Source organism: Nonomuraea sp. NPDC003727 (assembly GCF_053586935.1).
In genome coordinates, this window is the sequence record NZ_JBSFNE010000001.1 from 516,448 (window position 1) to 572,158 (window position 55,711).

The 55,711-nt window shown below is 71.1% G+C and carries 56 protein-coding genes (2 of these 56 running past the window's edge); 21 read left to right on the forward strand and 35 right to left on the reverse strand.

What is annotated here, in order from left to right:
* The 4 genes in view from ACWDLG_RS02680 to ACWDLG_RS02695 are tightly spaced (at most 23 nt apart) and all read right to left on the reverse strand, a layout consistent with a single transcriptional unit that may run on beyond the window.
* On the reverse strand, positions 1-1,394 hold the 5' portion of the coding sequence (locus tag ACWDLG_RS02680) for a uroporphyrinogen-III synthase (protein WP_449915259.1). It extends 151 nt beyond the left edge of the window; 1,394 of the gene's 1,545 nt are visible here — the first part of the coding sequence; it begins with the start codon at positions 1,392-1,394; its stop codon lies off the left edge, out of view.
* Positions 1,391-2,263, reverse strand: a complete 873-nt coding sequence (gene hemC, locus ACWDLG_RS02685; protein WP_449916172.1) for a hydroxymethylbilane synthase — start codon at positions 2,261-2,263, stop codon at positions 1,391-1,393. Before hemC ends, ACWDLG_RS02680 begins: the two co-directional genes overlap by 4 nt.
* 23 nt (positions 2,264-2,286) lie before the next feature.
* Positions 2,287-3,543, reverse strand: a complete 1,257-nt coding sequence (locus tag ACWDLG_RS02690) for a glutamyl-tRNA reductase (protein WP_449915261.1) — start codon at positions 3,541-3,543, stop codon at positions 2,287-2,289.
* Positions 3,540-4,226: a redox-sensing transcriptional repressor Rex gene (locus tag ACWDLG_RS02695; RefSeq protein WP_354907807.1), complete on the reverse strand. Its 687-nt coding sequence runs from the start codon at positions 4,224-4,226 to the stop codon at positions 3,540-3,542. Before ACWDLG_RS02695 ends, ACWDLG_RS02690 begins: the two co-directional genes overlap by 4 nt.
* A gap of 101 nt (positions 4,227-4,327) precedes the next feature.
* Between ACWDLG_RS02695 and ACWDLG_RS02700 the strand changes: the two genes are divergently transcribed.
* Positions 4,328-4,564, forward strand: a complete 237-nt coding sequence (locus tag ACWDLG_RS02700) for a glutaredoxin family protein (RefSeq protein ID WP_449915263.1) — start codon at positions 4,328-4,330, stop codon at positions 4,562-4,564.
* A gap of 45 nt (positions 4,565-4,609) precedes the next feature.
* On the opposite strand, the gene ACWDLG_RS02705 is transcribed toward ACWDLG_RS02700, so the two are convergent.
* Positions 4,610-6,232 (reverse strand): antibiotic biosynthesis monooxygenase, encoded by a 1,623-nt coding sequence (locus ACWDLG_RS02705; protein WP_449915265.1) that lies wholly within the window; start codon positions 6,230-6,232, stop codon positions 4,610-4,612.
* A gap of 180 nt (positions 6,233-6,412) precedes the next feature.
* Between ACWDLG_RS02705 and ACWDLG_RS02710 the strand changes: the two genes are divergently transcribed.
* From ACWDLG_RS02710 to ACWDLG_RS02720, 3 genes are all read left to right on the forward strand, one after another.
* The gene (locus ACWDLG_RS02710; RefSeq protein ID WP_449915266.1) at positions 6,413-7,063 is read left to right on the forward strand and encodes a sigma-70 family RNA polymerase sigma factor; all 651 of its coding nucleotides are present in this window, start codon (positions 6,413-6,415) and stop codon (positions 7,061-7,063) included.
* Positions 7,064-7,134: 71 nt separating this feature from the next.
* Positions 7,135-7,785 (forward strand): DUF5667 domain-containing protein, encoded by a 651-nt coding sequence (locus ACWDLG_RS02715; protein WP_449915268.1) that lies wholly within the window; start codon positions 7,135-7,137, stop codon positions 7,783-7,785.
* 29 nt (positions 7,786-7,814) lie between these two features.
* Positions 7,815-8,687 carry an HAD family hydrolase gene (locus tag ACWDLG_RS02720; RefSeq protein WP_354907813.1) on the forward strand — a complete coding sequence of 291 codons (873 nt, stop codon included), beginning with the start codon at positions 7,815-7,817 and terminating at the stop codon, positions 8,685-8,687.
* A gap of 23 nt (positions 8,688-8,710) precedes the next feature.
* Here ACWDLG_RS02720 and ACWDLG_RS02725 read toward each other — a convergent pair whose 3' ends face one another.
* The 9 genes from ACWDLG_RS02725 to ACWDLG_RS02765 all read right to left on the reverse strand — a co-directional run bounded on the left by ACWDLG_RS02725 (position 8,711) and on the right by ACWDLG_RS02765 (position 16,260).
* Complete coding sequence (locus ACWDLG_RS02725) at positions 8,711-9,718, reverse strand: alpha/beta fold hydrolase (protein WP_449915271.1); 1,008 nt, start codon at positions 9,716-9,718, stop codon at positions 8,711-8,713.
* Between the two features lie 16 nt (positions 9,719-9,734).
* On the reverse strand, positions 9,735-10,790 hold the full coding sequence (locus ACWDLG_RS02730; protein WP_449915272.1) for an LCP family protein: 1,056 nt from the start codon (positions 10,788-10,790) through the stop codon (positions 9,735-9,737).
* 2 nt (positions 10,791-10,792) lie between these two features.
* Positions 10,793-11,374 (reverse strand): RNA polymerase sigma factor, encoded by a 582-nt coding sequence (locus tag ACWDLG_RS02735; protein WP_449915273.1) that lies wholly within the window; start codon positions 11,372-11,374, stop codon positions 10,793-10,795.
* Positions 11,375-11,483: 109 nt separating this feature from the next.
* On the reverse strand, positions 11,484-12,353 hold the full coding sequence (locus tag ACWDLG_RS02740; protein WP_354907818.1) for a lysophospholipid acyltransferase family protein: 870 nt from the start codon (positions 12,351-12,353) through the stop codon (positions 11,484-11,486).
* Positions 12,354-12,376: 23 nt separating this feature from the next.
* The gene (locus tag ACWDLG_RS02745) at positions 12,377-13,357 is read right to left on the reverse strand and encodes an NAD-dependent epimerase/dehydratase family protein (RefSeq protein WP_449915275.1); all 981 of its coding nucleotides are present in this window, start codon (positions 13,355-13,357) and stop codon (positions 12,377-12,379) included.
* Between the two features lie 20 nt (positions 13,358-13,377).
* Positions 13,378-13,476, reverse strand: a complete 99-nt coding sequence (locus ACWDLG_RS02750; protein WP_018654693.1) for a 30S ribosomal protein bS22 — start codon at positions 13,474-13,476, stop codon at positions 13,378-13,380.
* Positions 13,477-13,629: 153 nt separating this feature from the next.
* Positions 13,630-13,833, reverse strand: a complete 204-nt coding sequence (locus ACWDLG_RS02755) for a helix-turn-helix domain-containing protein (RefSeq protein ID WP_026214222.1) — start codon at positions 13,831-13,833, stop codon at positions 13,630-13,632.
* Between the two features lie 312 nt (positions 13,834-14,145).
* Positions 14,146-14,928 (reverse strand): phosphatase, encoded by a 783-nt coding sequence (locus tag ACWDLG_RS02760; protein WP_354907822.1) that lies wholly within the window; start codon positions 14,926-14,928, stop codon positions 14,146-14,148.
* Positions 14,929-15,096: 168 nt separating this feature from the next.
* Positions 15,097-16,260 carry an acetoin utilization protein AcuC gene (locus ACWDLG_RS02765; protein ID WP_449915276.1) on the reverse strand — a complete coding sequence of 388 codons (1,164 nt, stop codon included), beginning with the start codon at positions 16,258-16,260 and terminating at the stop codon, positions 15,097-15,099.
* A gap of 117 nt (positions 16,261-16,377) precedes the next feature.
* Between ACWDLG_RS02765 and ACWDLG_RS02770 the strand changes: the two genes are divergently transcribed.
* Both ACWDLG_RS02770 and ACWDLG_RS02775 read left to right on the forward strand, forming a co-directional pair.
* Entirely contained in the window at positions 16,378-17,472 is a 1,095-nt protein-coding gene (locus tag ACWDLG_RS02770) for a sensor histidine kinase (RefSeq protein ID WP_449915279.1), read from the forward strand.
* Positions 17,469-18,113, forward strand: coding sequence for a response regulator (locus ACWDLG_RS02775; RefSeq protein ID WP_449915281.1), 645 nt, complete (start codon positions 17,469-17,471; stop codon positions 18,111-18,113). The genes ACWDLG_RS02770 and ACWDLG_RS02775 overlap by 4 nt, the downstream gene beginning before the upstream one ends.
* A gap of 163 nt (positions 18,114-18,276) precedes the next feature.
* On the opposite strand, the gene ACWDLG_RS02780 is transcribed toward ACWDLG_RS02775, so the two are convergent.
* From ACWDLG_RS02780 to ACWDLG_RS02805, 6 genes are all read right to left on the reverse strand, one after another.
* Positions 18,277-19,461 carry an ABC transporter permease gene (locus ACWDLG_RS02780; protein ID WP_449915283.1) on the reverse strand — a complete coding sequence of 395 codons (1,185 nt, stop codon included), beginning with the start codon at positions 19,459-19,461 and terminating at the stop codon, positions 18,277-18,279.
* The gene (locus ACWDLG_RS02785) at positions 19,458-20,177 is read right to left on the reverse strand and encodes an ABC transporter ATP-binding protein (protein WP_449915285.1); all 720 of its coding nucleotides are present in this window, start codon (positions 20,175-20,177) and stop codon (positions 19,458-19,460) included. The genes ACWDLG_RS02780 and ACWDLG_RS02785 overlap by 4 nt, the downstream gene beginning before the upstream one ends.
* The gene (locus tag ACWDLG_RS02790) at positions 20,174-21,505 is read right to left on the reverse strand and encodes an efflux RND transporter periplasmic adaptor subunit (RefSeq protein ID WP_449915286.1); all 1,332 of its coding nucleotides are present in this window, start codon (positions 21,503-21,505) and stop codon (positions 20,174-20,176) included. Before ACWDLG_RS02790 ends, ACWDLG_RS02785 begins: the two co-directional genes overlap by 4 nt.
* A 45-nt stretch (positions 21,506-21,550) precedes the next feature.
* Complete coding sequence (locus tag ACWDLG_RS02795; RefSeq protein WP_449915287.1) at positions 21,551-21,865, reverse strand: hypothetical protein; 315 nt, start codon at positions 21,863-21,865, stop codon at positions 21,551-21,553.
* An 86-nt stretch (positions 21,866-21,951) separates the two neighbouring features.
* Positions 21,952-22,746 (reverse strand): pyrroline-5-carboxylate reductase, encoded by a 795-nt coding sequence (gene proC / locus ACWDLG_RS02800; RefSeq protein ID WP_354907832.1) that lies wholly within the window; start codon positions 22,744-22,746, stop codon positions 21,952-21,954.
* 399 nt (positions 22,747-23,145) lie between these two features.
* Positions 23,146-24,033, reverse strand: a complete 888-nt coding sequence (locus ACWDLG_RS02805; protein ID WP_449915290.1) for a proline dehydrogenase family protein — start codon at positions 24,031-24,033, stop codon at positions 23,146-23,148.
* A 375-nt stretch (positions 24,034-24,408) separates the two neighbouring features.
* Here ACWDLG_RS02805 and ACWDLG_RS02810 point away from each other — a divergent pair, with 375 nt between their 5' ends.
* The 6 genes from ACWDLG_RS02810 (at position 24,409) to clpB (ending at position 31,713) form a co-directional block, all read left to right on the forward strand.
* Positions 24,409-24,828 carry a hypothetical protein gene (locus ACWDLG_RS02810; protein ID WP_354907835.1) on the forward strand — a complete coding sequence of 140 codons (420 nt, stop codon included), beginning with the start codon at positions 24,409-24,411 and terminating at the stop codon, positions 24,826-24,828.
* Between the two features lie 293 nt (positions 24,829-25,121).
* Positions 25,122-26,981, forward strand: coding sequence for a molecular chaperone DnaK (gene dnaK / locus ACWDLG_RS02815; protein WP_449915293.1), 1,860 nt, complete (start codon positions 25,122-25,124; stop codon positions 26,979-26,981).
* A 2-nt stretch (positions 26,982-26,983) separates the two neighbouring features.
* A complete protein-coding gene (grpE, locus tag ACWDLG_RS02820) occupies positions 26,984-27,577 on the forward strand; it encodes a nucleotide exchange factor GrpE (RefSeq protein ID WP_449915294.1) in 594 nt (197 codons plus the stop codon).
* Positions 27,578-27,601: 24 nt separating this feature from the next.
* Positions 27,602-28,786, forward strand: a complete 1,185-nt coding sequence (gene dnaJ / locus ACWDLG_RS02825; protein ID WP_449915296.1) for a molecular chaperone DnaJ — start codon at positions 27,602-27,604, stop codon at positions 28,784-28,786.
* A complete protein-coding gene (locus tag ACWDLG_RS02830) occupies positions 28,779-29,141 on the forward strand; it encodes a heat shock protein transcriptional repressor HspR (RefSeq protein ID WP_449915297.1) in 363 nt (120 codons plus the stop codon). Before dnaJ ends, ACWDLG_RS02830 begins: the two co-directional genes overlap by 8 nt.
* Positions 29,142-29,145: 4 nt before the next feature.
* Positions 29,146-31,713: an ATP-dependent chaperone ClpB gene (clpB, locus tag ACWDLG_RS02835; protein ID WP_449915300.1), complete on the forward strand. Its 2,568-nt coding sequence runs from the start codon at positions 29,146-29,148 to the stop codon at positions 31,711-31,713.
* A 274-nt stretch (positions 31,714-31,987) separates the two neighbouring features.
* Here clpB and ACWDLG_RS02840 read toward each other — a convergent pair whose 3' ends face one another.
* The 3 genes from ACWDLG_RS02840 to ACWDLG_RS02850 are packed head-to-tail and all read right to left on the reverse strand — an operon-like array spanning position 31,988 to position 36,874.
* Positions 31,988-35,293 carry a helicase HerA domain-containing protein gene (locus ACWDLG_RS02840; protein WP_449915301.1) on the reverse strand — a complete coding sequence of 1,102 codons (3,306 nt, stop codon included), beginning with the start codon at positions 35,291-35,293 and terminating at the stop codon, positions 31,988-31,990.
* On the reverse strand, positions 35,290-35,880 hold the full coding sequence (locus ACWDLG_RS02845) for a hypothetical protein (protein ID WP_449915303.1): 591 nt from the start codon (positions 35,878-35,880) through the stop codon (positions 35,290-35,292). Before ACWDLG_RS02845 ends, ACWDLG_RS02840 begins: the two co-directional genes overlap by 4 nt.
* Positions 35,864-36,874 (reverse strand): endonuclease domain-containing protein, encoded by a 1,011-nt coding sequence (locus tag ACWDLG_RS02850; protein ID WP_449915304.1) that lies wholly within the window; start codon positions 36,872-36,874, stop codon positions 35,864-35,866. Before ACWDLG_RS02850 ends, ACWDLG_RS02845 begins: the two co-directional genes overlap by 17 nt.
* A 249-nt stretch (positions 36,875-37,123) precedes the next feature.
* Between ACWDLG_RS02850 and ACWDLG_RS02855 the strand changes: the two genes are divergently transcribed.
* A complete protein-coding gene (locus ACWDLG_RS02855; RefSeq protein WP_449915307.1) occupies positions 37,124-37,756 on the forward strand; it encodes a hypothetical protein in 633 nt (210 codons plus the stop codon).
* A gap of 121 nt (positions 37,757-37,877) precedes the next feature.
* Here the strand turns inward: ACWDLG_RS02855 and ACWDLG_RS02860 are convergent, their stop codons facing one another.
* Entirely contained in the window at positions 37,878-38,375 is a 498-nt protein-coding gene (locus ACWDLG_RS02860; RefSeq protein WP_449915309.1) for a hypothetical protein, read from the reverse strand.
* A 197-nt stretch (positions 38,376-38,572) separates the two neighbouring features.
* Between ACWDLG_RS02860 and ACWDLG_RS02865 the strand changes: the two genes are divergently transcribed.
* Complete coding sequence (locus ACWDLG_RS02865) at positions 38,573-38,881, forward strand: hypothetical protein (protein WP_449915311.1); 309 nt, start codon at positions 38,573-38,575, stop codon at positions 38,879-38,881.
* On the opposite strand, the gene ACWDLG_RS02870 is transcribed toward ACWDLG_RS02865, so the two are convergent.
* The 4 genes from ACWDLG_RS02870 to ACWDLG_RS02885 form a co-directional block, all read right to left on the reverse strand.
* Positions 38,853-39,524, reverse strand: a complete 672-nt coding sequence (locus ACWDLG_RS02870; RefSeq protein WP_449915312.1) for a TetR family transcriptional regulator — start codon at positions 39,522-39,524, stop codon at positions 38,853-38,855. The two genes, ACWDLG_RS02865 and ACWDLG_RS02870, sit on opposite strands and share 29 nt — an antisense overlap.
* A 65-nt stretch (positions 39,525-39,589) precedes the next feature.
* A complete protein-coding gene (locus tag ACWDLG_RS02875) occupies positions 39,590-40,375 on the reverse strand; it encodes an alpha/beta fold hydrolase (protein ID WP_449915313.1) in 786 nt (261 codons plus the stop codon).
* Between the two features lie 10 nt (positions 40,376-40,385).
* Entirely contained in the window at positions 40,386-41,414 is a 1,029-nt protein-coding gene (locus ACWDLG_RS02880) for a CapA family protein (RefSeq protein ID WP_449915316.1), read from the reverse strand.
* Between the two features lie 60 nt (positions 41,415-41,474).
* Entirely contained in the window at positions 41,475-42,323 is an 849-nt protein-coding gene (locus tag ACWDLG_RS02885; RefSeq protein WP_449915318.1) for a helix-turn-helix transcriptional regulator, read from the reverse strand.
* Positions 42,324-42,392: 69 nt separating this feature from the next.
* Between ACWDLG_RS02885 and ACWDLG_RS02890 the strand changes: the two genes are divergently transcribed.
* The gene (locus tag ACWDLG_RS02890) at positions 42,393-43,769 is read left to right on the forward strand and encodes an MFS transporter (protein WP_449915320.1); all 1,377 of its coding nucleotides are present in this window, start codon (positions 42,393-42,395) and stop codon (positions 43,767-43,769) included.
* Between the two features lie 507 nt (positions 43,770-44,276).
* Here ACWDLG_RS02890 and ACWDLG_RS02895 read toward each other — a convergent pair.
* Both ACWDLG_RS02895 and ACWDLG_RS02900 read right to left on the reverse strand, forming a co-directional pair.
* Entirely contained in the window at positions 44,277-44,483 is a 207-nt protein-coding gene (locus ACWDLG_RS02895; protein WP_449915323.1) for a DUF397 domain-containing protein, read from the reverse strand.
* Positions 44,484-44,550: 67 nt separating this feature from the next.
* The gene (locus ACWDLG_RS02900) at positions 44,551-45,414 is read right to left on the reverse strand and encodes a helix-turn-helix domain-containing protein (RefSeq protein ID WP_449915325.1); all 864 of its coding nucleotides are present in this window, start codon (positions 45,412-45,414) and stop codon (positions 44,551-44,553) included.
* 634 nt (positions 45,415-46,048) lie between these two features.
* Here ACWDLG_RS02900 and ACWDLG_RS02905 point away from each other — a divergent pair.
* The 5 genes from ACWDLG_RS02905 to ACWDLG_RS02925 all read left to right on the forward strand — a co-directional run bounded on the left by ACWDLG_RS02905 (position 46,049) and on the right by ACWDLG_RS02925 (position 50,909).
* Positions 46,049-46,186 (forward strand): hypothetical protein, encoded by a 138-nt coding sequence (locus tag ACWDLG_RS02905; RefSeq protein WP_449915328.1) that lies wholly within the window; start codon positions 46,049-46,051, stop codon positions 46,184-46,186.
* A gap of 196 nt (positions 46,187-46,382) precedes the next feature.
* Positions 46,383-48,479, forward strand: coding sequence for a molybdopterin-dependent oxidoreductase (locus ACWDLG_RS02910; RefSeq protein WP_449916174.1), 2,097 nt, complete (start codon positions 46,383-46,385; stop codon positions 48,477-48,479).
* Between the two features lie 46 nt (positions 48,480-48,525).
* On the forward strand, positions 48,526-49,146 hold the full coding sequence (locus ACWDLG_RS02915) for an HD domain-containing protein (RefSeq protein WP_449915331.1): 621 nt from the start codon (positions 48,526-48,528) through the stop codon (positions 49,144-49,146).
* Between the two features lie 30 nt (positions 49,147-49,176).
* On the forward strand, positions 49,177-50,061 hold the full coding sequence (locus tag ACWDLG_RS02920) for a Rieske 2Fe-2S domain-containing protein (RefSeq protein WP_449915334.1): 885 nt from the start codon (positions 49,177-49,179) through the stop codon (positions 50,059-50,061).
* A gap of 29 nt (positions 50,062-50,090) precedes the next feature.
* The gene (locus tag ACWDLG_RS02925; RefSeq protein ID WP_449915336.1) at positions 50,091-50,909 is read left to right on the forward strand and encodes an NAD(P)H-binding protein; all 819 of its coding nucleotides are present in this window, start codon (positions 50,091-50,093) and stop codon (positions 50,907-50,909) included.
* Here the strand turns inward: ACWDLG_RS02925 and ACWDLG_RS02930 are convergent.
* The 4 genes from ACWDLG_RS02930 to ACWDLG_RS02945 form a co-directional block, all read right to left on the reverse strand.
* Entirely contained in the window at positions 50,888-51,136 is a 249-nt protein-coding gene (locus ACWDLG_RS02930; protein ID WP_354907862.1) for a hypothetical protein, read from the reverse strand. The genes ACWDLG_RS02925 and ACWDLG_RS02930 overlap by 22 nt on opposite strands.
* Positions 51,137-51,165: 29 nt before the next feature.
* A complete protein-coding gene (locus ACWDLG_RS02935; RefSeq protein ID WP_449915339.1) occupies positions 51,166-51,921 on the reverse strand; it encodes a sulfite exporter TauE/SafE family protein in 756 nt (251 codons plus the stop codon).
* A 237-nt stretch (positions 51,922-52,158) separates the two neighbouring features.
* Positions 52,159-53,079: an SPFH domain-containing protein gene (locus ACWDLG_RS02940; RefSeq protein ID WP_449915342.1), complete on the reverse strand. Its 921-nt coding sequence runs from the start codon at positions 53,077-53,079 to the stop codon at positions 52,159-52,161.
* An 82-nt stretch (positions 53,080-53,161) separates the two neighbouring features.
* Positions 53,162-53,950 (reverse strand): ABC transporter ATP-binding protein, encoded by a 789-nt coding sequence (locus tag ACWDLG_RS02945; RefSeq protein ID WP_354907864.1) that lies wholly within the window; start codon positions 53,948-53,950, stop codon positions 53,162-53,164.
* A 66-nt stretch (positions 53,951-54,016) separates the two neighbouring features.
* Here ACWDLG_RS02945 and ACWDLG_RS02950 point away from each other — a divergent pair, with 66 nt between their 5' ends.
* Entirely contained in the window at positions 54,017-54,727 is a 711-nt protein-coding gene (locus tag ACWDLG_RS02950; protein ID WP_449915345.1) for a hypothetical protein, read from the forward strand.
* A gap of 581 nt (positions 54,728-55,308) precedes the next feature.
* Here ACWDLG_RS02950 and ACWDLG_RS02955 read toward each other — a convergent pair.
* Positions 55,309-55,711: the 3' portion of a protein kinase domain-containing protein gene (locus tag ACWDLG_RS02955; RefSeq protein ID WP_449915347.1), read on the reverse strand. 2,501 nt of this gene lie beyond the right edge of the window; the window shows 403 of its 2,904 coding nt (coding positions 2,502-2,904); its start codon lies beyond the right edge, outside the window; its stop codon occupies positions 55,309-55,311.

Below are 55,711 nucleotides of genomic sequence, written 5' to 3' on the forward strand. Positions count from 1 at the left end.
ACGCGCAGCCCGAACTCCTCGGCCGTCTTGGCGGTCTGCGGGCCGATGACCGCGATCACCGTGACGTTGTGCGGCTTGCCGGCGATGCCGACCAGGTTGCGCACCGTCGAGGACGAGGTGAACAGGACGGCGTCGAACCCGCCGCCCTTGATCGCCTCGCGGATCGGCGCGGGCGGCGGCGCGGCGCGGACGGTGCGGTAGGCCGTGACGTCGTCGCACTCCCAGCCCAGCTCCGTCAGCCCGGCCACCAGCGTGTCGGTGGAGATGTCGGCACGCGGGAGCAGGACCCTGTTGATCGGGTCGAGCATCGAGTCGTACGGCGGCCACTCGGCGACCAGACCCTCGGAGGACTGCTCGCCCGAGGGCAGCAGGTCGGGCTTGACGCCGAAGTCGACCAGGGCCCGCGAGGTGGCCTCGCCCACGGCGGCGACCTTGAGCCCGGCGAAGGCGCGGGCGTCCAGGCCGTACTCCTCGAACTTCTCCCGCACCGCCTTGACGGCGTTGGCGCTGGTGAAGGCGACCCACTCGTAGCGGCCCGTGACCAGGCCCTTGATCGCGCGGTCCATCTGCTGCGGGGTGCGCGGCGGCTCGACCGAGATGGTCGGCACCTCCTCCGGCACCGCGCCGTAGGAACGCAGCTGCTCCGACAGGCCCGCGGCCTGCTCCTTGGTGCGCGGCACCAGCACGCGCCAGCCGAACAGCGGCTTGGTCTCGAACCACGACAGCCTGTCGCGCAGGCCGACCGCCTCGCCGACCACGATGAGCGCGGGCTCGGTGAACCCGGCGTGCTTGAGGTCGGGCTGCAGCCGGCCCAGCGTGGTGGCGACGGTGAACTGCTCGGTCGTGGTGCCGGCGCTGCTCACCGCGACGGGCGTGGAGTCGGGCTTGCCGTTGGCGATCAGCGCCTTGCCGATCGCGACGGCCTGCTCGATCCCGTTGTAGACGACCAGCGTGCCCGTGCACGCGGCGTGGGCGGCCCAGTCCTGCTCCTGCGCGGCGTCGACGATCCTGAACTCGGGGACGTCGGAGGCGGGCGGGATGCCCGCGTAGGCGAGCACGGCCGTGGCGGGCGGGACACCGGGCACGATCTCGAAGTCCACCTCGGCCGCGGCGCACGCCGCGACCTCCTCGGTGATCGAGGAGAACAGCATCGGATCGCCCTCGCACAGCCGTACGACGAGCTGCCCTGCCTTGGCGCGCTTGACGAAGTCGTCCTGGACGACCTCGACGCCTTCCTTGCAGTGCTTGAGAAGAGGGCCGAAGGCCTCCTGGTCGAGGACGACGGCGTCGGCCTTGCCCAGGAGTTCGGCGCCACGGAGCGTGAGCAGGCCTGCGTCGCCTGGACCCGCGCCCACGAAGGCGACGAAAGCAGCGGTCGGACTATCGGGGCTCAATGGGACTGCTCCCCCATCAATCTGTCGGCCCCCTCAGCGATCATGGTGGCCGCGAGATCGCGGCCCAGCTCCATGGCCTCCGAAGGAGAACCGGCGGCGGACTTGCGCACCGCTTCCCGGCCGTCGAGGGCGACGACCGTCGCGGTCAAATTCAGCGTGTGCCCGTCGTCGAGGGCGAACGCGCCGACCGGGGCCGAGCATCCCGCCTCGAGAGCGGACAGCACCGCGCGCTCGGCCGTCACCGCGGACCTGGTCCGCGGGTCGTCGAGCACGCTGAGGAAGTCGACCAGGTCAGACCTGGTCGAGAGGCACTCTACGGCCAAAGCGCCCTGACCGGGAGCAGGCAGCATCTCCTCGACCTCGAAGATCTGGGAGATCTCGGACACCCTGCCGATGCGGGTCAGGCCCGCGGCGGCCAGAACGACCGCGTCGAGCTCGCCCGAGGTGACCTTGCCGATGCGCGTGTCGGCGTTGCCGCGGATCGGCACGTAGTCGAGGTCGTCGCGCAGGGCGCGCAGCATCGCGATGCGCCGGGGCGACCCGGTGCCGACCTTGGCGCCGGGCGCCAGGTCGGCGAACTTCGTCCGGCCCACCAGCGCGTCGCGGACGTCATGGCGCACCGGCAGCGCCGCGACCACGAAGCGGGGGTCCTGCTTGGTCGGCAGGTCCTTGAGCGAGTGGACGGCGAAGTCGACCTCGCCCGTGACGAGCTTGTCACGCAGGGCGCTGACGAACACGCCGGTGCCGCCGAGCTGCGACAGCTGGGCCTTGGACACGTCGCCGAACGTCGTGATGCCGACCAGCTCGATGGCCTGGCCGGTCTTCTCCGTGTAGAGGTCGGCGACCATCTGCGACTGGGTCGTCGCCATCAGGCTGCGGCGGGTGCCGAGCTTCACAGGTCCACCCCTCTCACGGCTTCGGGCACCGTGGGATCGAGATCGAACAGCTCGCGCAGAGCCTCGGCATAATGATCGCCCGCGGGCGAGGCCGCGAGCTGCTTGACACGCACGGTCGGCTCGTGGAGCAGCTTGTCCACCACGCGCCTGACGGTCTGCGCCACCTCGTCGCGGGCCCGGCCGTCCAGGTGGGGCAGGCGCATCATCAGCCTGCCGAGCTCGGCCTCGACGACGTCGGCCGCCTTGCTGCGCAGCGCCACCACCGTCGGGGTGACGCGGGCGGCGCGCTCGGCCGACAGGAACGCCTCGAGTTCCTGGGCGACCAGCCGCCGGACCGCCTCGACCGCGTCGCGCTCGCCGGCGCCGACACCGGACCGCTGGATCGTCTCCAGGTCGACCAGGGTGACGCCGTCGACGGCGCGGACGGCGGGGTCGATGTCGTGCGGCATCGCGAGGTCCAGCAGGAAGGCCGGGCCCTCGACCATGTCGGGCGTGATGACGTGGTGTCCCGCGCCCGTGCAGGAGATGACGAGGTCGGCGTCGCCGATCTCGCAGGAGACCTCCGACAGCTGCACGGCCCTGCCGCCGACCGACTCGGCCAGCCGTACGGCCTTGTCGTAGGTGCGGTTGGCGACCACGACGTCGGTGATGCCGACCCGCGCCAGCGTGGCGACGGCCAGGCCGCTCATCGCGCCGGCGCCGACGACCAGGGCGCGCCTGCCGGTCAGGTCACCCGCGAAGGACAGGCCCGCGGTGACGAGCGAGGCGCCCGCGCGGTCGATGCCCGTCTCGGCGTGGGCCCGCTTGCCGACGCGCAGCGCCTGCTGGGCCAGCTCGTTCAGGGTCGCGCCGACGGTGCCCTGCTCCTGGGCGAGCCGCAGCGCCTGGCGGGTCTGGCCGAGGATCTGGCCCTCGCCGACGACCATGGAGTCGAGGCCGGCGGCGACGGTGAACAGGTGCTCGACCGCGCGGTCCTCGTAGTGCACGTAGAGGTGCGGGGTCAGCTCGTCGACGGGGACGCCCGAGTGCGTGGACAGGAGGGTGGTGACGGCGGTCACGGCCGCGTGGAACCTGTCCACCGCGGTGTAGACCTCGACCCTGTTGCAGGTCGACATCACCATGACCTCGGCGACGTTCACCTCCCTGTGAACGTCCTGCATCAGCTTGACCAGCGCGTCGCCGGACACCGACACGCGCTCGAGCAGCGACACCGGAGCGGTCCGGTGACTCAGTCCGATCGCAAGAACGCTCACTGGCTGTCCACGGCCATCAACGGCCCCCCACTCATCCGATCCGCTTTGCGTTGCTCATGGAACGCGAGGATCTGCAGCTCGATCGACAGGTCGACCTTACGGACATCGACAGTGTCAGGCACAGAGAGCACGACAGGGGCGAAGTTCAGGATGCTGGTCACCCCCGCCGCGACCACGCGGTCGCACAACTCCTGCGCCGCGGCCGCCGGGGTGGCCAGCACGACGATCGACACCCCACGCCTCTTGATGACGGCTTCCAGCTCGTCGATGTGCTCAACATTCAACCCCGCTATGTCGTCGCCCACGATTTCGGGGTCGGCGTCGAGCAGCGCGGCGACGCGGAAACCCCTGGAGACGAAGCCCCCGTAGTTGGCGAGCGCCCGGCCGAGGTTACCGACTCCGACGATCGCGACGGCCCAGTCCTGGGTGAGACCGAGCTCCCTCGAGATCTGGTAGACGAGATACTCCACGTCGTAGCCTACGCCGCGGGTGCCGTAGGAGCCGAGGTGTGACAGGTCCTTGCGCAGCTTGGCCGAGTTGACGCCCGCCGCGGCCGCCAGGTCCTCCGAGCTCACCGTCGCGATGCCGCGCTCGGCCATCCCGTTGAGGGCGCGCAGGTACAGGGGGAGTCTGGCCACCGTCGCCTCGGGGATGCCGCGGTCACGCGGTTGGGACTGACGCATCACGTGCCGAGGCTCCTTGGGCTGCGGTATCAGTAATCGGGCCGCCTTTCAGATTAATCCCTTTGTGAACCGACGCACAAAGTCGTGGCTAGGCTGAGGGGATGCACCGCATCACATTGCTGGGCAAGCCAGGCTGCCACCTGTGCGACGACGCCCGCGCGATCATCGCCAGGGTGGCGGCGGACACGGGCGTCCCGTGGGAGGAGGTCGACATCAACTCCTCGCCCGAACTGACCGAGAAGTACTGGGAGATGATTCCCGTCACTCTCGTCGACGGGGTGCAGCACGACTTCTGGCGGGTCTCCGAGGAGCGCCTGCGCGCGGCCCTGTCCGGCTGACCTGTCCGGCTGACCTGCGCGGCCGACCTGCGCGGACGGCCCGCCTCAGACCTGGAAGGCGGTCGGCAGCGGCACGACCTTGGCCGCGTTGACACTGAGCTCGATGACGTTGGTGGCCAGCACCATCGACTGGCGATCGGTCAGGAAGCGCTCCATGTGGGGCTGGCGCTGGTGGTCGGCGTAGGCGACCTCGTCGCGGTACAGCTCGTAGACGATGCGCTGCAGCGGGGCCGACTTGACCGCGTGGCAGGCGTAGACCAGCGTGTCGGGCTCGCTGCGCCGGACGGCCTCCACGGTCTGCTCGGCCAGCCGGTCGAAGGCCTCGCCGGAGCCGTCCATGATCGTGAACACGGTCAGCAGGCCGTAGATGCTCGGCGAGGGCCGCGAACCGCCGCCGGCGGGAACCGTGGTGGAGCCGGTCGAGAAGCCGGGGATCTCGGCGCCGGGGTAGACGGCGCCGGTGGCGGGCATGCTGTACTCGGGCTCGCGGGCGTGCCCGCCGTAGCCGGGTGATGCCGCCGCCAGGCCCTCGGGCACGCCGAACATGCCGGTCTCCGGCGGATGGCCGCCCGGCATGGAGTGCGGGCCGGTGTGCGGGCTCGCGTGGCCGCCCGGCATGGAGTGCGGGCCGGTGTGCGGGCTCGCGTGGGAGCCGGCCGGGGTGGCCGCGTGGTGACCGCCCTGGGGGCCGCTGGGCGGGAGCTGGCCGTAGCGGCCGTCGGCGCCGTTGGACATGAACGTGCCGGTGGCAGGACCCGAGGCGAAGGGATCCATGCGGGCGGCGTAGTCGACCTCCTGCTCGCCGGCGCGGTACTCGGCGACCAGATCGCCGAGACCCGACCTGCGGGGCTGCGCCGGCTGCTGGACGGCCGGCTGCTGGACCGCCGGTTGCTGAACGGCCGGCGGCGGCACGGCGGGCTCCCTCGCGGCCCTGCGGCCGGCGGGACGGGACTCCCACTGCTCCTCGGCGATCTCGCCCTCCTCCTCGTCCTCGTACGGCGCCAGCGGGCGCAGCACGGAGTACCAGACACCGGCCGCGGCCACGACGAGCAGCGCGACGGTGAAGACCGCCGGCACGCTGAACCGCACGGCGCCGACCAGCGCGATGGCGCTGGGCCCGACGACCAGGCTGGCGTGCAGGTTGTCGGTGTCGTACTCGTCGCCCTTGCGCCAGCGCAGGCCCGCCATCACCAGGCAGCCGAGCATCACCAGGACGACGAGCGCGTGGACGCCCGTCAGGACCGATCCGGCGACCAGACCCCAGTGCAGGCTGCCGGACGGCAGGACCGTGTTCTTGAGCTTGGCCTCCTCGATCACGGGGTCGAGGATCAGGATGTAGCCGGAGACGATGGTGACGGCGATGCCCAGCAGCCAGGTGGCGAAGCTGGCCCTGCCCTTCTCCGCCAGCAGCTGGACGAGGCCGATGGCCAGCCACAGCGGCGCCAGCAGCGCCCCGAACAGCTGGTAGAGCCGGAAGGTGAGCGGCCCGAAGGTCTGCAGCGTGCCGAGCCCGACGGCGGCGAGCGAGAGGCACAAGGCGATCGCGGCCACGGTCCAGGCGATCAGCCAGCCGTCACGGTCTTCCTGAAAACGGCGTACCAGGGCGAACGCGGCGATCCCGGCGAGGAGGGCACCGGCGAACGCGATCACTGCGACGAGGAGTTCCATGGTGCCCCCAATGCTGCCGGACATTACCTCCCAACCGGTAGCCGAAGAGGGAAGCGGGTCGGTCCACACGGTATCCGCCGGTTACTGGTAGCCATGACGCACCCTGTGCGGATTGTGGAATTTCCAGTTGATTTCTAGAGTGTTCGAGCACGCCGCACCCCTTACCCCTAGGGATACCGGATGCCTGACTCGTGGTCGTTCGCCGGGCTACTTCCCTCCTCCGCACTCGGAGGAGCCCGGACGGGCGAGCTTGCTGTACGTGAAGACGTGCCGGACACCGATCACAATGAGCTGCGCGCACTGGTCTTACGGGCCAAAGCCGGCGACAACGACGCTTTCGGAACGCTCTACGACCGCTATCTCGACCTCGTCTACCGGTACATCTACTTCAGAGTCGGCTCCCATCCCCTCGCCGAGGATCTCACCAGCGAGACCTTCCTGCGCGCGCTTCGCCGAATCACCGACTTCACCTGGCAGGGTCGTGACTTCGGCGCCTGGCTCGTGACCATCGCCCGGAACCTGGTCACCGATCATTTCAAGTCCGGTCGCTACCGCCTCGAGGTCACCACGGCGGAGGTGCTCGACGTCCCCGTCGACGGCGAGCACATCCCTGAGAACGCCGTCGTCACGGCGATCATCAACGACCGCGTGCTGCGCGCCGTACGGGAGCTCAATCCCGAGCAGCAGGAGTGCGTGGTCCTGAGGTTCCTGCACGGCCTGTCACTGGCGGAGACCGCACTGATCATGGGGAAGAAGAGTGGAGCGATCAAAGCGCTGCAGTTCCGAGCGATCCGATCGCTGGCCAGGGCTCTCAAGCCGGATCTGGCGTAACCTCACCCCGCGGCAGGTCGTTAGGCAGGTATCACCAGTGGATCGACATGCGGGGGCGGCAGGGAGCGTTCATGGGTAGGTCGCCATTCCATCGCCGGCTGTCCGATCATGACGCTGATGCCCTCCTCGGACAGCTGACCGACCTCGGCGCGAACCTCCCCCTGGGAGGCGGGCCCGACCCCGCGTTCAGAGCCAGGCTGCGCGAGACGCTGCTGTCCGAGACCCTGGCGCCTGGACCGGCCACCGCGGCGCCGCCCGCGCGCCGTCGTGGATCGCTGCGCTGGCTCTCCCCTGTGCTGGCGGCCGGCCTCGCGACGGCGATGACGCTGTCGACGATCGTGACCTACCGCGCGGTGCCGGGCGACATGCTCTACCCGCTCAAACGGGCCGCGGAGGGCGCGGTGATGGAGCTGAACCCCGACAAGGCGGGCGGCGCCCTCGACGCCGCGAGCGAGCGGGCCGAGGAGTTGGCGGCGCTGCTCGACGCGGGCGGCGGCGGCCCGCACGTCGGCGCCACGCTCCAGGAGATGGAGGAGAGCACCCGCTCGGCGATCGAGCGGATGGACCGGGCGGTGCCCCGCGACCAGTCGAAGATCGACGACTTCGTGGCCGAGCAGCACGAGAAGGTCGACCCGATGCTGGAGCAGCTCAACGACGTCGACCAGCAGCAGGCCAACGATTACCTCGACTACATCGACGGGCTGCGGCTGCCTAACGGCTAGTCAATACTTCCCGGTTAAGCTGAGGGGCTATGAGGCGGCTACTACGACGGCATCGGGCGGCTGAGGCGGAGATTGCCGGCGAGGTGGCGGCAGCCGCCGCGGTGGCCACCGTTCCCCCCGAGCCCGACATGCAGGCCGCGGCCTTCTTCGACGTCGACAACACGATGATGCGCGGAGCCTCGATCTACCACTTCGCCCGCGGCCTCGCCACGCGCGGCATGTTCACCACGTCCGACCTGCTGAAGTTCGCGGTCGGCCAGGCGGTCTTCCGGCTGCGCGGCAACGAGAACCCCGAGCACATCGCGGTGGCTCGCGAGACCGCGCTGGCCTTCGTCGCGGGCAGCAAGGTCGACGACGTCGTACGGCTCGGCGAGGAGATCTACGACGAGACGATGTCGGACCGGATCTGGGCGGGCACCCGGGCGCTGGCCCAGTCGCACCTCGACGCCGGGCAGCGCGTCTGGCTGGTCACCGCCACCCCTGTCGAGCTGGCCAGGGTCATCGCCCAGCGGCTGGGCCTGACCGGCGCCCTCGGCACGGTGGCCGAGTCGCAGGACGGCGTCTACACCGGCCGCCTGGTCGGCGACCTGCTGCACGGCCCCGCCAAGGCCGAGGCGGTGCGGGCGCTGGCCCGCCGCGAGGGCCTCGACCTGACCCGCTGCACCGCCTACAGCGACTCGGCCAACGACCTGCCGATGCTGTCGCTGGTCGGCCGGGCCGTGGCCATCAACCCCGACTCGGAGCTGCGCGAGCACGCCAAGAAGCACAACTGGCCGATCCGCGACTTCCGCACGGGACGCAAGGCCACGCTGACCGCCCTGCCGATCGCGGCCGGGGTGGGCGCGGTCGCGGGCGGCATCGCCGCGGGCATCGCGCTGCGCCGCCAGCACCGCTCCGGCTGACCCGCCGCCCCCACGCGGGAGGCTCACAGGTCGGCGGCACCCGCGCCTTCGGGTGGCCGGGGAACCGGCGGTCGCGCGGCGCAGCGTTCCAGCAGGGCGGCCAACTCCAGGCTGACCGCCGTGGGGTTCTCCAGCCCGACCATGTGCCCCGCTCCCGGCACCACCACCAGCCTGGCCGACGGCAGCGCCGCGGCGATCCTGCGGCTGTGCTCCGGCGGTGTGAGCCGGTCGAGCGCGCCGACCAGCACCAGCGTCTCCACCGAGGCCAGCGCCTGCAGCGCCGCCAGCTTGTCGTGGGCGAGCATGCCGTGGAAGAAGCCCGCCATCACCGAAGCCGGCGTACCGGCGATCATGCGGTTGACGAAGCGCAGGTGCTCCCTGCGCGGGCCGAAGGCGAGAAAGCGGGTGACGGGCAGTGTCGTCATCGGGTTGATCATGGAGTCCCGCAGCCCGTTCATGACGAGGGGGGTCACCCGCGGCGCCAGCCTGCCCAGCGGGCCGCGCAGGCCGAACGTGCTCTCGCCCAGCCGGCCGGACGACGTGCTGACCAGCGCCGCGCCGACGATGCGGGAGCCGAACAGCGCGGGACGGGAAGCGGCCAGGCCCATCACCGTCATCCCGCCCATCGAGTGGCCGACCACCACCACGGGCAGTTCCGGGGGCACGACGGCCTCGATGACGGCGTGCAGGTCCTCGCCGAGCTGCTCGATCGTGCGGCGGTCGGCGGGTCCCTCGCCGGAGTCGCCGTGCCCCCGCTGGTCGTAGCCGACGAGCATCGCGCGTCCGGCCAGCGCCTCCCGCTGGAAGTGCCACGAGTGCCTGGTGAGCACCCAGCCGTGGGCGAACACGACGGCGTACGCCGGAGCGTCGGGCTCGTCGACCTCCACGGCCAGCCGTACGCCGTCAGGGGTGGTGACGGTGAGGGCCCGTCCTCGCGCCGTCACCGGGTGAGGGGCGCGCCGCCCGCGGGCCGCGACCGCCCCGATGGCCACACCCGCCAGCACCCCTGCCGCGATCGTCCACGCTCTCATGCGCAGACGATAACTTTTACTGGACTGCTAGTCCAATAGGCTGGTCGTCGGCGATGGCCTGGAACAGCCGGCCAGCCTCGGGCTGCTTCCACTGCAGTCGGTGGCGGTCCTGCGGATGTGGTTCGACCGGGACGGTGGAGAAGTGCAGTTTCGCGCCCGACACGCCCCTCGCGATGTCGGCCATCTGGCTCACACCGAGCCCGTCGTCGGTCGTCACCGCCTCGCTCGCGGCCCGGATGAGCGCGGCGAGCTTGGCCGGGTCGCTCCGCACCTCCGCCGCCATCGCGGCCAGGAAACCGTGCTGGCGCTTGATGCGCGACAGGTCGCTGCCGTCGGCGTAGTCGCGGAGCCTGACGTAGCCCAGCGCCTGCTCCGCGTTGAGCTCGTGCTCCCCCGCGGGCAGTTTCAGCTTCGACTTCCTGTCGTCGATCGGGGTGTCCACCTTCACGCGCACCGTCCCGACGGCGTCGACCATCGTCTTGAAACCGGCGAAGTCCACCTCCACCGCGTGGTCGATCCTGACCTTCGTCAGCTTCTCGACGCTCTCCCACACGCACCGCAGGCCACCGGCGTCGAGCGCGGCGTTGAGCATCCGCTGCCCGCCCGGCGCGCCCGCGCAGGAGGGCAGCTCCGCCATCGAGTCGCGGGGCAGGTTGACCGCGTCCGCGCTCCTCCCGTCGGCCGACAGGTGCAGCAGGATGATCGTGTCCGCTCGGGCGCCCACCCCGGTCCTGGACTGGATCGGGCCGTACTTCGCGTTGGCCTCGCCCTCGCGGGTGTCGGAGCCGACGAGCAGCACGTTGATCGCTTGGCCGGACTTGGCCGGGCGCGCGCCCGCGGGCGGGGCCACCGTACCGGCCGTGAGCTGGTCGCCACCCTTGAGCACCACCATCGGGACGGCGACGGCCGCCGCGGTCGCGACGGCGGCCAGGCCCAGCATCGGCCAGCCGCCCAGCCTGAACCCTCGGCGGGGGCGGCGCTCCATGAAGCTCCGGCGCCGGCCGGCCAGCGTGGCGGGCGGCTCGTGCTCCAACTCGTCGCCGAGGTCGCGGAGCATCCTCAGGTCGTCCATGGTCACGCCTCCTCCAGCATCGGGTTGGTGTCGCCGAGCGCGGCGCGGACCTTCCTGCGCGCTCGGTTGAGGCGGGAGCGCACGGTGCCGACCGGGATGGACAGCGCCTGCGCCACCTCCTCGTAGGCCAGATCGCCCCAGGCGATCAGCAGCAGGACGTCCCTGTCCCTCGCGGGCAGCGCGGCGAGCGCGCCGGCCAGCAGCGGCCGCGCCGCCTGCGCCGTCACGCCCGTCAGCACCCGCTCCACGGGCGACTCCACCACCTCGTCCGCCGGCACCCGCAGCAGCGCCCGATACCTGGTGGCCTCCCTGCGGTGGTGGCGCGCGAGCAGCTTGGTGACGATGCCGAACAGCCACGGCCGCGCATCCGTGTAGGACATGTCGTATTTCTTGCGCTTGGCGAAGGCGATCAGGAAGGTTTCGCCGACCAGGTCATCGGCCGGTTCGGGCCCCAGGCGCCGGGAGACGTAGCGGTACAGCATTCCCGCATAGCGGTCGAACAGCTCGGCGAACTGTTCAGGGTCGGCCAGGGAGCCACGGATCAGCTCGTCGTCCCTGAACCCGACAGGAGTTGGCGCGGTCAACAGGCCGGCCCCCTTCGTGGAATCGACGCGGTCCCCGGTATCTCTCCCTCAGGGGCGATCCGGGTTCACGCGCCCTCCGCGAGGGGTGCGGCGTGCCGTACCGGGGGGCTCAGAAGAAGGCGTGACCGCGGCGCAGGCGCAGGGCCGTGAGCAGCTGCTGGACGACCTCGCGGACGTGGTCGGTGAGCTCGAAGACCAGCATGGGGTCGTCGGCGGCGGCCGGCTCGAAGGTGTCGGTCCTGATCGGCTCGCCGAACTCGATCATCCACTTCGACGGCAGCGGGATCAGGCCGAACAGTCCGAACCACGGGAACAGCGGCGTGATCGGCAGGTACGGCAGGCCGAGCAGGCGCGCGAGGAAGCGCAGGTCGCCGATCTTGGGATAGATCTCCTCCGCCCCGACGATCGCCGTGGGCACGATCGGCACGCCGGCGCGGATGGCGGACGCGACGAAGCCGCCCCTGCCGAAACGCTGCAGCTGGTATCGCTCGGAGAACGGCTTGCCGACGCCCTTGAAGCCCTCGGGGAACACGCCGACGAGCTCGCCCTTGCGCAGCAGGCGGTCGGCGTCCTCGGGGCAGGCCAGGGTGTGGCCGGTCTTGCGGGACAGGTGGCCGAGCACCGGAAGCTGGTAGACCAGGTCGGCGCCGAGCAGTCGCAGCGCCCGCCCGCCCTCGTCGTGGACGGCCACCTGCATCATCAGGGCGTCGACGGGGAGCGTGCCCGAGTGGTTGGCGACCATCAGCGCGCCGCTGTCGGCCGGGATGTTGTCCAGGCCGACGGTCTCGACCCGGAACCACCGGTGGTAGAGCGGCCTGATCAGCTCCAGCAGGACCTTGTCGGTGAGCTCGGAGTCGTAGCCGAACTCGTCCACTTCGTACTCGCCGGCGATCCGGCGGCGCAGGAAGGCCAGCAGGCGGGCGATCGCGTCGTCGTGGTCCTCTCCCGCGTAGGAGGGCGCATCGGTGATGGGAATCACCCGACGTTCTTCGGGCGAAGCGCTCAACTCCGGACACCTCTCCTCGACCGCAGGAAGTCGTCGAAAGCCGCCGCGGTGGTGAACTTGGGCTTCCAGCCGAGCTCGGCCGCGAGCTTGGCGCCGTCGACGACCCTGCCGTGACACAGCAGCCGCAGTTGCTCCGGCGAGAAGTCGACCAGGCCCGCGCCGCGAGCGGCCTCGCCCAGCAGGCGGAAGGCGGGCGAGAGGAGCGGGAGGGTGATGGCGCCCGCCCGGCGCGCGCACTGCGACAGCAGAAGCACGCCTTCCCCGGTCACGTTGTACGTGCCGGGGTGGTCGTCCAGCGCCATCCGCCGCAACACCTCGACCGCGTCGTCTTCGTGGACGAACTGCAGCCGGGGGTCGAAACCGAACACGGACGGCAGGACGGACTGGCTGAAATAACGCGTCAGCGGCGAGTCGACGCCGGGACCCATGAAGTTCGCGAAACGCAGCGTCGACACCGTCACATCGGGACGGCGGCGCGCGAAGCCCCGGACATAGCCTTCGACCTCGGCCGCGTCCTTGGCATAGCCATGAGACGGGCTGTCGTGAGGTACGACGTCCTCGGTGAACACCGCCGGATCCTTGGGCGACGAGCCGTAGACCGCGGTGGTGGAACGCACCACCACGCGGCGCACGGTCGACGACCGCTGACAGGCACCGAGCAACTGCATGGTGCCGATCACGTTGTGCTCTTTCATGGAGGCTCGGCCCGCGCTGCCCGAGGGAGCGCTGACCAGGCTCATGTGCACAACGATGTCGATGTCCGCCGCCGCGATCACCTGAGCGATGTCGGGGCTGCGAAGATCCACCCGGACGAACTCCGTCCGGCCGAGGGAGATGCCGCCATCTCGGGTGAGCGAGGGCGGCGGCACGGTGTCCACTCCGATGACGCGACTGATGCCCGGGTCCGCCGCGAGAACGCTCGCCACTCGGGCGCCGACGTGGCGCGAGACCCCGGTGACAAGCACGGTGTGGGTCATCGGCGCCTCACAGACTGCGGCTACTTCTTGTTACGACGCTGGATGCGCGTCTTCTTCAGCAGCTTGCGGTGCTTCTTCTTGGCCATCCGCTTGCGGCGCTTTTTGATCACAGAGCCCACGGGACCCCCAGGTAACTGATAGCAAGGCTGAATCGGTGTGCGAGCGCACACCGGTCAACAGACTACCGGCGATCCACGGTAGATCGCCCCCTGGGGGTGACCGTGTGGCAACACTCGCGATGTGACCACCGATCACACCGCTACCTCTCGGGCTTACCCAGCCTCGATGTACGCCTCCCTGAGGTAGTCGTGGACCGCCTGCTCGGGAACTCGGAACGAGCGCCCGACCCTGATGGCCGGCAGCTCGCCAGAGTGCACCAACCGGTACACCGTCATCTTGGACACCCGCATGACCGTGGCCACCTCGGCAACGGTCAGGAACTTCACCTCGCTGAGAGGTCTTTCGCCTGCACCCATCGGACGCCTCTTCCGCACGTGTTTCCGGGTTATCCCCACTGGTGCCATTGCTCACGCACGTGTACTGCCGTCAGCGTAAGTCGGGACTCCGAGTGCGCAAACCCCCTACTTTCTCAGTCATCGGAGCCGCCTGTCAGCGAAACCAGCGAAATTGCTGGCCAGCAGCCGGGCCGTGCCCCTCGCCTGGACGTGCTACCTGTCTATGTTCGTACACATAAGAGTCGCCCGGCGCCCCTCAAAAGTTGGCAAAGGGACGACGAGCCTCTTGGAATGCAGGCGCGAAAAGACGGTATAGGGAGGGCCGAATTCGACTCAAAGGGCTCGTGAGACTCGTGTGACGAGCCGATCGGTCAACGGCGCGTAATAGCGCGGTAGCACATTGTCATCGAGTGGGACGACCACGTCGATCTTGCCCTCGGCCTCGCCCAGGAAGAGCGCGGGGTCGTTGCTGTCGGCGAACCCGACGGTCGGGATGCCCGCCTCTCCGGCCGCTCCCGCCCAGCCGTGATCGGCGATCACCAGATCGGGACGCGCGTCGCCGAGCTCGGCCAGCATCGCCTCCATGGGCGCCGAGTCATGCGTGTGCACGAAGCCGCCCCGGTCGTCGAGCATCGCCACGTCGCCCAGGTAGCGGATCTTGCGCTTCCTGCCGAAGCCGGCGCCCCAGTAGGTCCAGCCCTCGGCGGGGCTCAGCAGCGTCGCGCCCCTGGCCGCCACGGCCGCGGCCAGCGGCAGGTGGATGGCGAGCAGACCGGTCGGATGCCCCGTGGCGAACAGCACGCGCGGCGCCGGCCTGGCCAGCACGCCGACGATGCGGTCGGCCATGAGGTCGAGCGCGTCGATCGTGCGCTCGGGATCGATGGTGTCCTGGCCCTCGCGATGCCCGGGATCGGCGACGACACCCGCCGACTTGGCCATCTGGGCGAGGACGTCGCGGTAGGACCAGTTCTCGAGACTGGTCAGGCCGAAGAGGAAGTAAGGGTCTCGGTTCGCGACGGACCGGTAGTGGTCGAGATTGTTCTCCCTGCTGGTGGCCACATCTCCAGCGATGCGCGTCCTGATCAGGTGCTCGCGGAGTTCGTCGCGGGTCAGCAATGGACTCTCCTTCCCACCTGTCGGAGCCTAACGGCCCACGAATGGTCTGAACCACCGCACAGGCCGCGAAATTCCGACGACTCGGGCACCCGGGCGCGTCGTAGGCACGCTCACGTCGGGCGCCCGGGCACGTCGTAGGCACGCTCACGAACTGCTGGGTCCGCGGCGTCAGGGCATCGGATCGAGGCCGTGGTAGGGGAAGACGGCCTGCCGCGTCGCCATGATCGCGCGGTCGACGGCGTCGGCCGGGTCGTAGCCGCCCGACAGGTCCTTGAACGCCGGGGTGCGCCCGTCGGTCATGGTGAGCGGCGGCGTCTCCCTCGTCCGCTCGCGCACCAGGGCCTGCCAGGCCGCGCCCGTCCTCGTCGAGGGGTCGACGGGATGGCCCGACACCTCGGCGATGAGGTGCGTCCACGCCCGCGGCACCACCTGGACCAGCTCGTAACCGCCGCCTCCGGTGACGATCCAGCGCCCGCCGGCCGTCTCGTGGGCCAGGCGGTGCAGCGCGGCATAGGCGGCGCGCTGGCCGTCGACGCTCAGCATCAGGTGGGCCAGCGGGTCGAGCGCGTGGCTGTCGCAGCCGTGCTGGGTCACCAGGATCTCGGGCGCGAACTCTCTCAGCAGCGGCGGTACGACCGCGTGGAAGGCGCGCAGCCAGCCCTCGTCGCCGCACCCCGCGGGCAGCGCCACGTTGACCGCGGTGCCCTCCGCGCCGGTCTCCTGCGGCCATCCCGTGCCGGGGAAGAGCGTGCGGGGGCTCTCGTGCAGGCTGACGGTCAGCACGCGGGGGTCGTCGTAGAAGAGCGCCTGGACGCCGTCGCCGTGGTGGACGTCGACGTCGACGTAGGCGACCTTCGAGGCGCCCTGCGCCAGCAGCCAGGCGATCGCCACGGCGGGGTCGTTGTAGACGCAGAAGCCGCTGGCCACGTTGGCCATGGCGTGATGCAGGCCGCCGGCGATGTTGACGGCGTGCTCGGCCGTACCCTCCCAGACCGTGCGGGCGGCGGCCAGCGAGGCGCCCGCGATGAGCGCGGAGGCCTCGTGGACGCCCGCGAAGGACGGGTTGTCCGGCGTGCCGAGGCCCGCGGCCAGGTCAGGACGGCCGTCCGCCGAGACGCGCTTGACCGCCTCGATGTAGTCACGCTTGTGGACGAGGGCCAGCTCGTCGTCGGTGGCCGGTACGCAGCCGACGACCTCGGTCCGGTCGAGAACGCCGAGCTCGCGGGCCAGCGCCATGGTCAGCTCGACCCTGATGGGAGCGAGGGGGTGACCCGGGCCGAAATCATAGGCAGTGAGGGCGTCGTCCCAGACGACTCGCACCGACTCGCTCATGCGCCGACGTTACCGCAGTGCCGGTGACCCGGGCGAAACCCGCACCACATGATCCACTCTCCGGCCCCGCCGCCCGGAGACCCGCGGCGACCGCGGCGACTGGTTAGGGTTCAGGCCATGCGCGTAGGGCGGGCGATATGGCGGTTCTTCGGCCGTCCCGAGGTGTTCGACGCGACGCTGGTCATCGTGCTCGGCACCATCGCCGTGGTCGGCCTCGTCGCCGGACTCGTCGGCGATCCGCCCCTCGTCGCCGGCGGGGCCATGCTCCTGGCCTCCGCTCTCCCTCTTCTCGCCCGGCGCCGCCACCCGATCCCCGTCGCCGTCGCCGTCGCCGCGCTCGACGTCGTCGGCACCCTCACCGGCACCAACTCGGTGGCCGCCACCGCGCTGATCGCCCTCTACAGCCTCGGCCGCTACACCGAGGGCAGGAGGACGCTGGTCACCGCTGTCGCGCTCGCCACCGCCTACGGCATCGCCCTCGCGGTGAGGACGCCCACGGAGAGCCTGGCCATCGCCTCCTACCTGGTGGCCGTGGGCGTGGGGCAGCTCGTCAGGGCACGTGTCGAGCTGCGCGAGCGTTCGGCCAGGGAGCGCGCCGACGAGGCGGTCCGCGCGGAGCGCCGCCGTATCGCCCGCGAGCTGCACGACGTCGTCGCCCACCACCTCAGCGTGATCAACGCGCTGGTCGGCGGGGCGCGCGCGGTCATGCCCCCGGATCCGCCGGAGGCCCGCGAGGCGCTGCTGTCGGCCGAGCAGACCGCCAGGCAGGCGCTGACGGAGATGCGGCACCTGCTCGACGTGCTGCGGGCCGACGGCCCCGGCGGCGGCGAGGCGACCGGGGCGGGCGCGGCCGGGCTGCCCGCGCTGGTCAAGCAGGCCGGCGCGGCGGGGCTGCCGGCGAGCCTGGCGGTGGACGGCACGCCCGTGCCGCTGCCCGCGGCGATCGACCTGGCCGTCTACCGGATCGTGCAGGAGGCGCTCACCAACACCCGCAAGCACACGCGCGGGGCGCGGGCCACCGTACGGATCAGCTACGAGGAGCGGGCGGTCGAGGTCGAGGTGCTGGACGACGGTACGGCCGGGCCCTCGTCCTCCCCCGGCGGCTTCGGGCTGGCGGGCATGGCCGAGCGGGTGGCGCTCTGCGGCGGGCAGCTGTTCACCGGGCCCCGCGAGGTCGGCGGCTTCGAGGTCCGTGCGAGGCTTCCGCTGTGATCACCGTGCTGCTCGTGGACGACCACGCCCTCGTCAGGACCGGATACCGGCTCATGCTGAACGCCCAGCCCGACATCTCCGTGGTCGGCGAGGCGGGCGACGGCGCCGCCGCCGTGGCGCGCTGCCGCGAGCTGCGCCCCGACGTGGTCATCATGGACCTGCACATGCCCGGCGTGGACGGCATCGAGGCGACGTCGGCCATCGTCGCCGAGTTCGCGCAGACCAAGATCCTCATGCTGAGCACCTTCGACCTGGACGAGAACGTCGTGACGGCGCTCAGAGCCGGAGCCGACGGCTTCCTGCCGAAGGACGTCTCGCCCGAGGAACTGGTCGAGGCCGTCAGGGTGGTCCACGGCGGCGCGGCGGCCGTCGCGCCGCGCCTGCTGACCGGACTGATCCGCACCTACGTCCGCGGGGGCCGGCCGCGCGCGGAGATCGACGGGCTCACCGCGCGGGAGCAGGAGGTGCTCGTGCTCATCGCGAAAGGCCTGTCCAACGCCGAGATCGCCGAACGGCTCGCCGTCTCGCCGAGCACCGTGAAGAACCACGTGACCGCGGTGTTCGCCAAGATCGACGTCAGCAACAGGGCGCAGGCGGTGATCGTCGCCTACGAGCGCGGGCTGGTCACCCCCGGGGGCTGAAGCAGCGCGACGCCTGACCGGCCATCGACCCTCGGATCCCGCGCGAGTCACTCGGCGGCAGGGTGATGACCGGGCCTCGCCCGGGTCACTCGGCGCGCGGGGCGATGACCGGGCCTCGCCCGAGTTACTCGGCGCGCAGGGCGATGACCGGGCCTCGCGCGGGTCACTCGGCGCGCAGGGCGATGACCGGGTCGAGGCGGCCCGCCCGGCGTGCAGGGGCGACCCCGAAGAAGACGCCCACCGCGGCCGACACCCCGAACGCCAGCGCGATCGACCACCAGGTGATGGCGGCGGGCACCGGCGTGAGCGCCTGGATGGCCAGCGCGCCGCCCACACCCAGCAGGATGCCGACCAGGCCGCCGATGGTGGTCAGCAGCACGGCCTCGATGAGGAACTGGGCGAGGATGTCGCGCTGGCGCGCCCCGAGCGCCTTGCGCAGGCCGATCTCCCGGGTGCGTTCGCGGACGCTGACGAGCATGATGTTGGACACGCCGACCCCGCCCACCAGCAGCGAGATGCCCGCGATGGCGGCGAGCACGCCGGTGAGCATGCCGAGGACGCTGCCGATGGTGCCGAGCAGCTGGGTCTGGGTGACGGCGGAGAAGCGCTCGCCCGGATACCGCTCGCCCAGGGCGGCGACGACCTTCCGCTGGAGCGGCTCGATCTCGTCGGGGCCCGAGGCGCCGACCGCGATCCCGTTGATCCTGCTGGCGCCGATCAGCCGCTGCGCGGTGGTGACGGGGACGTGCACCTCCTTGTCGCGGGCCACCCCGAAGGTCGCGCCGACCGTCGTGTAGACGCCGACCACGCGGAAGCGGGCGCCCGAGACGGTGATCTGGCGGCCCACGGGGTCGACGTCGCCGAACATCTCGTCGGCCACCTCCGCGCCCAGCACCGCGACCCTGCGCCGGGTGTCGACGTCGGTCTCGGTCAGGTAGCGGCCGCGGTCGAGGGGACGCTGGAAGATGTTGGGCAGGTTCTCGTCCGTGCCGACGATCGTGACGAAGGCATCCTTCCTGCCGACGCGCACGGTCTCGCCGGACTGGACGGAGACGGTCACCTTTCCCGGGTCGCCGACGACGCGGCGGACGTAGGCGGCGTCCGACAGGTTCATCCTGCTCTGGGTCGGGACGGCGCCGACGCTGAGCTGGCCGGGGACGACAAGGATGATGTTGCTGCCCAGGCCGGAGATCTCGCGCTCGATGGCGTTCTTGGCGCCGGAGCCGATGGCGACGAGGACGACGACGGCGAGGACGCCGATGATGACGCCGAGCATGGTGAGCGTGCTGCGCAGCCGGTTGACCCTGAGGGCCTCCAGCGCCATGAAGAACGCCTCCGCGCCCCTCACGCGCCTGCCTCCTCGCCGGTCGCGGCGGGCCGGTGCGCGGTGTCCAGCTCCACCCGGCCGTCGCGCACGTGGATCTGGCGGCGCGCGTGGGCCGCGATGTCCGGCTCGTGGGTGACCAGCACGATGGCCACCCCGCTGTCGGCGTTCAGCCGGTCGAGGATCGCCATCACCTCATCCCCGTTGCGGGTGTCCAGGTTCCCGGTCGGCTCGTCGGCCAGCAGCACCGACGGCTCGCCGACCAGCGCCCGCGCGATCGCCACCCGCTGCTGTTCACCGCCCGACATCTGCGAGGGCCGGTGGTCGAGCCGGTGCCCCAGCCCCACCGCCTCCAGCGCCCGCCGCGCCCGCGTCCGCCGTTCGGCCTTCCCCACCCCGCGGTACACCAGCGGCAGCGCCACGTTGTCCACGGCCGACGTCCGGCCGAGCAGGTGGAACGACTGGAAGACGAACCCGATCGTACTGTTGCGCAGCTCGGCGAGCGCGGTGTCGGACAGGGTGGACATCTCGGTGCCGTTCACCCGCAGCGCGCCCGACGTGGGCCGGTCGAGGCAGCCGAGCAGGTGCATCAGCGTCGACTTGCCCGACCCGGACGGCCCGACGATCGCCACGAACTCGCCCTGGTCGATCCGCAGGCTCACCCCGCGAAGGGCGTCCACGGAGACGCCTTCGAGCTGGTAGGAGCGTGTGAGGTCGACGGCCTCCAATGCGGGGGTCATGACAGCGGCTGGCCCTGCCGTACCGCGTCGGCGCCCTTGACCACCACGCGCTCGCCCACGGTCAGGCCGCTCACGACCTCGACCATCGCGTCGCCCTGGGCGCCGAGCTTGACCACGCGCCGCTGGGCCGTACCGGCGGACGAGATCCAGACGACGCTCTCCCGCCCGCTCGAGACGATCGCCGAGGCGGGCACGGCGACGGCGGAGGGCGCCTCGCGGACGGTCAGCCTGGCGACCGCGCTCATGCCGGGTTTGGGGGTGGGCGCCGCGGACCCGTCGTCGAAGGCGCCGGAGCCGAGGGACAGCTGCACGGGGTAGCTGACCCCGCCGGTGGTGGCCTCCATGGGCTGGATGCCGACGCCCGTCACCGTGGCGGTGTAGGTCGCGCCGGGCACCGCGTCCAGCTCGATCTCCGCGCGGGTCTCGGGCTTGACCAGCAGCACGTCGGTCTCGTCGATGTCGGCGGAGAGCGTCAGCTTGGACACGTCGGTCACCGTCACGATCGGGTCGCCCGCCGACACCGGCACGCCGACCGCGACCGGCGCGCCGCCGCCCGACGACCCGCCCGCCGGTACGGCGGGCAGCTGCGGCGCCGCCCCGCCGGGGATCTGCCCGAGCAGCCCGCTCAACGCGCTGGAGCCGCCACCGCCCGAAGGACGCCCGAGCGTGACGACGCCGCCGAACGGCGCCTTGATGGTGAGCGCCTTCACCGTGGACTCGGCGGCCTTGACCGCCACCCTGGCCTGCGTGCGCGAGGCCGCCTGCAGCGACGACATCGAGGCGGTCAGCCCGCTGGTGAAGCCGCTGACGGTACGGCTGAGCGACGCGGTGATCTGCGACAGCGCCTGCTTGTTGGCCTTGTGCTGCGTCTCGGCCATGTCGATGGCGGACAGCAGCTGCCTGCGCGCGGCCGCGTCGTCCACCTTGCGGGCCTCCGCCCTGGCCTTGGCGAAGTGCCTGGCCACCTTGCGGTCGAAGGCGCTGGTGTCGATGCTCGCCAGGCGCGGCGTCGAGGGGGCGGGCACGGGACGCGCCGCCCTGCGCGCCTGGGCGAGCTGGTCGGTGGCCTGCGGGGACCGGATCCTGGCCAGGATCTGCCCCTTGGCGACCTTCTCGCCGTCACGCACGTACAGCTTGGTCACCGTGCCCTGGGCGGGCGCGCGCAGCGTGGCCGTGGCCCTGGCACCGATCGTGGCGGGCGCCTCGACGACCTCCGTGACCGGGGCGCGCTGCACCTGCGCGAGCTGGAAGGCAGGCGGCTCCTCGGCGGTGCAGCCGGTAAGCGCTAACAGGACGAGCAGCGGGGGGATACCGCGACGAACCGTCACGCCGCCTAGCGTAGAGGGCGCATCAGGCGACCGCCTGCCGTACCCCTACCTGGTGAGCGCGTTTCCCGGCACCATGGTCTGCACGCTGGTCGCCCACATCACCGACCAGAACGCCCACGCGGCGCCGCCCAGCACGTGCCCCGCCATGACGACCGGGAGGGACGCGCCGAGGGCGATCGTCAGCGGTTCCAGCGCGAACAGCAGCAGCCCGGCCGCGCCCGCCGCCAGCGGCCTGGCCGGGCGGACCCGCAGGGCGACCAGGCCGCCGACGATCGTGCCCGCGCCGCCGGCCGACAGGACGAGGCCGTAGGCGGTCTCGCCGTACGCGCCGGTGATCAGCTCGGAGCCGAGGGGGATCAACGGGCCGAACAGCGTGATGCCGAAGACGACCCAGTTTCCTAACAGCGGGGCGACCGCAGGACGGGCGTGAGGCCGGGAGCCTGCGGTCAGCCGGAGGCGAGCTGGCGGCCGCGGTCGCGGGCCGCCTCGATGGCGGCCAGGAAGGCCGCGCGCACGCTGTGCCGTTCGAGCTCGGCGATCGCCGCGATGGTCGTACCGCCGGGCGAGGTCACCGCCTCGCGCAGGATCACCGGGTGCTCCCCCGAGTCACGCAGCATGATCGCCGCTCCCACGATCGACTGCGTGACCATGTCCAGCGCCGCGGCGCGCGGCATGCCGAGCAGGATGCCCGCGTCCACCATCGCCTCGACCAGGTAGAAGAAGTACGCGGGACCGCTGCCCGACAGCGCCGTCGCCGCGTCCTGCTGCGACTCGGGGATCCGCAGCACCTTGCCCACCGGCTTGAGCAGGTTCTCGGTGCGCTGCAGGTGCTCTTCACCCGCGTACGCGCCGGCCGAGATCACGCTCATCGCCTCGTCGAACTTGATCGGCGTGTTCGACATGACCCTGACCACCGGCACGTCCACCCCGAGCCGCTGCTCGACGAACGCGGTCGTGATGCCCGCCGCCGCCGAGATGACGAGCCTGTCGGCGGGCACGTAGGGGGCGATCTCGGCCAGCAGGGCGGCCATGTCCTGTGGCTTGACGGCGAGGATCAGCGTGTCGGCGGCCTTGGCGGCCTCGGTGTTCGACACGGTCCGCACGCCGTACGTCTCCCGAAGCGCCTGGGCCCGCTCCTCCCTGCGCGCGGTCGCCAGGACGTCGCCCGGCTTGAACCCGGCCCGCAGCAGCCCCGACAGCAGGGCCTCGCCCATCTTGCCGGTTCCCAGAATCGCAATCATGCGGGCAGCCTACCTAGTCCGACGTGGCCGCACCGCGCCGGAAAAGGCGGCGGCCGGTACGGCGTCGAGGCCGGGCCTGGCGAGGTCACGCCGGAGCGGCACACTCGACCACGACCACTTCGCCGACCCTGGGGATCCCCGACCGGCCCGCCCCGGGATAACGACCGGGCTCAGCCGCGAGAGGAGCGACCGGCCTCCGCCCCGGAACAGGACCGACCGGCCTCCGCCCCAGGAGGGAAGCGACCGGCCTCCCCAGGAGAAGGAGCGGGCGGTCTCGGCCCCAGCCGCGAGAGGCGCGAGCAGCCTCGGCCCCGGAGAGAGGGCCACCCGACCCCGACTCCTGGAGGGAAGCGAGCGGCCTCGAACCCGGAGAGCGTGACGGTCGCAACGCTGGGAGCCTCAGTCCCGGGAGAGGAGCGAGCGGGCGAAGAAGGTCAGGTTGGCCGGGCGCTCGGCCAGGCGGCGCATGAGGTAGGCGTACCAGTCGTCGCCGTACGGCACGTACACCCTGACCTGCGAGCCGACCCCCGCCAGCCGCCGCTGCTCGGCGGGCCGCACGCCGTACAGCATCTGCAACTCGAAGCCGGTGGTGTCGCGCCCGTGGAGGACGGCCAGCGCGGCGGAGATCTCGATCAGGCGCGGGTCGTGGGTGGCGACCATCGGGTAGCCGGTGCCCGCCATGAGTGTCTTGAGGCAGCGGACGTAGCTGCGGTCGATGTCCCTCGGTGAGGTGTACGACAGCGCTTCGGGCGCCACGTACGCGCCCTTGCACAGCCGTACCCTGGCGCTGTCGAGCTTCGCGCAGCGCTCAGGCGCGGCGCGCAGGTAGGACTGGACGACCACGCCGACGTCGGGATGCTCCTTGCGGAGGGTCGAGTGGATCGACAGCTGGGCCTCGATGGTGTCGTGCTCCTCGGCGTCGAGGGTGACCGTCACGCCCCTGGCCGCGGCGGCCTCGCAGACCGACGCGGCGTTGTCGAGGGCGAACTGCTCCGACAGGCGCAGGCCGAGGGCGGTGAGCTTGACGGAGACGTCGGCTCCCGAGGGGAGACCTTCGAGGAGGGTGAGGTAGGCGCGGACCTCGCGCTCGGCCTGTGTCCTGTCGGTGACGTCCTCGCCGAGGTGGTCGACGGTGACGAGCAGCCCCTGGTGTGACAGGTCGTGGACGACGGCGCCCACGTCGTCGGCCACGTAGCGGCTGACCACTCCCCTGGTCAGCGGGGACGAGGCGATGAGACGCTCGGCGCGCTCGCTTCGCGAGGCGGCCAGGAGAACGTGACGCAGCACATCACCAGCGTAGACCCCGCATCGCCGGTGGATCACCGCCCCGATCTCTCCCGCGACCCTCGGTACGGCCCGCCAGGAGCACCCCGACGCGGCCACCCCGGGAGGCCGGCGCCGACACCCCGAGACCGTCCCCCGAGGTCCGCGGGCAGGACCGACGGGCCCGAGACGGTCACCCGACGCCTGCGGGAAGGGCCCGAGGCGGTCACCCGACGCCTGCGGGCAGGACCGGCCGAGACCCCGCGACGGTCGGAGGGCGATTCGCCCGGAAGGCGGGCGCGGGCCGGCGCGAAGGATGGGCGGTGGGAGGGTGAACCGGGGCGTCGCGGGATCCGTCATACGGGTATGCGGACTACAGCCCTCGTGGCCGGGTGTCTGATGCTGACCCTGAGCTGCGGCGCGGCCGCCACTGACACGGCAGCCCGCCCGAACCCCCACCAGCCCGTCGCCGCCCAGCCGGCGATCAGCACGCCCTCCACCTCCCCCACCCCGTCGCCGAAGAAGGTCAGACCGGTCGGCGACACCGTCAACACCCGTAAGGTCCGGTTCGAGAGCGCCAAGGCCAAGGACCGCCTGGTCAAGCTGGTCTGGTGGTCGGGTGTCGAGCCGTGCGCGGTGCTCGACAGGGTGGCGGTGAAGGAGACGGCCAAGCAGGTGACCGTCACCCTCTACGAGGGCACGGCGGCCAAGGCCCAGAACGTCTCCTGCATCGAGATCGCCATCCAGAAGACCACGACGGTCAAGCTGAAGGCGCCGATCGGGAAACGCAAGATCGTCGACGGCGCCGGGCGGCGCTAGAGAAGACGCTGGAAAAGACGCCAGAGAAGCGCCGGCACGGGCGCTGGAGAAGCCGAACCCACACGACGGCCGTCCCCGAGGGGCGGCCGTCGCCGTGTGCGTCCGCACCGGGTTGGAACCGCGGGGGTGGCGCCTGTCGTTCAGGATCGTGAGTCACTCGGAAAAGCCCCCTCGCCGGGAATGTCGGTGCGCACCCAGAGGTTGAGTCGCATAGGCTCAACTCGTTTGACAAACCATTCGTCGGTCCATAGGTTGAGCCCAACAAGCTCAACTTTGACTACAAGGACGTACTCATGGCACGTGCGGTAGGTATCGACCTGGGGACGACCAACTCCGTCGTCTCGATCCTCGAGGGCGGTGAGCCCACCGTCATCGCCAACGCGCAGGGCTCGCGGACCACGCCGTCCGTGGTCGCCTTCGCGAAGAACGGCGAGGTCCTCGTCGGTGAGGTGGCCAAGCGTCAGGCCGTCACCAACGTGGACCGGACGATTCGCTCGGTCAAGCGCGAGATGGGCACCAACTGGTCCACGGAGATCGACGGGAAGAAGTTCTCCCCGCAGCAGATCAGCGCTTTCGTCCTGCAGAAGCTCAAGCAGGACGCCGAGGCCTACCTGGGCGAGAAGATCACCGACGCCGTGATCACCGTCCCGGCCTACTTCAACGACGCCCAGCGCCAGGCCACCAAGGAAGCCGGCACGATCGCGGGCCTCAACGTGCTTCGCATCATCAACGAGCCGACGGCCGCGGCCCTCGCCTACGGCCTCGACAAGGACAAGGACCAGACCATCCTGGTCTTCGACCTCGGCGGCGGCACCTTCGACGTGTCCCTGCTCGACGTCGGCCAGGAGGACGGCCACGGCTTCGTCGAGGTGAAGGCCACCTCCGGCGACAACCACCTCGGTGGCGACGACTGGGACCAGCGCGTCGTCGACGAGCTGGTCAAGCGCTTCCAGAACGCCCACGGCGTCGACCTGGCCAAGGACAAGATGGCCCTCCAGCGCCTGCGCGAGGCGGCGGAGAAGGCCAAGATCGAGCTGTCCAGCCAGGCCGAGACCAACATCAACCTGCCCTACATCACGGCCTCCTCCGAGGGCCCGCTGCACCTCGACGAGAAGCTGACCCGCTCGGAGTTCCAGCGCCTGACCGCCGACCTGCTCGAGCGGACCAAGGGCCCGTTCCACCAGGTCATCAAGGACGCCGGCATCAAGGTCTCCGACATCGCCCACGTGGTGCTCGTCGGTGGTTCGACCCGTATGCCCGCCGTCTCCGAGCTGGTCAAGGAGCTCACCGGCGGCAAGGAGCCGAACAAGGGCGTCAACCCCGACGAGGTCGTGGCGATCGGCGCCGCGCTCCAGGCGGGCGTGCTCAAGGGTGAGGTCAAGGACGTCCTGCTGCTCGACGTGACCCCGCTGTCCCTCGGCATCGAGACCAAGGGCGGCATCTTCACGAAGATCATCGAGCGCAACACGACGATCCCGACCAAGCGCTCGGAGGTCTTCACCACGGCCGAGGACAACCAGCCGTCGGTGCAGATCCAGGTCTACCAGGGCGAGCGTGAGATCGCTTCCTACAACAAGAAGCTGGCCACCTTCGAGCTGACCGGCATCGCCCCGGCCCCGCGCGGCATCCCGCAGATCGAGGTCACCTTCGACATCGACGCCAACGGCATCGTCAACGTCTCCGCCAAGGACCTTGGCACCGGCAAGGAGCAGACGATGACGATCACCGGCGGCTCGGCGCTGCCGAAGGACGACATCGAGCGCATGATGCGCGAGGCCGAGTCCTACGCCGAGGAGGACAAGAAGCGTCGTGAGGAGGCCGAGGTCCGCAACAACGCCGACGGCCTCGCCTACCAGACGGAGAAGTTCCTCCGCGAGAACGACGACAAGGTCCCCGGTGAGATCAAGACCGAGGTGAACGACGCGCTCGCCGAGCTGAAGAAGGCTCTCGAGGGCACCGACACCGACACGATCCGCACCTCGGCGGAGAAGCTGGCCACGGTCAGCCAGAAGATGGGTTCGGCGATCTACGCTCAGAGCCAGCAGCAGGCCGGCCCCACGCCCGAGGGCGAGACCGGCCAGGCCAAGGCCGGCGACGACGACGTCGTCGAGGCGGAGATCGTGGACGACGACCAGCCCAAGAAGGACCAGTGACGATGTCTGAGCCGCGCGATAACGGGCCCGAGTCAGAGCCGGTGATCCGCGACAACCGCAAGATCGACCCCAAGACGGGTCAGGCGAGGACCGCCAAGGAGGAGCCGGCCCCGGCCGCTCCTCCGGCGGACGCCGCGCCTGTCGCGGGGGGCGACACCGGCCTCCTGGCCGAGCGCACCGCGGACCTGCAGCGGCTGCAGGCGGAGTACACCAACTACCGCAGGCGGGTCGAGCGCGACCGGGTCGCGGTCCGCGAGCAGGCGGTCGCCGGAGCGCTCACCGAGCTGCTGCCGGTCCTCGACGACATCGGCAGGGCTCGCGACCACGGCGAACTGACCGGCGGTTTCGCCAAGGTCGCCGAGTCGCTGGAGGCGGTCGTCACCAAGCTGGGGCTGACCCCGTTCGGCCAGAAGGGCGAGCCCTTCGACCCGACGGTCCACGAGGCGCTGATGCACAGCTACTCCTCGGAGGTGACCGAGCCGACCGCCATCGAGGTGCTGCAGCTCGGCTACCGCATCGGTGATCGGGTGCTGCGCCCGGCAAGGGTCGCGGTCGCCGAACCCGAGGACGCCCCGGCCGCGTCCGACGACAACTGAGAACCCCCCGAAAGGACGCCATAGATGAGCACCAAGGACTACCTGGAGAAGGATTACTACGCCGTCCTTGGTGTGCCGAAAACCGCCACCGCCGAAGAGATCAAGAAGGCCTACCGGAAGCTGGCCAGGCAGTACCACCCGGACGCCAACCAGGGTGACTCCGCCAAGGAGGCCAGGTTCAAGGAGATCTCCGAGGCCAACGACGTGCTCTCGGACAGCAAGCGCCGCAAGGAGTACGACGAGGCGCGCACCCTGTTCGGATCGGGCATGGGCGCGCCGCGGCCCGGCGGCGGTGGCGGTGGTTTCCCGTTCGACTTCGGCGACCTGTTCGGCGGCACCGGCCAGCACAGCGGAAGCACGAGCGAGCGCATCGGCGACCTGTTCGGCGGGCTGTTCAACAGGGGGGGCGGCGGGAGCACCCGCACCACGGGCACGACGACCAGGCCGCGCCGCGGCCAGGACATCGAGTCCGAGGTCACGCTCTCCTTCACCGAGGCGGTCGAGGGCCACACCGTCTCGCTGAGGCTGACCACGTCGTCGGCGTGCAAGGCCTGTAGCGGCACGGGAGCCAAGGCCGGCACGACCCCGCGGGTCTGCCCGACCTGCGAGGGCACCGGTGCGGCCAGCCGTAACCTGGGCAACTTCGCCTTCTCCGAGCCCTGCCGCGACTGCAAGGGCCGCGGGCTGCTCGTCGACGACCCCTGCCCGGTCTGCGACGGCAGCGGGCGGGCCAAGAGCACCCGCACCATCCAGGCGCGCATCCCGGCCGGGGTGGCCGACGGGCAGCGGGTCAAGCTCAAAGGCAAGGGCGCGCCCGGCGAGAACGGCGGGCCGGCGGGCGACCTCTACATCCAGACTCACGTCAAGCCGCACGCGGTGTTCGGGCGGTCGGGCGACAACCTGACCATCACCGTTCCCGTCACCTTCACCGAGGCGGCGCTCGGCGCGGAGATCAAGGTGCCCGTCCTCAAGGGCCTGCCTGTCACTCTGCGCATTCCGGCGGGTACGCCCAACGGCCGCACGTTCAGGGTCCGCGGCAGGGGGGCCACCCGTAAGGACGGCACCAAGGGCGACCTGCTCGCCTCGGTGGAGGTGCTCGTGCCGCAGGAGCTCGACGACAAGTCGCGCGAGCTGCTGAACGAGTTCCGCACCGCCACCGCGAACGAGGACCCTCGGGCCGACCTCATCCAACGTGCCAGGAGTGAGTAGGCCGATGGACGCCAACTACTTCAACCTGTCGGACGAGACACCCGTCTACGTCATCTCGGTGGCCGCCCAGCTGTCCGGCCTGCATCCGCAGACCCTGCGGCAGTACGACCGCCTCGGGCTGGTCTGCCCGGGCCGTACGGCGGGCCGCGGCCGCCTCTACTCCATGCGAGACATCATCCAGCTGCGCGAGGTGCAGCGCCTGTCCCAGGAGGAGGGCATCAACCTCGCCGGCATCAAGCGGATTCTTGAGCTGGAGAACGAAGCGCTGAGGCTGCGTGAGGAGGTTCACCGCCTCAGAGCCGAAGTGTCCATGGTCAAGGCGCTGATCCGCTACGAGTTGCCACCGGGGGCCTGAATACATGGACTACAAGCTCACGCAGAAGAGCCAGGAAGCGCTGTCGGTCGCCATGCGGCGGGCGGCCACCGAAGGAAATCCCGAGATCGCGCCGGCCCATCTGCTGGCCGCCCTCCTCTCCCAGACGGGCGGCACCGCCGTACCTCTGCTCGAAGCGGTCGGCGCCGACTGGAAGGCGTTGCGCGCCAAGGTGGAGGCCGCGCTGGCGGCCCTGCCGAAGGCGCAGGGCGCCACGGTGAGCGCGCCCTCCAGCTCGCGTCAGGTGCTGACGGTGATCAACACCGCCGCGCAGCGGGCCAAGCGCCTGGAGGACGAGTACGTCTCGACCGAGCACCTGCTGGTCGGTCTCGCGACCGACGGCGGCGAGATGGCCACGCTGCTGAAGAACTCGGGGGCCACGCCGCAGGCGCTGCTCGACGCGTTCGAGAAGGTGCGCGGGCACGCCAGGGTCACCAGCGAGACGCCGGAGGACACCTACCAGGCGCTGGAGAAGTACGGCGTCGACCTGACCGAGCGGGCCAGGAGCGGCAAGCTCGACCCGGTGATCGGGCGCGACTCCGAGATCAGGCGCGTGGTGCAGGTGCTGTCGCGCCGCACCAAGAACAACCCGGTGCTGATCGGCGAGCCGGGCGTCGGCAAGACCGCCGTCGTCGAGGGGCTGGCGCAGCGGATCGTCGCCGGTGACGTGCCCGAGTCGCTGCGCAACAAGAAGCTCGTCTCGCTCGACCTCGGCGCGATGGTGGCGGGCGCGAAGTACCGCGGCGAGTTCGAGGAGCGGCTCAAGGCCGTGCTCTCCGAGATCAAGGAGAGCAACGGGCAGATCGTCACCTTCATTGACGAGCTGCACACCGTGGTCGGCGCGGGCGCCGCCGAGGGCGCCATGGACGCGGGCAACATGCTCAAGCCGATGCTGGCGCGCGGCGAGCTGCGCATGATCGGCGCCACCACCCTCGACGAGTACCGCGAGCGGATCGAGAAGGACCCGGCGCTCGAGCGGCGCTTCCAGCAGGTGTTCGTCGGCGAGCCGTCCGTCGAGGACACCATCGCCATCCTGCGCGGGCTGAAGGGCCGTTATGAGGCCCACCACCAGGTGCAGATCGCCGACAGCGCCCTCGTGGCCGCCGCGGCGCTGTCCGACCGCTACATCACCAACCGCTTCCTCCCCGACAAGGCCATCGACCTGGTCGACGAGGCCGCCTCGCGGCTGCGCATGGAGATCGACTCGCGTCCCGTCGAGATCGACCAGCTCCAGCGCAACGTCGACCGGATGAAGATGGAGGAGCTGGCCCTGGCCAAGGAGACCGACGAGGCCTCCCTGCAGCGCCTCGAACGGCTGCGCGCCGAGCTGGCCGACCGCCAGGAGGAGCTCAACGCCCTCGTGGCCAGGTGGCAGCGCGAGAAGGACGGGCTCAACCGGGTCGGCGACCTGAAGAAGCAGCTCGACGAGGCGCGCGGCGCCGCCGAACGTTTCCAGCGCGACGGCAACTACGCCGACGCCTCCAGGCTCCTGTACGACGAGGTTCCCCGCCTGGAGAAGGAACTGCTGGCCGCCGCCCAGGAGACGCCCGAGCAGCAGATGGTCAAGGAGGAGGTCGGCTCCGACGACATCGCGGAGGTCATCTCCTCGTGGACCGGCATCCCCGCCGGGCGGCTGCTCGAGGCCGAGACCGCCAAGCTGCTGCGGATGGAGGACGAGCTCGGCAGGCGCCTCATCGGGCAGCGCGAAGCCGTCCAGGCCGTCTCCGACGCCGTGCGGCGCAGCCGCGCCGGCATCGCCGACCCCGACCGGCCGACGGGCTCGTTCCTGTTCCTCGGCCCGACCGGCGTCGGCAAGACCGAGCTGGCCAAGGCGCTGGCGGAGTTCCTGTTCGACGACGAGCGGGCGATGACCCGCATCGACATGTCCGAGTACTCCGAGAAGCACAGCGTCGCCCGCCTGGTCGGCGCGCCTCCCGGCTACGTCGGCTACGAGGAGGGCGGCCAGCTCACCGAGACCGTACGGCGGCGCCCCTACACCGTCGTCCTGCTGGACGAGGTCGAGAAGGCGCACCCCGAGGTCTTCGACATCCTGCTGCAGGTGCTCGACGACGGCCGGCTGACCGACGGGCAGGGCCGCACGGTCGACTTCCGCAACACGATCCTCATCCTGACCTCCAACATCGGCTCGCAGTACCTCGTCGATCCGAAACTGGAGAACGGCGCCAAGCGCGACGCGGTGATGGGCGCGGTGCGGGCCTCGTTCAAGCCGGAGTTCCTCAACCGGCTCGACGACGTCATCCTCTTCGACGCGCTCGGCACGGAGGAGCTGACGAAGATCGTCGACCTGCAGGTGGACCGGCTCGCCCAGCGGCTGGCCGACCGGCGGCTCGCGCTCGACGTCACCCCGGCGGCGCGCGACTGGCTGGCGATCACCGGCTACGACCCGATGTACGGCGCGCGGCCGCTGCGGCGGCTGGTGCAGTCGGCGATCGGCGACAAGCTGGCCAAGGCGGTGCTGTCCGGCGAGGTGGTCGACGGCGACACGGTCCTGGTCGACCTGGGCGACGACGAGCTGACCATCGGCCGCGCCTGACCCTGGCCCCTGAACCACAAGGCCTCGGGCGGATTCCCGTCCGGGGCCTTGTCACGTCCGCGTGGCCCCGTCGCGTGCTCCGTCCACGAGGGGCGTCCCGCCCACGGCGAGAGTCCCCGGGGAGCGCGTCCCACACACGGGGAGAGTCCCCGAGGGGCTCGTACCGCACACGGGGAGAGTCCCCGAGGGGCGCTTCATGCTCAGGGGGACAGTCCTCGAGGGGCTCGTCCCGCTCGCGGGAGAGCTGTGGGGCGGGGCCGGTCGGGGCCTGTGGTCAGGGGGTGTCGGCGCGGGCCAGGGACAGAACCTCCTCGGCGGTGGGCGGGGAGGCCGGATGGTGGCTCAGGCACATCGGCACGCTGATCTGGTGGAACCCCGCCCCCTCCGCCGCCACGTAGAACCGCCCGGCCCGCAACCGCCCGATCTCCGTCGCCGCTCCCCCCTTGGCCCTGGCCATCTCCTCCGCGGCCTGCCGCTGGATCGGCGCGTTCAGGAAGCCGAAGAACTGTGTGGCGGCGTTGCCGGGGATGTGGTTGTGCAGCCCCTTCGGCGCCTGGGTGGCGAACACCAGGCCCAGGCCGTACTTGCGGGCCTGGGAGGCGAGCATGAGGGTGCTGCCCGTGGCGGGCGTGGTCTTCGCCTGCGGCGCGAACGTCTGCGCCTCGTCCATGACCAGCAGCCCGCCCAGCGGCCGGCCGCCCGCCGGATGCCGTCTGAACCACGCGAACAGCCCGAGCTGGAGCCGGTTGACGAAGCCCTGCCGCTGCTCGTCCTCCTGGAGCCCGGCCATGTTGATCACCGACACCCGGGCCCGCCGTCCGCGCTCCGGGGTCAGCAGCACGCCGGGGTCGACCGGGGTGCCGCGACCGCCGAACAGGGGGTCGTTGATGACCGCCGCCCGCAGGTTCTGTCCCACCTCGGCGGCCAGCTTCGCGGCGCCGTCCAGGTCGCTGACCTCCTCGGGCAGGTCGGACAGCAGCTCGATCAGCCCCTCCAGCCCGTGCGCTCGGAGCTTCGCGTGGTGGGCGACCGCCTCCCTCAGCACGGCCTGGGCGCGCTGCGCCTTGGCCGTCGCCCCGTCGATCCTGGCCTTGGGGGCGAGGGCGGCCACCGCGGCGTCGATCGCCAGGCGGAACTCGTCGGGGTCGTCGGCCAGGCCGCTCAGGTCGGGCAGCGGCTGGAAGGTGAGCGGGCGGCCGGACTGCCTGCCGGGGGTCCAGACGACCACGTCGGTGTCGCGGAGGTAGTCGGCGGCCTTCTGCCGGTCGCCGTCCTCCCAGGCGGGTGGGGGCTCGGGCCATGCCGTACCGAGGCGGGACAGATCGTTGTTCGGATCGAGCACGACGGCGGAGACACCCTGCAGCGCGCACTCCTCGACGAGCCTGCGGATCAGCACGGTCTTGCCGGAGCCCGAGCCGGCGAAGATGACCGTGTGCTTCCTGAGGGCCGCCAGCTCGATCCGCACCGGGGTGCCCGCGCCCGTGTCCGTGCCGACGACCACCGAGTCCGGGCGCGCGCCGGCTGCCCCGGATCCGGAACGGCCCGCGCCGGTGGTGAGGGAGCCCCCGCCGGACGGCGCGGCCCTCACGGGTGCGGCGGGCTGGGCGACAGGCCCGGGCGGCGCGGCAGCGGCTTCCACGGCGGGCAGGACAGCACGGCCGGGTGGCGCGGCAGCGGCTTCCACGGCGGGCGAGGCGGCGGGGCCGGGCGGCAAAGCGGCAGCCCCTTCCACGGCGGGCAGGGCAGCGGGGCCGGGCGAGGCGGGAGCCGGGGCGAGGGCGGTGGCGGGGTGGCTGAGGGCCTCGACCAGCAGCTTCACGTCGTCGGCCGGACGCCGGGCGGACAGCCACTCCCGCAGGTGCGCGGGCTCCTCGTCGAGCAGCGCCCGCAGCGCCGCCAGCGTGCGCAGGTCCGCCTCGTCCACGTGCAGCACCCGCCCGCCCGCCGCCTCGAACGCCGCCACCGCCTCCTTCGTCTTCGGCCCGCCCGACCAGGGCTCGTTGCGCAGCACGAACAGCTGCCGCCTCGGCACCCCCGCCTGCAGCCCCGCCGAGACGCACGCCGCCCTCAGCCGGTGCAGCGCCGCGACGGGGTGGGTGCTGGCGATGCCCCTGAAGCACCAGTGCACCTCGTCCTCCGTCGCCTCGTCGAGCGTCAGACGCAGGCGGGCGTGCAGGGGCGGTTTGGTGCTCGGCGGCGGATCCTGGGCGTACACGTGCGCCGCGGCGCCACGACCCACCGTCCACGCCGCCAGCCCTGCCGACAGGAGTCCGGGCAGGACGGCGTCCTCGGTTCTGGGGTCCAGCGCGGGCTCGATCTCGGCGCTATCCCTCAGCCGGGCGAAGTGGGCGTCGAGCGCGGCCAGCCCGGAGGGACCGGCGCCGGACGGCGTGCCGCCACCTCCGCCGCCCCCGTCTCCCGGGTCGTCGAGCCGGTCGAGCTCCCTGATCTCGCCCTCGGCGAGGCAGCTCTGGACATGATTGTCGATCTTGACGAGGATCTGCCGCGGCGTCAGCCCGACCGCGCTGTCGAAGGCGTCCTCCAACACCGGCCAGGTCGGGTACGGCGGGACGAACCCCACCTTGCCGAACCCCGCCGCGAAACGCCGTTCGACGATGGCCCGCGCGGTCTGCGCGTCCTTCAGCACCCTGAGCGTGGCCGGTTCCCTGAACCTGTCGCGGACGGTGTCCGTCGCCTGCTCCCTGATCAGCATCCAGGTGTGCGGCAGGCAGGAGAGCACGGTCAGGGTCCGCCGGGTGACGTCACGCAGCGCCATCAGGCCGCCGGCCACCTGCTCGACGACCGCGCCCTGCCCCTCGTCGACCAGGCGGGCGCCGGACTGCGCCACCAGCGCGTCGACCTGGTCGACGGCGATCACCGACGGGCCCGTCAGCGCCAGCAGCCGTGACAGGTCACGCACCACCTCCTGCGGCGAGCGGTAGATCCTGGTCAGCCCCCATTCCCTGCCCAGCCCCTCGTCGGGGAGCGACGACAGGTAGGCCTGCCCCACGTCCTGCGCCGTCAGGTCGTCGGAGGCCAGCAGCACCAGGGCCCGCGCCGTGTCGTGCGCGTCCCTGAGCACGGTGCCGCCCTTGCGGCGCAGCGCCTCCACGAACAGGTCGAGCGCCTTCCTGTCGAGGTGGCCCCTTCCGTCGACGGCCCGCCGTACCATCCTGGGCACGTCGGCCAGCTGCGCCAGCCGGTTCAGCAGCAGGCGCAGCTGCGAGTGGCCGTCCTCGGCCGGCCGCCAGAGGCTGTCCAGCATCGCGATCACGATGCTCTCCCAGAAGCTCCTGGCGTCGAGCAGGCCGACCAGGAAGAAGTACCCGCCCTCCCGCTGCGCGTGCTCGCGCGCCCAGCCCAGCAGGTGGGTCTTGCCGGTGCCGCGCTGCCCCTGGATCACCACGCCGATCGGGCTGGCGTCAGCGCTCTCCTTCGCCTCGGTCACCCCGCGGCGCAGGTCGAGCGCGGCCATCGGGTGCAGGCTCTCCACGTGGTACGGCGAGGGCCGCCAGACGTCGTCAGGGGCGTGGACCGCGTTGAGCCGCAGCGCGCTCAGCGCCTCCCATTCCGCCGTCATCGGGCGCCGATCGACAGGTAGTGCTTGTCCTGGTCGCCGACGGCCAGCGCGGAGCTGCGGTCCTGCGGCCTGAGCGCCTTCTGGTTGTCCTCGGGCACCATGACGACGTCGGGCTGCCTGTTGAGGCCGCGCAGGGCGGCGTCCATCACGTCCTTGGGCACGTCGGCCAGCCGCAGGCGGACGTCGGTCAGGCTGACCCAGCCGCCCGGCTCGCGGGCCAGCTCGGCGTAGACGGCCCGTACCCGCCCTTCGACGTCCTCGGGTGTGGTCTCGCGGGAGTCCGCCTCCTGGGCGGGCTGGAAGACGTCGCCCAGACGCTGGTCGGTACGGGCCAGGAAGCGCACCAGTCCGGCCAGCACCGCCCTGAGCGCGGCCCCGTTCGAGCCGGAGGTGACCTTCACGCCCGCACGGATCTCCTCGGCCAGGCGCGCCCAACCGTCGTCGGTCAGCACGTGCGCGAACGACCTGCCCCGTTTGCAGCTCTCCACCAGCTTGAGGTCGTTCAGGCGACGGCGGTCCTCGCCGTCGAGGGTGAGCCCGTACCGCTTCTTCAGCTCCGGGTTGGTCACCTCATCGGCCTCGGCCATGAGGACGATCATCACCGAGACCTGCGGAACCGACAGTGCCATTTCCTACCCTTTCGTTGACGAACACCGCGATCTCGCGGGCCACGGCCTGCGCGTCCGTCAGAACGTCGCCGCTGGTGAAGCGCAGCACCGTGTAGCCGTCCCGGTGCAGGCGCACGTCACGCCGGCGGTCCGACTCGAACTTCTCCTGCCTCAGGTGGCTGTCGTCGTCGATCTCGACGATCAGCCACGCCTCCCGCCAGAGGAGGTCGACCCTGATCGGGTTGGCGAGCGGGTGGGCGCCGTAGACCTGGTTCCACTCCCTGCCGGCCGCCCATTCGCACCACCTGAGCACGCTCTCCATGCGCTGCTCGGCGGGGCTCGCGTGATGCGGACGCCCCTTCCTGGGCGGCCACGGCCCCCGCCCGCCGGGACCGTCCGCAGGCTGCCAGGGAAGCCCGGACGGCGCGGGCGCGGGCTGCCCAGGAGCCCCGGATCGCCCGCGCGTGGGCTGACCGGGAACGCGGGGAGAGGCGGGCGCCGGGGGCTCCGCCGGCGGGCGCGACGACTTCACGACGCGCAGGCCCGTCCATCGTTCGAGCCACTGGCAGCCCGCGACCACCGCGTCAGCCTCGCCCTCGCTCAGGTCACAGGGTGTCTCGACCGCGATCGTCGCACCGGTGCCGAGCACCCGGCCGAGCCCCGCCGCGCGCACCTCCGCGGGGTGGCGGGCCGTACCGGGGTGGCGTGCCGTACCGGGGTGGCCGCTGAGCGCCGCCTCGGCCAGGTCGGCCAGGAACGGCCCGAAGTGCCGATCCCCCGCCGCCAGCCGTACGGCGAGCGACCGGACGGCCCTGACACCGGCGCCGCCCGGCCCAGGGATGTCCTCGGCGCCCGGTAACCACCGGGGGAAGCGGCGCACGGCGAGGTCCTCCATGTCGCGCAGCACCGCCGCCACCAGCTCGCTCGCCTGATGCGGGGCGGTCATGGCGTGCGTGAGGACGACCGGCGACACTGCGGAATCCCCTCGTTCGCGGACCATCCACTCTTTGCTGAAGCTATACGTAATCGCCCTTGCCGCGCGTGAGTGTTACGAGATGTTCGCGCCGCGCGTCTCGATCATTAAGAGCTTCACCACTGTTGCCCCAAGCCACGGTGGCCGCCGTGCCGCCGTGGCTAGCTTCGTGATTCGTCGGATCACCGAACACCATCAGGGGGAACGTGCATGTCGAACGCATCACGGAGTATTCGGAGCGTCCTTGCGGTGGCCGTGCTGGCGACGAGCGTGAGCTTGGCGGCCGGGCCCGCGTCGGCGGAGGAGTGCGAGCGGCGGATCGCCCTCAACGAGGGATCGTCGGTGGCCGCGCTCTGCGATGACGCGGCGGAGGTCAGGGCTCAGGTCACGCACACGTCGATGGCCGTCCCCTCGAACTCGGAGACGGCGAAGGCGGTCGAGAAGCTCGCCAGGCAGCTCGGCATGCCGGGCATGTCACGCTCGACGGCGGTGTTCAGCATCGCCGACATGGGTGGCGTCGCGGCCGGCGCCGGTCATCCCGCGCTCCCGGTGGCGCTGCCCGAGGAGTCCGGCCTGCCGGCGGTGGCGCACCAGTCCACCGCGCCCGACCCGGTGGGGCTGCCGTCGCTGCCCAACGCCGACAGGGTCTCCGCCCTCCCGTGGCTGCCCGATCTGCCGTCGCAGGCCCTGCCCGCGCTGCCGGACGTGGTCGAGGGGGAGAAGGCGCCGCTCAAGCTGGCGGCCCCGGTCAAGGACGCGGTCGGGAAGGCGGGTCAGACCGTCAACGAGGAGACGAAGAAGGCGCTCGAGCTGGACGGGGTCAAGCGGGTCACCGACGCCGTGGGCAAGGCGGGACTGGGGCTGGACCCCCTGCAGAACTGAGGACGCGGTTTCGCTCCCGCACCCCAGACCAGGGCCGTGCCCCCTTTCCCGGGCACGGCCCTTCCCCGTGTGGAACCGGGGGTCCGCGCCCGGTGGCCGCGGGTCCTGGAGAGAGCGCGTGTCAGGAGACGAGGGAGTCGAGTTCGTCCTCCGGCAGCCCCAGGTCGAGCCTGATCCGGTAGCGGGTGCGCAGGAGGGCGACGTGCTCGGGGTCGTCCTCGGCGCAGCTGAGCGCCGCCTGGGTCGCCCACTCGAGCCCGCCCTGCAGGTCACCGTACGCCACCAGCGTCTCGGCGATGTTGTGCGCCGTGGCGGGCGTGAGCGCGCCCTCCGCCCTGAGCGTCTCGATGATCTCTCGTGCCTCGCCTGGCCGGTCGAGCTCGAAGAGCGTGTCGGCGATGCCGGCCCGTGGGTCGATCATCGACTCGCCGCCGTCGTCCACCGCCCGCTGGAAGCACTCGAGCGCCCGGGCCGGCTGCCCCGCCTGCTTCCATTCCTCGGCGGCCAGCACGAAGATGGCCGCGCGGGAGATGTCGCCCGAGGAGTAGGTGAGGGCGAGCTCGCTCAGCTGCCGGGCCAGCGAACTGTGGTCGTCGGCCAGCAGTGCCTGCTCCAGCATTCGATCAAGGTGCTCACGGGTCACATGCGCCACACCGCGAGACTACCGAGCTGGTCCCGGTTTTGCCTGGACAATGCAACATCACCGCCTCTGCACAGCTTCGGCAACGATTCGTGCAAACCCCACTACACACCGCGTGTCTCTCCAGGACCAAGGGCATATATGGCACACGTCATCAGGGGCGGAAGGGGCTGGGCATGGCCAAGCATGTGACCTTCATGATCGCCTGTGCCGCGGTGCTGTCGACGGTGATCCCGGGTACCGCCGGTTATTTCTCCGCCCGGATGGAGGCCGTGGAGGCGGCCGAGCTCAGGGTGGCGATGATGCAGGCGCGGCTGGCGAACAAGATCCAGATGGTCTCGCTGCCCCGTCCCTGTTCCCCCGTTCCCGCGAACCGGCTGAAGGCGAGACCCACCGCGCCGCGCGCGCTCGTGCCCGCGGAGCAGCCGGTGGTGCCGGCGCCCGAGTACGGGCCGATCACGCCTGGCGTGACCGGCGCGGACTGAGCCTGCGTGACAGGAACGACCTGATGAGCTGCTTGGCGGCCTCGATGATGTCGGGCGCGCCCGCAGGGTCGCGGCGGAAGGCCAGCTTGAGTACGGCGTCGCCCGCCTCGACGGCCACCAGGACGGCCACGTCGAGCTCCTCGCTGTCGGCCAGGCCGTACTCCTGGAGCAGCAGGCCGCGCAGCCGTCCCGCGATCACCATGTTGTTCTCGGAGTCGGAGTCGAGCAGGTTGAGGTCGACGACGTCGCCGAAGTGGAGGCTCTTGAAACCGGGGACGGTCCTGTGCATGGCGACGTACTCGTCGATGATCGCGTCGACGGCGTCCCACCATCCCCGGTAGTCCTCGTCGAGGAAGCGGGCGCCGACCCTGGAGACGAACAGCTCGACGTTGCGCCTGGTCAGCTCCTGGGTGATGGCCCGCTTGTCGGGGAAGAACTGGTAGACCGAGCCGATCGCGACTCCGGCGCGCTCGGCGATGCGGGTGGTCGAGAGGGCTTCGTAGCCGACGTCGTCGAGCAGGTGGGCGCAGGCGTCGAGCATCCGCTCGACCCTGCGAGCGCTACGGCGCTGCGCGGGCTGACGGCGGAGCGTCGCTAGCTCGGTGCCGTCTTCGTCATCCGGCAGAGAGGACACGGACTTCATCTTGCCTCCAATACGCCGGGCGCCGCCGGGAAAACCGCGATTGTAGAACGACGTGCAAATGCGGGTCACGACGCGTTCCAGCGGTCGGCGAACGCGGCGACCAGCTTGGCGACGGCCTCGGGCCGCGTGCGCTGCGGCCAGTGGTCGGCGACGAGCCTCTCGTGCGTGAACGCCGGCGCCCACTGCCCGAGCGAGGCGAGCAGCCACGGGGAGACGAACGGGTCGCGGGTGCACCGGATGAGCTGCACGGGCGTGCGCACGCGGGGGTCGCCGGGGCGGCGCAGCCGGGTGAGCATGTTCGCGCGGTAGAGGTTGAGCCCGTTGCGGGCGTCGGCGGCGGTGGCCCCGAGCGGACGGGCGAGCCGCGTCACGATCAGCTCGGGCAGCACGGGGAGCTGGAACCCGGCGATGTACCACGACCGCAGCAGCTGGCCGAGCGCCCTGCTCGGGCGGGCCTGGCGGAAGAAGGCGGCGGCCTGGTCGAGGCCGGGGCCGCCGATCGTGGTGAAGGAGGCGAACCTGTCGCTCCTGCCGAGGAAGTACCACCCCTGGATGGAGCCCCAGTCGTGGCCGACGAGGTGAACCTTGGGTTTGCCGACGGCGTCGAGCACCGCGTCCATGTCGGCGGCCAGCCGGTCGAGCAGGTAGCCGCCGGGCGAGCGCGGCGCCGTGGAGGCGCCGGCGCCTCGCACGTCGTACCGGACGATGTGATAGCCGCCGAGCAGCGGGACGACCCGGTCCCACACGTGGTGGTCGTCGGGATAACCGTGCAGGAGCACGATCGTCGGTTTCGCAGGGTCGCCCTGCTCGTGGACGGCTAATCGAACCTCACCGGAATCTATTAGACGCACGGTCCAGAGGCTAGCTGTCGGCTGGGCTCCCGGCCAGACCCGTGCACGAACGCAGGTCCTTCCACTGGGAGACCGCCTGGGTCCTGGCCGCCCCGGTCAGCGGGACCGGCACACCGCCCTGGATGGTGGCGGGCGTCCACTTGTCCTTGAGCACCTTGCGCCCGTCGATGGTGAGCGTGAGGACGCCGGTCCTGCCGGTCTCGGGCCCCCAGTTGTAGAAGACGAAGTTGCCCAGGCCGTAGTTGACATAGGCGTTGCCGACGAACCCGCTGCCGAGCAGGATGTGCGCGTGTCCGCCGACGATGACGTCCGCGCCCGCCTTGACCAGCTTGGGGGCGAGAGCGCGCTGTGCCGGGTTGGGGCACTTCTGCATCTCGGTGCCCCAGTGGAGGTGCACGATCACCGTGTCGGCGCTCTTGCGGGCCTGCCGTACCGCTCTGATGAGGCGGTCCTCGTTCTTGGCCGAGGCCAGCCCGCCCTTGTCGCCCGCGGCGGTCCACGCCTGGATGAACTCCGAGTCGAGCACCTGGGTGGCGCCGATGATCGCGACGCGGTTGCCGTTCACCGTGACGCGGTAGGGCTTGTAGGCCTCGGTCTCGTTCCTGCCGATGCCCACGACGGGGAACCTGGACTTCCTGATCGAGGCGAGCGAGTCGGCCAGGCCGCCGTCCATGTAGTCCATGCCGTGGTTGTTGGCCATCGAGGCCACGTCCACCCCGGCCGCCTTGAGCGCGGTTAACGCCGAGGCCGGCGCGCGGAAGGTGTACTGCTTGCCCGGCGCCGGCGTGCCGCCCGTCGTGATGGCCGTCTCCAGGTTGACCATCGCCAGGTCCGACGACCTCAGCACCTTGGCGATCGGACCGAGCGCGGTGCGCGGGTTGGCGAGCCTGCCTCTCAGCACGCCCTCGAAGTGCACGTCACCCCCGAAGGAGATCGTGTACGGCGTGCGCTCGGGCTCCTTCGGCAGGCTGGGCGAGATCGTCGGCCGTTCGGCCGCCTCAGGGGTCGGCTCGGACTCCGCCGCCGCACAGGCGGTCATTGCGATCACGACACCCACAACGGCCACAGCGCGGCTCGGTCTCATCTGCCCTCCCGGTCTTCAGGCACCGAGCATGCCATGCGCGCGCTCGCTGTGCGCGGTGAGCCACACCACGGCGGAGTGCGTCGCCTCGTCGACGGGAGTGTAAACGATCATACGGGTCTCGGGCGCGGCCGTGCAGTTGAACAGCGTGCTGGTGAACCGCAGCCGTCCGACCTGGTCGTTGTCGAACGTCTTCTCCCGCGAGCGGGGATCGGCGACGTCGTGGGTGGCCCACAGGGCGGCGAACTCGGGGCTGGCCGCCGACAGCCGCTTCACGAAGTCGCGCCACAAGGGGTCGTCGGCGTGGCGCGTGTAGGCGCCGCGGAAGACGGCGACGCTGCCGTGCAGCTCCTGCTCCCTGTCGACCAGCGCCGTCCGCCACTGGGCGCCGACGAAGCACTGCCACAGCGTGTTGCGCTCCTCCGCCGGGGCGCTGACCAGCTCGGGGAAGAGCGCGGCGTAGGCGGCGTTCCACGCCAGGACGTCGTGCCGGCTGGTGCTGAAGGCGGCCGGCAACGGGCTCAGCCTGTTGATGATCTCCTGCATGGCCGGCGTGACACGGGTGGAGTCGCGCACGGGCGGGGCGACGGCGTGGCCCGCCAGGAGGTAGAGCTGCTGGCGCTCGGCGACGTCGAGCATGAGCGTGCGCGCGATGGAGTCGAGGACCTGCAGGCTGACGTTGATGGGCCGGCCCTGCTCCAGCCACGTGTACCAGGTGACACCCACGCCGGCGAGATGGGCGACCTCCTCCCTGCGCAGGCCGGGGGTACGCCTGCGGGTGCCCGGCGGCAGGCCCGCCATTTCGGGCGTGACCCGCTCCCGCCGAGAGCGCAGAAAAGCGGCCAGGTCATCACGTCGCTTACTCATCCAGGTGCCACCAATACCGGGATAATCGGACTCTTTTTACTAGTATCCACGGCCCACCACATTGGTAGCATGACCCACACCCCGACTACCAGGAGCACCACCGGCCTGCTCCTGCCCATCGTGTTGCTCGGCCAGTTCCTCGCCGTCCTCAACGTCAACATCGTCAACGTCGCCACCCCGACGATCGAAGCAGACCTGCGCTCGTCGGGGGCGGGACTGCAGATGATCGTGGCGGGCTACACCATCACCTATGCCGTCCTGTTGATCACCGGGGCCCGGGTCGGGGACCTGTTCGGCTATCGCAACACCTTCCTGACCGGCCTCGCGTTGTTCACCCTGACCACGCTCGGCTGCGGACTGGCGCCGTCGACGGGTGTGCTGGTCGCCTTCCGTTTCGCGCAGGGCGCGGGAGCGGCGCTCATGATGCCGCAGGTGCTCACCCTGATCCAGCGCAACTACCAGGGAGAGGCGCGAGGCAGGGCGATCGCGCTGTGGTCGGCCGTGGTGAGCGGCGGCATCGTGGTGGGCCAGGCGCTCGGCGGCATCCTGCTCGGCCTGGGCGCGGGCTGGCGGATCGTGTTCCTGGTGCTCGTGCCGATCGGCGTGCTGTTGCTCGTGGCGGGCCTGCGGGTACTGCCCGCCGACCAGGGCGGCGGCCGTACGGGCCTGGACCCGCTCGGCCTGGTCACGCTGTCGTCGGCGGTCCTGCTCGTCATCGTGCCGCTGGTGCTGGGCCGCGAGCTCGGCTGGCCGCTGTGGGGATGGGCGTCGATGGCGGCCGGCCTGGCGGTCTTCGCGCTGTTCGTCCGCGTCGAGCGCTGGGTGACCGCGCGCGGCGGCCGACCGCTGGTCGACGCCAGGGTGCTGCGCGCTCCCGGCATGCGGCCAGGACTGGCGGTCCTGCTGTTCGGGCCCGCCACGTGGGGAGCCTTCCTCTTCACCTCGGCCCTGCACCTCCAGGGCGAGCTGCACCTGACACCGCTGATGTCCGGGCTGATGCTGGTGCCGTGCGCGCTGGCCTTCGCCGCCGTCGGGCTGGCCTGGCCCCGGCTGCCGCAGCGGCTGCAGCGGTCGCTGGTGCCCTTCGGCTACGTCGTCGCCGCGCCCGCGTACCTCGGGCTGGCCGCCGCTTCGGAGGGCGGCCTGCCGTACGCGATCGTCAGCGCGCTGATCGGCGCCGGGCTCGGCGTGCAGATCGCGGTGACCAACATGGCCACCCAGCGGGTGGACGCCGCCTACGCGGCCGACGCCAGCGGCGCGCTGCTGACGGTCATGCAGCTCGGCCAGGTGATCGGGGTGGCCACGGTCGGCACGCTGTTCATCTCGCTCATGCAGGGCCATTCCGGACAGGCCTCGCTGGGGACGGCCGTCGCGTTGGCGGCGCTTGCCGTCCTCGCCGGGCTGAGCTCCATCTTCCTCATCCGCCCGAAGATCTCCCAGGCGTAGACCTCCCCGGCGTCATGACGCGGCAGGCTCGCGCTCCGCTCGGACGCGAGCCTTTCCTCTGCGGGAACCCCGTGTCACGGTGAACGCATGCGCGCCGCCTTCCGCCGACGGGACAGCCGTGAGGCGGCGGTTCTGGGCGGTCACGCGGGAGCACCGGCGCCGTATGGCCGACGGTCCTCGGGCGGAGTTCCACCGGATCGTCGACGGGGTCTGGAGCGGGGGAGGCGAGGCGGCGGAGCCCAGCCCTTCGCATGCCGAAGGACCTCCCGCTCGCGACGTCAGGCCGATCCAGTGGGGTATCGCCGTGCTCGTCGCGGCGGTCGTCGCGCTGGTCGTGGGAAGCAGGCGGAAACGGCGCACCCGGGAGCCTGACCGGAATGATCAACGTGCAATGATATGAAGATCTTCATGCTCGACTTCGTGCTGAGCAGACAAGAGAGGACGCCGGATCGAGGCTCCTTCCGAACGGCCCTGAGGGTTGTGCCAGCAACCTGCCAGGGCCGTTCTTTATGCGGACGCGGCCACGAGGTCGAACTCGCCGTCGCGAACACCCGCCGCGAAAGCGGCCCACTCGTCCGGGGTGAAGACCAGGACAGGACCGTCCTCGTGCTTGCTGTCCCTGAGGGCCACGTTGCCGTCCGCCAGCTGGGCGAACTCGACGCAAGCCGCCGCGCCGTTGCAGTACCGGCTCTTGCGCCAACCCGCCCTGCTCATATCGATGTGCATTTTCTCCCCAAATGGGCAAAGGGGCGCCATTGCCCCTATTTGTTCGGAATTGTCGTCAACGCCGCCACATCATCGCCTTGTGTTGGATGAGCACGCGTGACTCGTCCTCATCGAGCGCTTCGGATCCGATGTGGTCGAAGGCGGTTTCGTATCCAGCCACCAGTTCGAGGTCCTCGACGAAGCGCGCACCGTACAGCGACTCCAGGTAGACGACATCGTCGAACGCCGCGAACCTCAGATGGATGAAAGCTCCCGTGTTGACCGGATGACGTGATTCAAAGGTCAGGACACGGACACTGACATGCGAGAGCTGGGAGACCTCGAGGAGGTGCTCCATCTGTTCCCGCATCACCGAGGGTTCCCCGAAGCGGCGCATCAGGACCGACTCGTCCAGGATCACGCAGAGCGTGGGTGGATCCGGCCGGTGCAGGACGCGTTGCTGCCGGTCGAGGCGGGCCTCGACCCTGCTGCGAACACCGCTGTGCGTGATTCGCGCGATGCCACGAGTGGCCAGAATGACTTCTCTGGCATAGTCCTCGGTTTGGAGGAGGCCTGGCACGATCTGGGGTTCCCAGTCTCGTTGATCGATGGCCTCCGCTTCCAGCCCGAGCAGTCTTGTGTACTCCCCGGGCAGGGCGTCTTCGTAATCTTCCCACCAGCCGCGCTGATCCGCATCATGCAACAGGCCGAGCAACTCGACGACCTTTTCGTCGCCGGCATGGTAGAGCTCCGCCATCGCCTTGATGTCCGCCTCGCTCGGCATCGTCTTCGCGGACTCGATCCTGCTCACCTTGCTCGGCGACCAGCCGAGCAGGCTCGCGGCTCGGGCGCCGGTCAGCTTCCCTCGCTCGCGCAGATGGCGCAGCTCCTGACCGAGCTTGAGCCTGCGCACCGTCGGGCTGCCCTGCTCTGATGGCACCGTCCGCTCTCCTCAACCGGGAACGAGAGTGGGGTGGAGACCGTGCAAGTTGCACGGGGACTCGCACGAAGACTTGCCATAAGGCTTCCATGGGAGGACGGTGGGGGCAAGAGAAAAGCCATGGACGCGAGCGTATGGATGCGCGTCGGGGACTTCCCGGCTGTACATGCCGCCCGACAGGTTGCGTGCAAGTTGCATGTACTCGTGCGCCGCATCTAGCAGCGGGAATTGCGAAGAAATTTGAATTTTCTTTCGCGCCAGCTATTGCCGCAGCCAGTTCACAGAGGGACGATCAGGCCAGGAAGGCGAGATGGCGGACGCGGAGCCTTCCCCCGATGCTTCAATCGCGGCCCCTGCAGGCCGCCCTTCCGGCAACGGCGCCGTTCAGATAGAGGCGACACAGGCACTCAGCACGAAGCCGGACCGACGCTGATCCCGCACCGGCACCGTCAACGGGCTGCCACCCGGGTGACGGTCGAGCCTCAGCGCCAGGCCCGGCCAGAAGTCCACCTCAAGAATGCCGCGAAAGGGGTCTTCTATGTACTCACAAGGTACCAAGGGACTCAGCCGAATCAAGTCCCCGGCCCGGGAACTGATCGCAGGGTGGATCGCGTGGGCGGACAGGGACATCTGCATGGAGCCCGACGAGTTCGCTCACCGGCGCGGCTGGACCGTCTCCCGTACCCGGTTCGGCTCCCGCTCGTACCGCGACCCGCGGTTCGACCAGCTCAAGGTGCCGCGTACCTCGCTCGTTCCCGAAGAGGTGTCGTGAAATGTCGCGCAATCCCGTGCCGACATCGAGGAGCCGCCTCGATACCGCGAAGCTGCTCGTTCCCGCCTGAGCCATCCGGGAGAGGGCCGGGGTCTCCCGAGCGTCGAAGGCGCCGGGCACGGCCTCGGCCCTCGGGCCTTCCCAGGGCGTGCCGTCCCGGACAAGATGAGTTCAGATGACGAACTCAGGAGTGGCGATGACGACCGTGCACCGCACCTGTCCCCTCTGCGAGGCCGTCTGCGGCCTGACGCTCACCCTCGACGACAGCGGCCACGTCACCAGCGTGAAGGGCGACAAGGACGACCCGTTCAGCAAGGGCTTCATCTGCCCCAAGGGCGCCAGCCTCGGCCGCCTCGACGAGGACCCCGACCGGCTCCGCGCGCCGCTGGTCCGCGACGGCGACCAGTGGCGCGAGGTGACATGGGAGGCGGCCTTCGACACCGTCGCCCGTGCCTTCGCGGCCGTGCGGGACCGCCGATCGGTCGCCGTCTACCTCGGCAACCCGGCCGCCCACACGATGGCGGGCGCCCTGTACGGCGCGCCGCTCATCAGAGCCCTCGGCACCAGGAACGTCTACTCCGCCAGCACGGCCGACCAGATGCCCAAGCACGTGGCCAGCGGGCTGATGTTCGGGCACCCCCTGCGCATCCCGGTGCCCGACCTCGACCGCACCGGCTACCTGCTGATGCTCGGCGCCAACCCGCTGGAGTCCAACGGCTCGCTGTGCACGGCCCCTAACTTCCCCGGCCGGCTGAAGGCGATCAGGCGGCGCGGCGGCAAGGTGGTCGTGGTCGACCCGCGGCGCACCAGGACCGCCGCGCTGGCCGACGAGCACGTGTTCGTCCGGCCCGGAGCCGACGCCTACCTGCTGTTCGGCCTGGTCCACACGCTGTTCACCGAAGGCCTGACCACGGTGTCGTGCGAGGTCAACGGCCTGGAGGAGGTCAGGGAGGCGGCCCGGCCCTTCACCCCCGAGGTGGTCGCGCGCCGTACCGGGGTGCCGGAGGAGACGGTCGTCCGGCTGGCCCGCGAGCTGGCCGCCGCCCCGTCCGCGGCCGTCTACGCGAGGATCGGCACCTGCACCCAGGAGTTCGGGACGCTGGCCCAGTGGCTGGTCGACGTGCTCAACACGCTGACGGGCAACCTCGACCGGCCGGGCGGGGCGATGTTCCCCATGGCCGCGACCGAGGCGCCCGGCAGCCGCAGGCCGTACACGACGGGCCGGTGGAAGAGCAGGGTGCGCGGCCTGCCCGAGGCCAACGGCGAGCTGCCCGTGGCGACGCTGGCCGACGAGATCGAGACGCCGGGCGAGGGCCAGGTCCGCTTCCTGGTGACGGTGGCGGGCAACCCGGTGCTGTCGGCGCCGAACGGGGCCCGGCTGGACGGGGCGTTCGAACGGCTCGACTTCATGGTCAGCGTCGACCCCTACCTCAACGAGACGACCAGGCACGCGAACGTGATCCTGCCGCCGCCACGGGTGCTGCAGTCGGGACACTACGACTTCGCGCTGCTGGGATTCGCGGTGCGCAACTACGCGCGCTACTCGCCGCCGATCCTGCCTCTGGGCGGCCGGCCATCCGAGGGCGAGATCCTGGCGCGGCTCGCGATGATCGCCTCGGGTCTCGAGGGCGACCTGGACGCGTTCGTCATCGACCAGACCCTCCAGAAGGCCGGCGTGGAGCTCGAGCTGGACGGAGAGACGGGAGCGGAGCGCAGGCTCGACATGATGCTGCGGCTCGGCCCCTACGAGCTGTCCCTGGCCAAGCTGCGCGAGAACCCGCACGGGCTCGATCTGGGCCCGCTGGAGCCCCGGCTGCCCGGCATCCTCCGCACCGCCTCGGGGCGGGTGGAGCTGGCGCCTGCCCAGCTGCTGGAGGACGTCGAGCGGCTGAAGGAACGGCTGGAGCAGGCCCCGCCAGAGATGGTCCTGATCGGCCGTCGCCACCTGCGCTCGAACAACAGCTGGATGCACAACGTCAGCACGCTGGTCGGCGGCAGCAACACCTGCACGCTGCAGATCAACCCGGCGGACGTGGCGCGGCTCGGGCTCGACGGGCAGGCGGTGGTCACCTCGGCCGCCGGCCGGCTCACGGTCACGCTGGAGCCGACGGAGACGATCATGCGGGGGGTGGTCAGCCTGCCGCACGGCTGGGGCCACGCGGGCAGCGCGCAGGCGGTGGCCGCCGAGCATCCGGGGGTCAGCGCGAACACGCTGACCGACGACGCGGCGATCGACGTGCCGTCCGGGAACGCCGTCTTCAACGGGGTTCCGGTCACCGTCGAGGCGCCGTGACGTGACCCCGTCGCCGTGATCGTCGCGGTCGACGGACGCGTGGCGCATGCATAAGGTGTCGCGCGTGACTAGCGCCCCGGAAGAGGACCGACTGACCGCCCAGATCGCCTTCGCCCTGGAGATCGACAAGCTGAAGCGGGTGATCCGCCGCAACAGCCTCATGGACGGCTCGCGGCGGGAGAACGACGCCGAGCACTCCTGGTACATCGGCATGCTGGCGATGATCCTCGGCGAGCACGCGCCACCCGGCACCGACATCCAGCGCGTGGTCGCCATGCTCCTCGTCCACGACCTGGTGGAGATCGACGCGGGCGACACCTTCATCTACGACGCGGTGGCGGTGGCGGCGCAGGCCGACGCCGAACGTGCCGCCGCCGACCGCATCTTCGCGCTGCTCCCGGCCGACCAGGCGAGCGTCTTCAGGCAGCTGTGGGAGGAGTTCGAGGCGCGCGAGACGGTGGAGGCGCGCTTCGCCAAGGCGCTCGACCGCTTCGCCCCGATCCTGGCCAACCACCACACCGAGGGCGGCACGTGGCCGCTGTTCAAGGTGCGGGCCGACCAGGTGCGGGAGAAAGTGAAGATCATCGAGGAGGGGTCGGCGTCGCTCGGCGCCTACGCCTACGAACTGGTCGACCTCTCGGTCAGCCGGGGCCACCTCGCCGAGTGATCCCCTGACCGCCGGGGTAGGGGTCCGGTCGTGAAGGAGAAAGTCAGGCTGGCCGGCCCGGTCGATCTGGCCGATCGGCTCGAGAAGAGCAGGACGATGGACCGGCCGATCCACGCGCTGGCGAAATTCGTCCGCGAGAAGATCGGCCCCGGCGGGCTCCGCGACTGGCTGCACGGCGTGCCCATGGGCAAGCCGCTGCACCCGCCGCTGACCACGGTGACGATCGGCTGCTGGGTGTCGGCCGCCCTGCTCGACCTGGTGAAGGCCGACCCGCGCGCCACGCGTACCCTGATCGCCGCGGGGCTCGGAAGCGCGCTGCCGACGGCCGCCGCAGGGCTCACCGACTGGTCCTCGCTCCACCGCGAGCAGCAGCGGGTGGGCTTCGTCCACATGATGGTGAACCTGGCCGCGGTGGGGCTCTTCTCGGGGTCCCTCCTGCTGCGGCTGGCCGGACGCGAGAGCGGCGGCAAGGCGCTGTCCCTGGCGGGGCTCGGCGCGGCCACGGTCGGCGGCTACCTCGGCGGCCACCTGGCCTACCGGCAGGCGTCGGGCGCCAACCACGCCGAGCAGGTCGCGCACCTGGTGCCGCTGGGCTGGCACGACCTGTGCCGGATCGACGACCTGCCGCAGGGCAGGCCGGTCGCCCGCAGGCTGGGCTACATCCAGCTGTTCGTGCTGCGTCACGGCGGTGGCGTCACCGTGCTCGCCGACCAGTGCTCGCACCTGGCGGGCCCGCTCCACCAGGGCAGGATCGTCCTCGAGGACGGCGTGCCGTGCGTGGTGTGCCCCTGGCACGGCAGCACGTTCCGGCTGGGCGACGGCTCGGTCAAACACGGTCCCGCCACCGCGCCCGCGCCCATCTTCGAGACCCGGGTACGGCAGGACGGCACGATCCAGGTGCGGCCGTTGACTTAAACCTTTGTTGAACTTCTAACGTCGGCGCCATGATTCTCGTCACCGGAGCGACCGGCAACGTCGGTCGCCACGCCGTTTCCCAGCTCACCGCCGCGGGCGCCCGGGTGCGGGCGCTGGTCAGGAACCCCGCCAAGGCCGCCTTCCCCGCCGGCGTCGAGGTCGTCACCGGCGATCTCACCGACCCCCCCTCGCTGTCCGCCGCCCTCGACGACGTCGAGGGCGTCTTCCTCGTCTGGCCCGGGTTCGCGGCCGAGACCGCCGCCAAGGTCGTCGACCTGGTCGCCGCGCACGCCCGCCGCGTCGTCTACCTGTCGGCGAACCTGCCCGAGGACTCCACGATGTTCCACAAGGACCTCGAACGGCTCATCAGCGCCTCGCCGCTGGAGTGGACGTTCCTGCGGCCGGGCGGGTTCGCCGCCAACACGCTCGGCTGGGCCGACGCGGTCCGCGCCGGCACCGTCCGATGGGTGTACGGCCAGGCCGCCCGCTCCCTCATCCACGAGGCCGACATCGCCGCCGTCGCGGTGAAGGCGCTGCTGTCGGACGAGCTCGTCGGGCAGGCTCCCGTACTCAGCGGGCCGGCCGCCGTCACCCAGGCCGAGCAGGTGCGGATCATCGGCGCGGCCGTGGGACGTGAGGTGCGGTGGGAGGAGATGCCGCCCGAGGAGGCCGTGGCGCAGCTGGCCACGGTGTGGGGTGACCCGGTGCTGGCGCGGGAGGCCGTGGCCGCCTGGGGCGGCTTCGTCGCCGCTCCGGAGCAGGTCACCGACGCGGTGGAACGGCTGACCGGGCGCCCCGCCCGGTCATTCGCCGCGTGGGCCGCCGATCACGCGGCCGACTTCCGCTGAGCCGCCGGACGCGGCGCGTCGGCGGGGTGCTCGACGAGGGCGAGGATCCTGCTGGACATGAAGCGGGCGGTGCGTACGGCCGTGCCGCTTCGTGTCACCTCGCTGACCTCGACGAGGCCGCGCCTGGTCGCGACCTCGACCCGCCGGCCGGCCTTGGTGGCGATCACTTCGTAGGTGCGCGGGGTACCCCCCGCGTCGATCACGATCTCGACCCGATCACCCTTCATGCCCTGATTTATACCCATTTACTTGGGATTTATCCGTACACCAGTTTGATGATGGCGACGATCCCCACGCACACGATGAACCCGCGCAGCACCGGCGCGGGCAGCCGGCGGCCCACCTTCGCGCCGAGGAACCCGCCCAGCGTGGCGCCGAGCGCCACCATCAGCACCGCCCACCAGTCCACCGGCGCGATGATCGTGAACAGGACCGCGGCCGTGGCGTTGACGATCAGCGACAGGACGTTCTTGGCCGCGTTGACCCGCTGCAGGCCGTCGTCCAGGAAACTGCCCAGCAGGCCGATGAGCAGCACCCCCTGGGCGGCGCCGAAGTAGCCGCCGTAGACGCCCGCGCCGAACACGCCCACCCACAGCCATGGGCCGCCGTCCGGGTGGGCGTGTTCGCGCCGGGCGGCCAGCCAGCCGTTCAGCTTCGGCTGCACCACCACCAGCACGCAGGCGATCGCGATCAGGACGGGGACGACGACCTGGAAGACGGCAGGATCGAGGACCAGCAGCAGCAGGCCGCCCACCAGGGAGCCGAGCGCCGAGCCCGTGCCCAGCCTGACCAGGCGGTCACGCTGGCCCTTGAGCTCGGCGCGGTAGCCGTACGCGCCGGTGAAGGAGCCGGGGACCAGGCCGATGTTGTTGGAGACGTTGGCCGTGACAGGGTCGACCCCTACGGCCACCAGCGTGGGAAAGGTGATCAGCGACCCCGAACCGACGACGGCGTTGATGGCCCCGGCTGCGACTCCGGCCGCACAGACCGCGACCGCTTCCCACGGAGTCACGTCCCGCCCCCTTCACGTTCCGTATGCACGTCGGCCAGAGCCTAGACGTCACACGTCAGCTGCCCTCGCCCGGGGTGGGCACTCTCCGCGCATCACGGGTCACCGCGTGATCCGGTCGCCGCCGCTCCAGGCGCGCGGGACCGGCGATGCCGGGGCCCGGCAACGGCGCACGGCCTACTGCGGCTTGTCCGTGGCCTACTCCGGCTTGTCCGTGGCCTACTCCGGCTTGCCCTTGGCCTACTCCGGCTTGTCCTTGGCGCCGCCGAACAGGCCGCCGAGGTTCTCCAGCGCCTTGCCCATCTCCGACGGCACGATCCACAGCTTGTTCGCATCGCCCTTGGCGATCTCCGGCAACATCTGCAGGTACTGGTAGGCCAGCAGCCGCTCGTCCGGCTTGCCCTCGTGGATCGCCCTGAACACCATCCCGATAGCGTCGGCCTGCCCCTTGGCCCGCATCGCCGCCGCCTCCGCCTCGGCCTGCGCGCGCAGGACCGCCGCCTCCGCCTCACCTCTGGCCCTCAGCACGGCCGCCTGCTTCTCCCCCTCGGCCGTCAGGATCGCCGCCTGCTTCTGACCCTCCGCCGCCAGCACAGCGGCCCGCTTGTCGCGGTCGGCCCGCATCTGCTTCTCCATCGAGTCCTGGATGGACGCCGGCGGGTCGATGGCCTTCAGCTCGACCCTGTTGACCCTGATCCCCCACTTGCCCGTCGCCTCGTCGAGCACCCCGCGCAGCTCGGTGTTGATCTCCTCGCGCGAGGTGAGCGTCCGCTCGAGGTCCATCCCGCCGACGACGTTGCGCAGCGTCGTGACGGTCAGCTGCTCGACGCCGACGAGGAAGTTCGCGATCTCGTAGGTGGCCGCCCTGGGATTGGTCACCTGGAAGTAGATGACCGTGTCGATGGAGACGACGAGGTTGTCGGACGTGATGACCGGCTGCGGGGGGAACGACACGACCTGCTCCCGCAGGTCGATCATCTCCTTGATGTTGTCGATGAACGGCACGACGAGGTTCAGCCCGGGAGTGAGCGTGCGATGGTAGCGGCCGAGCCGTTCGATGATCGCCGCCGTGGCCTGCGGGATGATGCGGATGGTCCGCACCAGCGCGAACCCCACCACGGCGACCATGACAAGCGCGACGATCAGCTGCTCGGTGCCCATGGCCACACTCCGGGAGTCGTCGGGGCCGACTCCGAAGATGATATTTGGTTCCGGCTTGCCGAAGCCGTCAACCGTACAAAAGCTACTGTGGCCTGGCGTACCAGCGACCCTCGGCGTTGCGGTCGAGGACCAGCGGCACCCCGAACGTCCGCGAGAGGTTGTCGGCGGTCAACACGTGCTCGATCGGCCCCTGAGTGACGACGGATCCGTGGCGCATGAGCAGCGCGTGGGTGAACCCGGCCGGCACCTCCTCCACGTGGTGGGTGACCAGCACCATCGTCGGGGAGCGGTGGTCGCCCGCCAGCGTCGCCAGCCGCCGCACCAGATCCTCGCGCCCGCCCAGGTCGAGCCCGGCGGCGGGCTCGTCGAGCAGCAGCAGCTCCGGGTCCGGCATGAGGGCGCGGGCGATCTGGACGCGCTTGCGCTCACCCTCCGACAACGTGCCGAAACGCCGCCTGATCAGGTGCGCGACACCCATCATGTCGATCAGCTCGACGGCGCGGGTGACGTCGTGGGAGTCGTACTCCTCCGTCCACCGGCCGAGAATCGCGTAGGAGGCGGTCAGTACCAGGTCGATGACCTTCTCCTCGGCGGGCACCTTCTCCGCCAGCGCCGAGCTGGCCAGGCCGATGCGCGGACGCAGGTCGAACACGTCGGTCTGGCCGATCCGCTCACCCAGCACCTCGGCCACACCCTCGCTGGGGAACAGCAACGTGGCGGCGACCTGCAGCAGCGTGGTCTTGCCCGCGCCGTTCGGCCCGATGACGACCCAACGCTCGTCCTCGTTGACCGCCCAGTCGACGCCGCGTATCAGGGCCGATCCGTCGCGCCGGACGCCGACATCCTGGAGCCGCAGCACCTGACCACCCATCGCTGATCCCTCCCAGTCGAACGCTCGGGACAAACCTATTGCAGGGCGAGCGCATATCGTGGACCGGTGCGCCATCAAACGCCTATCTCACTGCCGCTCGTCGCGTGGGGCAACGCCTGGCTGACCGGACACGTGGGCCTCGACGAGGCCGCCGACCAGGTGGAGCGGCTGGCCGGACCGGTCGTGGTCGGCTCGCTGCCGCTCCGCGCGTATCTGGCCGAGCTGCGTGTCGATGGTCTCACCGAACTACGTCTCGCGCTCCCCGCTCCCGGCGACCCGCTCGGACTGTCGGGGCCGCCGGACTTCAACGCGGCCGCCGTCGAAGCGGGCGAGGCGGCGATGGCGGTGCTGAACGAGCGGGTCATCGGGCTCGTCCCGGCACCGGACCTGCGCGGATCCTCCTACGTGGGCGTGCGCCTCTCCGTGCACGAGTCGGGGCCGCCGCGAGCCGACCTGCCGTCGCTGGCCGAGGCCGAACGCGAGCTGACCGGCGCCATGCGCGAGGCCACCGAGGCGCTGGCGGGCGTGGGCGGGCCCGCACAGGGACACCCCGGACGGCTGCACGACAGTGGCGAGCTGGCCCCCGGCTACCCGCCGCGCGCCCACCGGGTGTCGGCACTGGCGGCCCGCCTGTCGGCGGCCCTGCGGCAGGCCGACGAGCGAGGGCTGACGTCCGCGCAGATCGCCACCCGCGCGACGGCGCTCCGCACCCTCGACGCCGCGGTCCGCCGCGCCCTCATCTCCGCCCACCACGCCGTCTTCGAACCCCACCACTAGATCCACCCGGCGTCCCGGGGCCTCCACCGCCCAGCCCCCGCGAGCCTCCACCGGTCCGCCCCGCGAGCCTCCTGACACCCGTCCGGCGAGCCTCCTCCCAGCCCCGCGAGCCTCCTGACGCCCGTCCGGCGAGCCTCCTCCGGTCCGTCCTGTGAGCCTCCCGTACGGCAAGCCGCCGACAGCCCACCCCGGTCACCGGCCGCCGCCCGTCCAGGGAGACGCTCCTCCAGCGCACGTGGCCGGCCGCCGTCACGCGCCCCCCATCCCCGGATTCCCCACCTGGCCACCCCAGCCCGGACCACCCGTTGGCCGATCCCACCGCCGAACCCCCAGACGACCGGTCCCCCACCCGACCGCCACCTGGCCGACCCCACCGCCGGGCTCCCCGGTGCCCCTTCCGCTCGAGATTCCCCGGCTGGCCAGGTCTCGCCCCGACCGCGCGGCCGATCCCACCGCGGAACTCTCCCGCACGGCCGATCCCACTTCACGGAGCTCCCCCCATGGCCGATCCCGCCGCGGAGCTCTCCCGCGCGGTCGGTCCCCATCCCGGGTGTGTCCTTCGGCTGGGGTGTTGCGGTGGGTCAGGAGGTCGAGGCGAAGCGCCAGATCTTGATGCGCTTGTCCTTCCCGGCCGACACCACCGCCGGGGCGCCCTCCACCGGGGTGACCGCCACCGCGTACACCCCGCCGGAGTGCGCCTTCACCGAGCCGCCCAGCGCCTGCCGGCTCTGCGGGTCCCACAGCCGGATCGTGCCGTCCGTGCTGCCCGACGCCAGCACCGCCTTGCCGTCCACGGACCCGAACGACAGCGAGTACACGTTGTTCGAGTGGCCGGACAGGGGCTTGCCGATCGAGCGGCCGGTCTTCGGGTCCCAGAGGCGGATCTTCTCGTCCTTGCCGCCCGAGGCCACCACGGCCTTACCGTCCACCTGTCCCACCGCGACGGAGAACACCGCCTTGCTGTGCCCCTTGTACGTCTTGCCG

Coding starts and splice junctions, on each gene's coding strand:
- hemC (WP_449916172.1), bottom strand. CDS start 2,263: ATGGCGACGACCCAGTCGCAGATGGTCGCCGACCTCTACACGGAGAAG.
- ACWDLG_RS02695 (WP_354907807.1), bottom strand. CDS start 4,226: ATGCGTCAGTCCCAACCGCGTGACCGCGGCATCCCCGAGGCGACGGTG.
- ACWDLG_RS02700 (WP_449915263.1), top strand. CDS start 4,328: ATGCACCGCATCACATTGCTGGGCAAGCCAGGCTGCCACCTGTGCGAC.
- ACWDLG_RS02705 (WP_449915265.1), bottom strand. CDS start 6,232: ATGGAACTCCTCGTCGCAGTGATCGCGTTCGCCGGTGCCCTCCTCGCC.
- ACWDLG_RS02710 (WP_449915266.1), top strand. CDS start 6,413: ATGCCTGACTCGTGGTCGTTCGCCGGGCTACTTCCCTCCTCCGCACTC.
- ACWDLG_RS02715 (WP_449915268.1), top strand. CDS start 7,135: ATGGGTAGGTCGCCATTCCATCGCCGGCTGTCCGATCATGACGCTGAT.
- ACWDLG_RS02720 (WP_354907813.1), top strand. CDS start 7,815: ATGAGGCGGCTACTACGACGGCATCGGGCGGCTGAGGCGGAGATTGCC.
- ACWDLG_RS02725 (WP_449915271.1), bottom strand. CDS start 9,718: ATGAGAGCGTGGACGATCGCGGCAGGGGTGCTGGCGGGTGTGGCCATC.
- ACWDLG_RS02730 (WP_449915272.1), bottom strand. CDS start 10,790: ATGGACGACCTGAGGATGCTCCGCGACCTCGGCGACGAGTTGGAGCAC.
- ACWDLG_RS02745 (WP_449915275.1), bottom strand. CDS start 13,357: ATGACCCACACCGTGCTTGTCACCGGGGTCTCGCGCCACGTCGGCGCC.
- ACWDLG_RS02755 (WP_026214222.1), bottom strand. CDS start 13,833: ATGGGTGCAGGCGAAAGACCTCTCAGCGAGGTGAAGTTCCTGACCGTT.
- ACWDLG_RS02765 (WP_449915276.1), bottom strand. CDS start 16,260: ATGAGCGAGTCGGTGCGAGTCGTCTGGGACGACGCCCTCACTGCCTAT.
- ACWDLG_RS02770 (WP_449915279.1), top strand. CDS start 16,378: ATGCGCGTAGGGCGGGCGATATGGCGGTTCTTCGGCCGTCCCGAGGTG.
- ACWDLG_RS02785 (WP_449915285.1), bottom strand. CDS start 20,177: ATGACCCCCGCATTGGAGGCCGTCGACCTCACACGCTCCTACCAGCTC.
- proC (WP_354907832.1), bottom strand. CDS start 22,746: ATGATTGCGATTCTGGGAACCGGCAAGATGGGCGAGGCCCTGCTGTCG.
- ACWDLG_RS02810 (WP_354907835.1), top strand. CDS start 24,409: ATGCTGACCCTGAGCTGCGGCGCGGCCGCCACTGACACGGCAGCCCGC.
- dnaK (WP_449915293.1), top strand. CDS start 25,122: ATGGCACGTGCGGTAGGTATCGACCTGGGGACGACCAACTCCGTCGTC.
- grpE (WP_449915294.1), top strand. CDS start 26,984: ATGTCTGAGCCGCGCGATAACGGGCCCGAGTCAGAGCCGGTGATCCGC.
- dnaJ (WP_449915296.1), top strand. CDS start 27,602: ATGAGCACCAAGGACTACCTGGAGAAGGATTACTACGCCGTCCTTGGT.
- clpB (WP_449915300.1), top strand. CDS start 29,146: ATGGACTACAAGCTCACGCAGAAGAGCCAGGAAGCGCTGTCGGTCGCC.
- ACWDLG_RS02840 (WP_449915301.1), bottom strand. CDS start 35,293: ATGACGGCGGAATGGGAGGCGCTGAGCGCGCTGCGGCTCAACGCGGTC.
- ACWDLG_RS02845 (WP_449915303.1), bottom strand. CDS start 35,880: ATGGCCGAGGCCGATGAGGTGACCAACCCGGAGCTGAAGAAGCGGTAC.
- ACWDLG_RS02860 (WP_449915309.1), bottom strand. CDS start 38,375: ATGCTGGAGCAGGCACTGCTGGCCGACGACCACAGTTCGCTGGCCCGG.
- ACWDLG_RS02865 (WP_449915311.1), top strand. CDS start 38,573: ATGGCCAAGCATGTGACCTTCATGATCGCCTGTGCCGCGGTGCTGTCG.
- ACWDLG_RS02870 (WP_449915312.1), bottom strand. CDS start 39,524: ATGAAGTCCGTGTCCTCTCTGCCGGATGACGAAGACGGCACCGAGCTA.
- ACWDLG_RS02880 (WP_449915316.1), bottom strand. CDS start 41,414: ATGACCGCCTGTGCGGCGGCGGAGTCCGAGCCGACCCCTGAGGCGGCC.
- ACWDLG_RS02885 (WP_449915318.1), bottom strand. CDS start 42,323: ATGAGTAAGCGACGTGATGACCTGGCCGCTTTTCTGCGCTCTCGGCGG.
- ACWDLG_RS02890 (WP_449915320.1), top strand. CDS start 42,393: ATGACCCACACCCCGACTACCAGGAGCACCACCGGCCTGCTCCTGCCC.
- ACWDLG_RS02895 (WP_449915323.1), bottom strand. CDS start 44,483: ATGAGCAGGGCGGGTTGGCGCAAGAGCCGGTACTGCAACGGCGCGGCG.
- ACWDLG_RS02905 (WP_449915328.1), top strand. CDS start 46,049: ATGGAGCCCGACGAGTTCGCTCACCGGCGCGGCTGGACCGTCTCCCGT.
- ACWDLG_RS02910 (WP_449916174.1), top strand. CDS start 46,383: ATGACGACCGTGCACCGCACCTGTCCCCTCTGCGAGGCCGTCTGCGGC.
- ACWDLG_RS02915 (WP_449915331.1), top strand. CDS start 48,526: ATGCATAAGGTGTCGCGCGTGACTAGCGCCCCGGAAGAGGACCGACTG.
- ACWDLG_RS02925 (WP_449915336.1), top strand. CDS start 50,091: ATGATTCTCGTCACCGGAGCGACCGGCAACGTCGGTCGCCACGCCGTT.
- ACWDLG_RS02930 (WP_354907862.1), bottom strand. CDS start 51,136: ATGAAGGGTGATCGGGTCGAGATCGTGATCGACGCGGGGGGTACCCCG.
- ACWDLG_RS02940 (WP_449915342.1), bottom strand. CDS start 53,079: ATGGGCACCGAGCAGCTGATCGTCGCGCTTGTCATGGTCGCCGTGGTG.
- ACWDLG_RS02945 (WP_354907864.1), bottom strand. CDS start 53,950: ATGGGTGGTCAGGTGCTGCGGCTCCAGGATGTCGGCGTCCGGCGCGAC.